A 41,594-nucleotide genomic window follows, 5' to 3' on the forward strand; every position below is an offset into this window, starting at 1 on the left:
CCCGAAGCCTTCTTGGCTTGAGCCTTGGTAGCGGAAGCAGCGGAAGCCTTCTTGTGGCTGTGCTTTTGCACCTTGACCGGCTTCACGGACGAAGCGGACGACGCATCAGCAGCAAAGCCTGCAGCGGCGGAAACGGCGAAAACGCCAGCAACCAGAACAGCAAACAGCTTTTTCATGATCATTGATCCTTAAAAACACAAACTGTGTTGATGCGGATTATTGTGCGCTGCGCCGTGGCGGTCGATGCGTGGTTGGTAGCACCGTGTAACAGGCTGTACGGTGCGCTTGGGCTGACGAACGGATCAGACCAGTTTGCTGGCGTCCTTGAGTGGCGATGGCCAGGTCAGGATCACGCGGGCGCCGCCGCCGGGAGCGTCGTCGATGCGCAGCTCGCCGCCGTGGCCGTGCATCACCATGCCGGCAATGGTGAGCCCCAAGCCATAGCCGCCGGTGGCGACATTGCGGCTGCCTTCCAGTCGTTCAAATGGTTGCAGCAGCCGTTCGCGCGCCGTCACCGGGATGCCGGGGCCATCGTCGTCCACCATCAGCAGGATGCGGCCGTCGCGCCAGTCCAGCGTCACGCTCACATGGCCCTTGCCATAGCGGCGGGCATTGCTGACCAGATTGCCCAGCGCGCGCGACAGATAGTAGCTGTCGGCTTCCAGCCATGGTGCCTTCACCGGAATCAGGTTGCGCAGTGCGACCGGATCGCCGCCGGTGGCCAGTTCGCCCAGTTGCCGCTCCAGCCAGGGCACGATTTCCAGCGGCTGCATTTCCATCTCGAAGCGCTGGTGTTCCAGCCGGCGCAAGGTCAGCCATTCCTCAATCAATTGGTCGATTACGTTGAGGTCGCGCTCTATGCCCTCGACCTGCGGCGGGGTGGGTGCACCAGCCTTGATCGCTTCCAGCCGGTAGCGCAGCCGGGCCAGCGGCGTGCGTACGTCGTGCGAAATCGCGTCTATCATCGCTTGCCGGCTGCTCGACAACTGCTCGACGTCGTGCGCCATGCGGTTGAAGGTGGCGCCCAAGGGCCCCAGCGGCGAATCATCGTCCAGTGCCACGCGGGTGCCGAATTCGCCCGCGCCAAAGCGGCGGCTCTGGCGGATCAGCGCCAGCAGATCGCGCCAGAACGGGCGCAGCCACAGCCAGGTGGGCAGGCCCAGTGCGGCGCACATCAGGCCCAGTGCAATCCAGTCGGGCCACGAGAAATTGTCGATGCGTTCCAGATAGGGCACCGGGCCGAGTGCCACCATCAGCTCGGCATCGGGGATGCGGTGCAGGTAGATGCCCTGGTCTTCCAGCAGGATGATGTCGCCGTCTGCCAGCGCCTGCTTGTTGGCCGGCGTGAGCGTGTAGGCGTCGATGGCCTCGATCTGTACCGGCACCGGCAGCTTGGAGCGCAACCGCGAGATTTCGTCATGCCACAACGATTGCGGCAGATCGCCCAGCTCGGATTCAACGATGCTGATGGTGGTCTGGAAAATGTCCGACAGGTAGTGCTCGTTGGTGCGCTCGATCATGTGCTTGTACAGCGCACCGATCAACAGCGAAGACACCAGAAAGCAGATGACGACGGTGAGGTAAAAGCGCAGGAAAATGCGGCGCATCGCGTAGAGCCTGTGAAAGTCCGGGCCAGATCAAGGCTGCCACGGCGGGCCACACCGGCCAAGTGCCGATGCAACCTCAGTTTAGCGATTAGCCGGCCAGCTGGCTGCATGCCAAGGGGCTACGGTAGTCAGTGCCGAGTTCGGCACAAGGGGCAACGACGGGCTGCTGCTCCCGGCTGGCAGCCCATCTGCAGGCGCCTTATTCCTGCCACCAGATATCGGTGGCAAACAGATAGCCCTTGTGGCGGATCGTCTTGATCTTGCGCGGCTCGTTCGGGTCGTCGCCCAGCTTTTTGCGCAGGCGTGAAATGGCCACGTCGATGCTGCGGTCCAGTCCGTCATACTCGATGCCGCGCAGTGTTTTCAGCAACTGGTCGCGGCTGAGGATGTCGCCGGCGTGGCGTGCCAGCTCCCACAGCAGGTCGAAGTCACCGGTGGACAGGTGCAACGGCTCGTTGCGATACGTCGCGGTGCGGTTGCGCACGTCGATCTGCAGCTGGCCGAAATTCACTTGCGAAGCTTGCGATGCGGCCTGCGGCGAGCTGGTCGGCGCTTGCGTGGTCTGGCGCAGGTGCGCGCGGATGCGGGCCAGCAACACGGCGGGCGGCGTGGTTTTCACCACGTAGTCGTTGGCGCCGATCTCGAAGCCGAGAATCTGGTTCATGTCGCTGTTGAGCGAGGTCAGGATGACAATGGGGCCGCCGTAAAAGGTGCGCAGCTCGCGGCAGATGGTCAGCCCGTCCTTGCCGGGCAGCATTACGTCCAGCAGGACCAGATCAGGGGGGGATTCCTTGACCGATTCGACCACATTGTTGCCATCGGCGCGGTGGTCGATGGTGAATTCAAACGAGCGGAGGAAGCCGCCAATCAGCTCGGCGAGCTCAAGATCGTCTTCGACGAACAGAATACGTTGCGACAAGGGGGTCTCCAGTCAGTGGTGCGCAGGTAGCCTGCGCATCAACGCACGGCCGCGCTTAGCGTTGACCGAAAGGTGAAATATACCGCGCCCGCAATGCCGGCTGCCAGTTTCGGCCCCATCCGGACGGGGGCTGCTTAGCGCTCGCTTGTTACAAACTTTAGCGCATGTGTTGACAGTTGGTTTTTTTTACCCGCATGATCAACCACATGCATATCGCCCCAGCCACCTTCCGACGTACCAGCGCCGCCGCACGAGCCCGTAGCGGCCGTGGCGCTTCGTCTGGAAGATGCGCAGGGCCGGAGACCGGAATGACGCCGACGCGTTAAGCCACTCCACCCCGCTTACCCAGACAAGGGCCACGGTTCACACCGTGGCCCTTTTTCTTTGTCCGTGCACTACCCGCCCCTGCCCCTGGAGAACACCATGCACCACCTGCACCCCACCCCGCCCAAGTCGCAACATGTGTTGATGAATACCGTCGTGCGCCCCGAAACCGTGTTCGTGAGCGGGCGTGGCGCCTATATGTACGACGAAATCGGTCTGGCGTATCTGGACTGGGTGCAGGGCTGGGCGGTGAACTGCCTGGGGCATTCCCCCGATGTGGTGGCGGCGGCGCTGGCGCGGCAGGCCACGACCTTGCTCAACCCCAGCCCGGCCTATCTGAACCGGCCAGCAATGAACCTTGCGCAGCAGCTGGTGCGGGCCAGTGCGCTGGACGAGGTGTTCTTTGCCAGTTCGGGGGCCGAGGCGAACGAGGGCGCGATCAAGCTGGCGCGCAAGTGGGGCAAGCTCAATCGCGCGGGGGCGCACGAGATCATCACCTTCGACAATGGTTACCACGGCCGTACCATCGCCACCATGTCGGCCACCGGCAAGCCGGGCTGGGATGTGTACTACCCGCCGCAGGTGCCGGGCTTTCCCAAGGCGGTGTTCAACGATCTGGCCAGCGTGGCCGCGCTGATCGGGCCACAGACGGTGGCCATCATGCTCGAACCGGTGCAGGGCGAGGGCGGCGTGCGGCCGGCCGAGGCCGGTTTCGTGCAGGGGCTGCGCACCTTGTGTGACCGGCATGGCCTGCTGCTGATTTTCGACGAGGTGCAAACCGGCTGCGCGCGCACCGGCACCTTGTTTGCCTATCAGCAATACGGCGTCGAGCCGGACATCATGACCTTGGGCAAGGGGCTGGGCGCAGGCGTGCCGATTTCGGCGCTGCTGGCCAAGCGGCACGCTTGCGTGTTCGAGCCGGGCGACCAGGGCGGCACCTTCTGCGGCAACCCGTTGGTATGCGCGGTGGGCGAGGCGGTGCTGCAGGTGCTGGATACGCCGGAATTCCTCGCCAATGTGCAGGCAAGGGGCAAGCAGCTGCGGGAGGGCTTGCGCGAGATCAGTGCGCGCTACGCCTTGGGTGAGGTGCGCGGCAAGGGCTTGCTGCTGGCACTGGAGGTGGGCGGCGATGATGCACCGGCCATGGTCGAGACCGCACGCCAGCATGGCTTCCTGCTGAATGCGCCGCGCAACCACTGCCTGCGCTTCATGCCGACGCTGAACAGTACGGCAGACGAAATCGCACAGGGCCTGGTATTGCTGGATCGGGTGATCGGCGCGCACCGCTTCGTCAAACGGCTGGTGGCAGATGTGATGTGATGTTGGTGTGGACACTGGTTGCCGCTGGTCGGCTGTTCGCCAGCGATCATCCGCAGGCGGTGGCTGGCTGCCGGTGCCCATCGCCGGGGCGCGGGCATGTGCTAACACCTTGATTTTGTGCAATGCAACGATTGTCCCGCAAATGCCGGCACCACATCCGCCGATTTTCGGGGCATGTAGCGCTGTTTTGTGTTGCGGTGCAGCATGAGCTATACCCCGAATACGGCTCCACGAGAGCCGGTCTATGTCGCCGACGCGGTGAAGCGGGCGGCCTGCCATACCCGGCGGGCCCCGGCTGCCGGCAGGCCACGGGTGTGGCGGCCGGCGGCACGCACCGCGCAGCAGCACTTCGGCACTGCGCAGTAACCCGGCGGCGACATCGTGTGGAGAACATGCATGTCGAGCTTTATCTGGGCAATTTATGGCGGCATCGCCGTAGTGCTGGCGGCGTTGGTCTACTATTCGCGCGCCATCGTTTATGTGCCCAACAACCGCATCGGGATACGTGAAAAGCTGTGGAGCGGCGCCGGCTCCATCCAGTCCGGCCTGATCGCGCTCAATGGCGAGGCGGGCTTCCAGCCCGAAGTGCTGCGTGGCGGCTTCCATTTCATGGTGCCATTCCAGTACGCCATCCACTTCGTCGATCTGGTGACCATCCCGCAGGGCTGTATCGGCTATGTGTTTGCGCGGGACGGCCTGGTGCTGGGCACCTCGCAAACGCTGGCCGACAACGGCCGCGCCAATCAATTCGAAGATGTGCGTACCTTCCTCGCTGCCGGTGGGCAGAAAGGCCCGCAGCGCAAGATCCTGCGCGAGGGGCTGTATGCCATCAACCTGGCGCAGTTCGTGGTCATCACGCCGGACAAGATTTACGCGCTGGGCCTCGGTCAGCATGACAACACGGTGATCCAGTCCATGCACGAGCTGATTGCCAGCCGCGCGGGTTTCAAGCCGGTGGTCATCAGCGGTTCGGCCGACCTGATCGGCGTGGTCACCGTGCATGATGGCCCGGCACTGCCGGAAGGGCAGATCATTGCGCCGGCCGTGGGCGGTACCAATGTCGGCGCGGCGATTTATCACAACAACTTCCAGGAGCCGGAGCGTTTTCTGGCTGCCGGCGGTTATCGCGGCCGCCAGCTGCAGGTGCTGGTGGAGGGCACTTATTATCTGAACCGCTTGTTTGCCACCGTCGAGGCCGTGCCCAAGACCATCATCGATGTCGGCTATGCCGGGGTGGTGGTGTCGTACAACGGGGCGCATGGCAAGGATCTGTCGGGCGTTGATTACCAGCATGGCGAGCTGGTCGAAACCGGCCAGCGCGGCGTGTGGCAAGAGCCGCTGCTGCCGGGCAAGTATGCGTTCAATACCTATGCCGGCAATCTGATCAAGGTGCCGACCACCAACTTCATCCTGAAGTGGGAGGCCGCGACAGCGGGTAGCCAGTTTGACCAGAACCTGAAAGAAGTCTCGCTGATCACCCGCGATGCGTTTGAGCCCAGCCTGCCGCTGTCGGTGGTGGTACACATCGACTACAAGAAGGCACCGCGCGTGGTGCAGCGCTTTGGCGACATCCAGAAGCTGGTTGAACAGACGCTGGACCCGATGGTGAGTGCCTACTTCAAGAACGTGGCGCAGACCAAGACACTGATCGAACTGCTGCAGCAGCGCAGCGACATCCAGACGCAAGCGGCCAACGAGATGAAAGAGCGCTTTGCGCTGTACAACCTTGAGCTGCAGGAAGTGCTGATCGGCACACCCAAGTCGGCCGCCGGCGACAACCAGATCGAGAACATTCTGGCGCAGCTGCGTCAGCGGCAGATTGCGCTGGAGCAGATCGACACCTACAAGCGCCAGCAGGAATCGGCCTATACCGAGCGCGAACTGCGCGAGGCCGAAGCCAAGGCCAAGCAGCAGACCACGCTGACCCAATCGGCCATTGCCATCGAAATCGCCCAGAACGAGGGCAAGGCTGCCGCCACCAAGGCAGAACAGAAGGCCAACGAAATCCGTGCGCTGGCCAAGGGCGATGCCGACCGTGTCACCATCGAGGCCGAGGCGCATGCACGCCAGATCAACCTGCTGGCCGAGGCCGATGCCAACCGTGTCGGCAAGGTGGGTAAAGCCACCGCCGAGGCAGCGCAACTGCAGGTGGATGCCTATGGCGGCCCGGATTACCGTCTGGCGCAGGAGCTGGGGCAGGCTTTTGCCAAGGCCATCCAGGAGGCCAAGTTGCCCATCGTGCCGCAGATCAGCGTCGGTGGTGAAGCCAATGCGATGGGCTTGTTGCAGGCCTTGATGGGATCGGCACTGCGCGATGCGATCAAGGAGCCGGCCGCACTGCAACAGGTGCTGGGCAAGCCGGTCGAAACCGCATGATGCGGCATTGATGCATCAGGCCGCCCGGCCGGTTTGGGGGCGGGCGGCTTGTCGTTTGCCTACTCCTGCTTGGCGCGGCGTTCCGCATCCTCGCGCACGGACCGGGTATTGCGCAGGAATTCGTCGGCGCTGTCGTAGGGCAGCATGCTGGCCGGCAAGAGGTTGAGTTGGCTGTTGAACGACAACTCGTCGCTGAATTTGCGTTCGCCCACATAGCCCTTGATGACGTCCTGCCCGGAAAACAGGCAGAACAGCACGATGCACAAGGTCAGCAGCGTACGCTGCCTGAGGCGCGTTGTGAGCAGAAGGTGCAGTGGCAGCAGCGCGGCAAGCAGCAGCCAGACCGTTTGATCAAGGGGGGTATTCCACCAGCCGGGGCCGCCCAGATAATGCAATCGATCCACGGTGGCGCCCGCTGCGAACACGGCCAGCAGACACATGGTTGCCAGCGACAGCAGCTCGACGAACAGGTGGCGCTGATTCAGCAACCTGCCCAGCAAGGCCCAGGCGCCGGACCACAGCAGCAACATGCCTGTCCAGGTAACGGCGTCGCCGGCAAAATCGCTGGCATGCACCTTGTCGGCATGGTTGAGATACTCGTTGAAAGTGGATAGCGCGATGGTCAGCAACAAAAGCGGCAGCGCCAGCCACCAGCTGCCCAGCGTGCGCCGCAGCCGGTACGCCTTGCTCGCATGGCGGACCGTGGGCGCAACCTGTGATGCCGGGCTGCGCAGTTGCAGCGTGCTGCTGCCAAGGCGCAGCAGGCCGTCATTGGCGATGCGGTCCTTGTCGATGCGCTGCTTGCTGCCATGTCGCCAGGTGCCGTTGTCGCTCTGCAGGTCCTCTATCTGCCACTGGCCGTCTCCGGCCGGCGCGATCTGCAGATGGCGCGGCGAGACGGCTTCGTCGTCCAGAATCAGGTCGTTGCCGTAATCGCGGCCTACCCGCACCGGAAACTGCGTGAAGCGCTGGCGCAGCACCACCTTGCCGTGCCGGTCCAGCAGTTCGAGGATCAGCGCTTGTTCCATGTCAGCGCCTCCAGGTATTTCTTGCTGATGCGCAGCGCATCGTCATAGCTGACCCCGCCTGCCACCAGCCGGTTGATCAGGCCGCTGCGCTTGCCGTCGAGCGTGGCGCTTTGCAGCACCATGTCATACAGGCCGGTCAGCTTGCGGTAGGCACGCAGGCAGAACAGCGTTTTCAGCGGCAGGCCGTCGGCCTGCTTTACAAAGCCGCTGCGGCAACTGAAGTTGCCCACGTCGTCCTTGCCGGCGTCGGGCATGTCCGGGTCCTGGTTGAACAGCGTGCCGTATAGGCGGTCGAACTGCCAGTCATTCAGGCCGGGCTTGGCTTGTACAAAGCTGCGGCTGTAGCTGAGCGTGCCGGTACGGTGCTTGCCGGACAAAAAGATGTCGCTCTGCATGTCGCACGAGATCGATACCACGGTATACAGCTTGTCCTCGGCGTGCACGTCGCCACCCCAGCACTTGAAATGCTCTGACCAGTCCTTGGGCGTGCGGTAGTTGCCCACCTCGCCGGTGATGATGGGGCGGGCCAGCAGATCGGCCATGATGCGTTGCTGCTCGGCCAGCAGCTGGTTGCGCATCAGCGTCAGCATCGGCGCCGACTGGGTGAGTGCAGCGGTATTGCGTTGCTGCAGCAGGGCCGCCACATATTTCACCGGCACCAGAAAGCCCACGCCGTTGCCGGCCGTGGCGACGTTGACGCCCACCACGTGGCCGTTTTCATCCACGGCCGGGCCGCCGCTCATGCCGGGGTTGATGGCGCCGGTGAAGTGCACCTGCTCGCGCAGTTTCTTTTCCAGCAGGCCGTTGTACAGGCCCTGCACGATGGTCAGCTCCAGATCGAGCGGAATGCCGAACGCGTACAGCGGGGTGCCCTTGGCGGGCGGCTCGCTGGCCAGCGTCAGTGCCTGCGGCATGCGGCTGCCTGCCTGCAGCAACGACAGATCGTGCACCACGTCGAAAGCCAGCAGCTTGAGCGGGATGACCGCGCCACCACTGCTGACCGCCTCGATGCGGTTCCACTCCGGGTGATAGGCGTACTCGGAAACCACATGGAAGTTGGAGACCATGCGCCCCTCGGCATCGACCACGAAGCCGGTGCCCAGCGAGATGCGGTTGCCGCTGCGCGTATCGACGATGCGGATCTGCAGTACCGCATCCTTGTATCGCTGGAAAACTTGCTGGGCATCCGCCGCTGCCAGCGCAGTCGACGGCAAGGTGGCCAGCAACAGGCCGGCCGCAGTCAGCAGCAGTGCTGCGGTGTATCGGAAATGCCGGAATAAATGCAAGAAAGAGCCTCGAACCGGGTAATCGTCAGATGCTGGCATGTCTTGTCAGGCATGCCGGGCCGGATGATTCTAGAAGGGCGCATCCCTGCGGTCGAGGAAAATCGGGGGATGCCGTGCTGCAGGCAGGTGGCAGCGCAGGCGGTTGGTGTTAGCGGCAGCTCAATTTCAGCGTGTTGCCGTTCTGCGTGTAGTCGCAGCGCTCGACCCTGGCAGACAGTGGCACGTCCACGGTTTGCTGGTCGGCGTAGGTGCAGCGCAGCGTCACATGCCGGCCCTGCGCGTAGACATAGGCCAGCGGCCAGTAGCCTTTGCGGCGGCTGGTTTGCTCTGGCACCAGGCTGGCAAGCTCGGCCGGGTCACCGTCGAACACCGTCACATTGTGCAGCGCGTGCCCGGCGCGGGCCGGGCACGACGGGACGGGCGCGGCCTGCGCGCTGTTGCAAAGCAGGCACAGCAGCATGCCCGCCAGACCGCTACTCAACCACATAAAACCGGTCACCGTTGCTGGCATGCTCTGCAGCGCCCCAGGGCAGCAGGCGCGGGCCGACCGGCTTGGGTTTGGGGAGCGCCACGTCCTGATCATAAACATGGATGCCATCGCTGCTCTGGCAGACAAAGATGGCCACGTGGCCCTGATAGTGGCCCTGCGCATCAAAGGTAGCGATGACCGTGCCGGGCGGGAGGGCGGTATTGCCCCTGACTGCGGCACCGCGTTGCCAGAATGCGCTGGCCGGCAGGTTGGGGCAGACGGTCTGGACATAGGATGCGGGCTGGCCGCAGCAGTGCCGGTACCCGGTTTTCTGGCCGGTGGGCGGATTGTCGGACGGGCTCATGGTCGAGCCGGGTGCGCAGGCCCATAGCCCGGGCGGGGCTGCGCGGTTGTGCATGTAGTTGCCGGACACATAGGGCATGGTTGCGCTCCTGAGGCTGGTTGGCGTCGCGCGGGCATGGCCGCGCGTGCTGCAGGCGCTCCTTGCTGCTCAACCGCTTCGTTCCGGTGCAGCACAAGGGGAGACCCGCATGCTCCGCACTGCGAACGCGGCGCCCTCCCGATGGTTGAGTGATCGGCCCGTTCAGATCACGTTAGGCTGTCGCTCCGATCGGGTCAACCGGCCGCGGATGTGCGTAGCGCGCAAAGAAAAACGCCCGGGATCACCGGGCGTCTCTCTTAGGCAGGGGTCTTGGATGGTGCCGAATCAGCCAAGCTTGCCATGGCACTGCTTGAACTTCTTGCCGCTACCGCACGGGCACGCGTCGTTGCGTCCGATACCGGAGAATTTGATGTCGGTGCTGCCTTGCTGAGCAGCAAGTGCGCCGAGGGCTTCGTTGATTTTTGCATCATCACCGCTGGCAAGCAATGCTTGCAGATCATCGTGATGATATTGCATATCGGCGGCAGCCACACCCTGCGGCGCAACGGCATCCACATCGGCCTGGCTGCGGACCTGCACGTTCATGACGATCTGCACCACGCCGCGCTTGACGTTGCCGAGCAATGCCTCGAACAGCTCGAAGGCTTCGCGCTTGTATTCCTGCTTGGGGTTCTTCTGCGCATAGCCACGCAGGTGGATGCCCTGGCGCAGGTGATCCAGGCCGGACAGGTGTTCGCGCCAGTGCTGATCAAGATGCTGCAGCAGGACGGAGCGCTCGAACTGGCGGAAGGTCTGCTCGCCGGCTTCTTCCACCTTGGCGGCGTAGAGCGTGGTGGCGATTTCCTGCACACGGGCCTTGATGCCGTCTTCGCTCAGCGCACTGTCGGCCTTCAGCCATGCTGCCACCGGAGCTTCGACGCTGAATTCTGTCAGTGCCTTTTCCAGGCCGGACAGATCCCACTGCTCTTCCATAGAGCCCGGCGGGATGTACTGATCGACCAGATCGGCAAAGTAGCTGTCGCGCATGGCGGCGATGGTTTCGGTGACTTCTTCCGATTCCAGCAGCTCGTTGCGCTGGCTGTAGATGGCCTTGCGCTGCTCGTTGGATACATCATCGTATTCCAGCAGCTGCTTGCGCATGTCGTAGTTGCGGCCTTCGACCTTGCGCTGTGCCGATTCGATGGCGCGCGACACGATGCCGGCTTCGATCGGTTCGCCTTCCGGCATCTTCAGCTTGTCCATCACGAAGGCAACGCGCTCGCCGGCAAAGATGCGCAGCAGCGGGTCTTCCAGACACAGGTAGAAGCGGCTGGAGCCCGGATCGCCCTGACGGCCCGAACGGCCGCGCAGCTGGTTGTCGATACGGCGCGATTCATGACGCTCGGAGCCGATGATGTGCAGGCCGCCAGCGGCCAGCACCTTGTCGTGTACCAGTTGCCATTCGGTCTTGAGTGCGGCGATCTGGCTGCGCTTGCTGACTTCGTCCAGCGCCTCGTCGGCCTCGACGGCCTTGATCTGGCGTTCGATATTGCCGCCCAGCACGATGTCGGTACCACGGCCGGCCATATTGGTGGCGATGGTGACCTGGCCCGGGCTGCCGGCCTGTGCAACGATGTCGGCTTCGCGGGCATGCTGCTTGGCATTCAGCACGTTGTGCTCGATACCATCCTTTTTCAGGATGTTGGACAGCAGCTCGGATTGCTCGATCGAGGTGGTGCCTACCAGCACCGGCTGGCCGCGTTCGACGCAACCCTTGATGTCGGCAATGATGGCGTTGTTCTTTTCATTGGCAGTCTTGAAGACCTGATCCTGCTTGTCCTGACGGACCATCGGCCGGTTGGTCGGGATGATCACGGTTTCCAGGCCGTAGATTTGCTGGAATTCGTAGGCTTCGGTATCGGCCGTGCCGGTCATGCCCGACAGCTTGCCGTACATGCGGAAGTAGTTCTGCAGCGTGATGGTGGCCAGGGTGAGGTTTTCCTGGTTGATCTTCACGCCTTCCTTGGCTTCCACGGCCTGATGCAGGCCTTCCGACCAGCGGCGGCCGGCCATCAGGCGGCCGGTGAATTCGTCGACGATCACCACTTCGTCATCCAGCACCACGTAATGCTGGTCCTTGTGGAACAGTGCATGCGCGCGCAGCGATGCATACATGTGGTGCATCAGGCTGATGTTGGTGGCGCTGTACAGGCTGTCGCCCTCGGCCAGCAGGCCCATTTCGGTCAGGATGGCTTCGACGCGCTCGTGGCCGGTTTCCGACAGCAGCACGGTGTTGGCTTTTTCGTCGACCCAGTAGTCCCCTTCGCCTTCTTCTTCCTGCTGGCGCACCAGCTTGGGCGGCAGGTTGTTCATGGCGAGGTAGAGTTCGGTGCTGTCTTCGGCCGGGCCGGAGATGATCAGCGGGGTACGCGCTTCATCGATCAGGATGGAGTCGACTTCGTCGACAATGGCGAAGGCCAGGCCGCGCTGCACGCGTTCGGACGCCGAAAACACCATGTTGTCGCGCAGGTAGTCGAAACCGAATTCGTTGTTGGTACCGTAGGTGATGTCGCAAGCGTAGGCGGCCTGCTTGGCATCCTGAGGCATCTGGCCAACGATCACGCCACAGCTCAGGCCGAGGAAGTTGAACAACTGCCCCATGACGCCGGCATCGCGCTGGGCCAGGTAATCGTTGACGGTAATCACGTGCACGCCGTTGCCCGACAGCGCGTTCAGGTAGGCGGGCAGGGTGGCAACCAGTGTCTTGCCTTCGCCGGTACGCATTTCAGCGATCTTGCCCTGATGCAGGGTCAGGCCACCGATCAGCTGTACGTCGAAGTGGCGCATGCCGAGGCTGCGGCGGGCGCCTTCGCGACAGACGGCAAAGGCCTCCGGCAGCAGCGAGTCCAGCGATTCGCCCTTGGCGAAACGCGCCTTGAATTCGTCGGTCTTGGCGCGCAGCGCGTCGTCGGACAGCGCCTCGGTTTGCGGCTCAAGCCCGTTGATCTTGGCGACGATGGACCGGTATTCCTTCAACAGACGGTCGTTACGGCTGCCGAAAACTTTCTTGAGCAAGGTGCTGATCATGGTTGCAATTACCGGGTTGCCCGCGTGTGTGGCGGAGTCTGTTTTTAGTTACAACAACGGCGGATAGGTCACCCTGTCCGCCGCCTGTCTCATGTGCATCGGCCGTGTGCTGCCTGCTTGCCAGATATGGGCAGCAGCGCCGATTTCCATCCCCTGTCGACGACTTTCGGCATCAATCGCTCGGCTGGGCCGTTGCCAGCACCGGTGCATTGGCCGCCGTGATGAAGCGCAGCGGATTCTGTGCCACACCCTTGTAGCGGATCTCGAAATGCAGGTGCGGGCCGGTGGACCGTCCGGTACTACCCAGCTCAGCGACCGGCTGACCTGCCTTGATGCTGTCACCCTCGGCCACCAGCAGTTTGCTGGCGTGGGCGTAGCGGCTGGTCAGACCGTTGCCGTGATCGATCTCGACCATATTACCATACTGGGGGTGGAAGGCCGCATACACCACCTTGCCGGCCGCTGCAGCATGGATGGCGGTGCCCACATCACCCACAAAGTCGATACCTTCGTGGAAGGTCTGATGGCCGTTGAACGGGTCGATGCGCCAGCCAAAGCTGGAGGACTGCAGCCCGCCCGACAGCGGCGCATGCGTGGGCAGTTGCCAGTTCTGTTTGTCGAGCAGCGGGGATTCGGACAGGGTAAGCTGATCCAGATAGGCGCTGGCCTGCTTGTCGGCCATGGTCAGCGCATTGGCCAGCTCGGTGGCGCTCATGGCACGATCATGGCTGTCGAGGCCGCCACGCGGCGCCGGCTGGCTGGACAGAAAGGGTTTGACGTCGATGCCGGTCTTGGCGCCCACTTGCTGGGCCAGACCGTCCATGCGGGTGAGCTTGGCCTGCAGCTCGCCCAGCTTGACGGCCAGTGCATCGATATCCACCTGGCGGCTTTTGCTGAAATGCCACAGGGGCTGTACCGGCGTGGCGCCGAACAGGCTGCCGATGCCGATGCCGGCGGCCAGCAGTGCCAGCGCTGCGCCCACGCCGGCCAGCGCCAGACCCAGCGGGCCTATCGTGACGGCTTTGGCGAGCCGGTTGGAAACGAGAATAATGTTCAATCTTTCATCCTGTACTGAACCACGATCATGAGCGCAGCCCCGCGTTACAAACCTGCTTATCCAGCCTTTGTCGGCAAGGACAGGGAGTTGCTGCAGCTGGTGGCCAAGGTGAGCGAGCTCAACCGCCTGACAACTGCCGTGCGCGCTGCGCTGCCGCCCGAACTGGCCACGGCCTGCCTGAATGCCACGCTGGATACCAGCCGCCCGGCGGGCAATGCCTTGTTGATCGGGGTGACTTCGTCTGCCGCTGCCGCACGCATCCGCCTGGCCGCGCCTGCGCTGATTGCAGCAATGGCAGCGGGTGGCTGGCAAGTTAGCGCAATTGTCCCCAAGGTGCAAGTGGCTTTGCAGTTGGAAAAAACCAACAAGACCAAGGACTTGCACATGTCGCAAGCCGCCATCGACGCGCTGGAAGGGCTGTCGAAAAGCATCGATGATCCGGGCATCGCCGGCGCATTACAGACCTTGCTGTCCCACCACAAGGGCCGTTTTTAATGGTCAGTCACGCTGCCGTGTATTGTTGAATGAGCATGCTTGGTGCCACTGCCATCAGCTGAGCCGGGGTTTTGCTGCCCGTGGTTCGAGCCACAGACGAGCGTCAGCGAGGCCCCCTCGCGGCGGCGAGGGCGGGGGGAGCGGAATCGATCAGGAAGCGCCGCGATGGTTCAAGCTTGGCGCCAGGTGAGAGCCCGGCTTTGCCGGGCTTAATGATGCAGGTACGCCCCCAAATACCGGCCCCACAAAAACGGCGCGCAAAAAAACGGGCGCCTATTCAGGGGCGCCCGTTATCAGGGAGGAGATGAGCAAAAATGCGCAATACATCGCACACGGAGTAAGACGTGGGGGCGTGCACGAAGTTCCCAAGTGCGATGTGAAAAGTTACGCTGACGACACCTCGCCGCTTGGCGCCTGGCTATGATCTGGCTACGCGAAGCGGATCATGGCTCATGCGCTGCTTGATCCCCATGCACTCCAGTACATTCCAGTTGTTGCGCTGTGCTTCACCCCGCTGGGCCGCCGCTCGCCGAGATCGTAAGCAGGTTCTCAGGCCTGCAAAGTTGCTGCACTGCGGCAGAGCTCCCCCGTTATAATCGCGGCACAATTTTCGGGGGTGGGATATGGATCTGTTGTTGCTGTTCAAGTCGCTCATCATGGGCATGGTCGAGGGCATTACCGAGTTCCTGCCCATTTCCAGTACCGGGCATCTGATTCTGACCGGTGATCTGCTCAATTTCATGAGCAAGGACAAGCGCGACGTTTACGAAATCTTCATCCAGCTTGGCGCCATGCTGGCGGTGGTGTGGGAATACCGCAGCAAGATCGGCCAGACGCTGGCCGGCGCCGGCAAGCCGGGCAGCGAGCGCAACCTGTTGCTGGCGGTGGTGATTGCCTTCATCCCGGCCGCCATCCTTGGCAAGCTGTTCAACGAGAAGATCAAGGCAGTGCTGTTTGCACCGGTGCCGGTGGCGATTGCCTTCATCGTCGGCGGCCTGATCATCCTGTGGGCGGAAAAGCGCCAGCACAAGATCACCACCGAAACCGTCGATGACCTGAGCCTGAAGGACGCGCTCAAGATCGGCTTCTGCCAGTGCCTGGCGCTGATTCCGGGTACCAGCCGCTCGGGCGCCACCATCATCGGCGGCATGTTCCTTGGTCTGAAGCGCACCGCGGCCACCGAGTTCTCGTTCTTCCTTGGTATCCCTACGCTGGGTGCCGCATCGCTGTATAGCTTGTACAAGCAGCGCCATCTGCTGGAGGCGGGCGATGCGGGCGTATTTGCGGTCGGCTTCGTGGCGTCTTTCGTGTTTGCCTTCATTGCCGTGCGTGCGCTGCTGCGCTTCATTTCCACGCATACCTTCGTTTCGTTTGCGTGGTATCGCATTGCCTTCGGCCTGGTAGTGCTGGGTACCGCCTACAGTGGGCTGGTCAGCTGGTCGGTGTGAGCAAGCCACTCGCTATATATAGATAGTGTTCTTTCGGGTGGTGCCAGCGGCAGTTGCTGATACCACCCAACAAAAAGCCCCGCCAGTGCGGGGCTTTTTGCTTGCTGAGGTGTGATCAGAACAGGAACAGCGTGGCCAGCCGGTCCACCAGCAGTGCGCCAAATAGCCAGCTCAGGTAGCGGATCGAGAAGAAGAACAGCGCGCGCGCAGCTTCGTCGCTGTAGTTGCGGTTGAGCTGCCAGGCGCGGGTGATGAAACCGCCATTCAGCCACAGCGCCGCCGCCAGATACAGCCAGCCCGAGCAGCTGAGTGCGAACGGGATCAGGGTGACGGCTGCCAGCACGAAGGTGTAGAGCAGGATGGACAGTCGGGTGAACTCGTTGCCGTGCGTGTTGGGCAGCATGGGCAGGCCGGCCTTGGCGTAGTCCAGCTTGCGGTACAGCGCCAGCGCCCAGAAGTGCGGCGGCGTCCAGGTGTAGATGATCAGGAACAGCACGGTCGCCTCGGCCGTGACATGACCGCTGGCAGCGGCCCAGCCCAGTATCGGCGGCATGGCGCCAGCCGCGCCGCCGATCACGATGTTCTGCGGCGTGGCCGGCTTGAGCCAGCGTGTGTAGACCACCGCATAGCCAAAGCAGGTCGCCAGCGTCAGCCAGGTTGCCAGCGGGTTGGCGAACACCAGCAACAGCCAGGTGCCGCCCAAGGTGAGCGCACCGGCATAGACTGCGGCCTCGCGCGTGCCGACCACGCCGCGTACCAGCGGGCGTGCCTGCGTGCGGCGCATGTTGGCATCCTTGTCGCGCTCGAACAGGCAATTCATGGCTGCCGCGCCCATGGCGATCAGGCCGATGCCGACCAGCGCCAGGGTGAGTTGCGGCAGGTCATGCCATTGCGGTTGCGCCATGGCGGCGCCGACCGCCGCGCAGAACACGATCAGCGAGACGACCTTGGGCTTGCCCAGCGCCCACAGGTCAGCGAGCGAGCGCGAGTTCAGGGCTAATGTTTGCATGGGTCTTCTCCGAACGGGTGGAAGCAAGCAGTGCGGTTAGCAGGATGATCAGTGCACCAGCGCCGCCGTTGTGGGCCACAGCGGCCGGCATGGGCAGGCCGAATGCAACGTTGATGATGCCGAGGGACAGCTGGATGAACAGTGCGGCGCCCAGCAGCAGCGCCCAGCGCGGCTGGCTGCGGCGCAAGGACCACGCCAGCGCGCCGACGATGGCCGTCACCAGCAACGCGCCAAGGCGGTGCAGCCAGTGGATGGCAGCGAGGTGGTTGATGGTGAGCGCCTGGCCATCGGCCGTCAGGCCCAGCTGTCTATCCGGGTGCAGTGCCTGCAGCAGGCCCTCGGGCGGGGCAAAACCGCCACGGCAGGCCGGGAAGCCATCGCAGGCCAGCGCGGCATAATTGCTGCTGACCCAGCCCCCCAGCACGATTTGTGCGGCAACGGCGGCCAGTGCCAGCCACACCCAGTTGCGCAGCGCCAGCGTTTGTTGCGGCAGGCTGGCGCGGCCGGCCAGCACGGTGATGCTGGCCAGCAGGGTCAGCCCGCCGACCAGATGCGCGGTGACGACGATGGGCATCAACTTCATGGTCACCGTCCACATGCCCAGCAGTGCCTGGAACACGATGACGGCCACCGGCGCCGCCAGAATGGCAGGGGCGATGTGCAGCTCCTTGCGCTTGCGTGTGGCGGCAATCAGTGTGCCCAGCAACAAGAACGACAGCCCGCCGACCGCATAGCGGTGGATCATTTCCTTCCAGCCCTTGCCGGGGTCGACATCGCCGCCGAAGTGTTTTTCGGCGTGGGCGATTTCATGATGCTCCTGCGGCGGCGTAATGCGGCCGTAGCAGCCCGGCCAGTCCGGGCAGCCCAGACCGGCATCGTTCAGCCGCACATAGGCGCCCAGCATGGCCAGGCAAAAGGTCCACGCCACGGTAAACCACAAGATGATACGGATGGCCTTCATCAACCCAGCCCTTTGTTGTTCTTCAGCAGGCTGCCGATTTCCTTGATCACCTTGCGTTGACCCTCGACGTCGCCCAGCTGTGCGCTGGTGTAATAGGTGACGGCATTGCCGTGCGGGTCGACCAGATACAGGCCGGGTTTGTCCATGTGGGTGCTGGCTGGCAGTGCCGGCAATTGGGCATCGCCACAGCGGCCGCTGGTAGCGCGGCTGATGCGGTCGGTTTCCTGCCCCTGCGCCAGCCGCAGCTGCCGGCTGGCGACCAGCAGGCTCTGCCAGTCGTTGCCGCAATCGGCGCCCACCGTCACCAGCCGCCAGGTGGCGGCCTGCGGTGCGGCAGGCTGGGCGATCAGCTGGCCGAAGGTGCGACCACCGGCCGGGCGCCACCATTGATAAGCTGCCTGTGCGGCCAGGATGGGAATGGCGGCAATGGCAAACAGGCCCAGCAACACCAGTCGGCCATTCTTTTTGGGAGCTTGGGGGGCATTCATCGCGGAGCTCCTTGTTTGAGGCGGCGCAGCAACAGGAGGCCGCACAGACTGCAGGCCCACCAGGTCAGCATGTAGCCGAGATGGCGGGCCACCTTGAAATCGGGTTTGGGCCAGTCACGCAGCAGGCCGTCGGCAGCGCCGTCGAGCTGGTGCGCATAGGCGATGGGGAGTGCGGTGCCGGCGAGCTGGGCTGCGCGCTCGGCGGTCAGGTTCTGCAGGCGGCGGCCCTGCGGCGGTGTCGGCCCCAGCTCGAAAAAGCGTGGCCAGCTCTGCGTTTCGATCTGCGGCACGGTAGCGGGGGCGGCGGGCGGTGTTTGCCCGTCGGCAATCCAGCCGCGGTTCACCAGCACGATCTCGCCACTGACCAGCGCCAGCGGGGTGACGACTTCGCTGCCGGGCCGGCCTTCATGAAAACGCGGTGCGAGCTGAAAGGTCTTGTCGCCCAGCCAGCGGCCCTGCGGCTGCACACGTTGCCAGTCTGCGAGGGGGCCACCGTGCCATGTGCGCGGCGCCAGTTGCTGGCCGGCCGCATAGGCATCGGCCAGGCCTTGCTTGTAGTGCGCGCGATACGCCTGCCAGACACCCAGCAGCAAGGTCAGCCCGATCAGCGCGTAAAGAAACCACGGCTTCTTGATCTGGCTGCGGTGCAGCGTGCCCGTCGCTGTGCTAGCGTGTGACGATACTGTGACGCTGGAAGGAGAAGAACTGCCCATGAAACTGCTCATCATCATCTTGCTGCTGATCGTACTTGCGGTGCTCGGTAGTGCACTGCTGCAGCTGGTGCGCGGCCCTTCGGGCTCGCCCAAGCTGGTCAGGGCACTGACCTGGCGTATCGGGCTGTCGATTGCGATTTTCATTCTGCTGCTGCTGGCCGGCCACTTTGGCTGGATTACGCCGCACGGTCTCTGAAGATCGCCAACGCTGCTGGTACTGCGTTGCTGATGCGGCCGCTTGGCGCGGCCGCAATCACATCACAGCCAGTAAACGAACACGAACAGGATCAGCCATACCACGTCGACGAAGTGCCAGTACCACGCGGCGGCTTCAAAGCCGAAGTGATGCTTGGGGGTGAAGTGCCCGCGCAGTGCACGGCCCAGCATGGTGATCAGCATGATGGTGCCCACCAGCACGTGCATGCCGTGGAAGCCGGTCAGCATGTAGAAGGTGGCGCCATAGGCTCCCGAGGCCAGATGCAGGCTCATTTCGGTCCATGCGTGGTGGTATTCGATGGCCTGCAGCGTGAGGAAGGACAAGCCCAGCAGCACGGTGATGGCGAGGCCGATCTTGAGGTGATCGCGCTTGCCCTCGACCAGCCCCCAGTGCGCCCAGGTCAACGTGGCGCCCGAGGTCAGCAGGATGGCAGTGTTGATGGCCGGCAGGCCGAATGCCTCCATCGGCTGGTAAGGGTCGACCTTGGGGCCGGTGCTGGTGGGCCATACGGCGTTGAAGTTGTGCCACAGCAGATCGTGCGTGTGCGAGAAAAAGCCGAGTTCGGGCACCGAGATCACGCGGGCGTAGAACAGCGCGCCAAAGAAGGCGGCAAAGAACATCACCTCGGAAAAGATGAACCAGCTCATGCCCCAGCGCAGCGAGTGATCGACCTGCGTGCCATACTGGCCGGCCTGCGCTTCGCGGATCACATCGCCAAACCAGCCGAAGATCATCCAGATCAGGATGGCGAAGCCGGTCAGCAGCACGTACTTGCCGGCGCCGACGTCATTCATCCAGAACGCGGCGCCCATGCCCATGCAGAACAGGGCAATGGAGCCGACGATGGGCCAGCGCGATGGCGCCGGCACGAAATAATGCGGGTCGTGGATCCCGTTTTCGACGTTCATTCCTCTAGCCTCCCTGGCTTGCCACCAGTGTTCGTACCAGCAACAGCACCAGTGCTACCAGCACCAGCGCACAGATCAGTCCGGCCGCGATGATCTGGCCGGGTTTGAGTTTGTTTCTTTCTGCGTCGTTACGCCCGCGTACGCCAAAAAACGCCGCCAGCACGGCGCGGATTGCCGCCATCATGTCGGGTTGCCCCCGGTTTTTGCCATCTCGCCCTCCAGCCTGTGGAAGGTGTAGGACAGCGTGGCTGCGCCCAGCTCGTCGGGCAGCTTGGCCGCTACGGCCAGCACCACCGTGACTTCGCGTGCTTCATTGGGCGCCATGGTCATGGCGTTGAAGCAGAAGCATTCGAGCTTGCTCAGGTAGCCGGCCGAGCGCGGGGGCGCAAAGCTGGGCACCGCACGGATGACCATGGACTGGTCGCTGGTGTTGGTGACGCGGAACTTCGCCTTCACCAGCTTGCCCGGCCGTGCCGCGACGATGGGTTCGAGTGCTTCCACCGTCAGCGGCAGGCCATCGGCCACGTTGGTATCGAATTCCAGCCGTAGCGCTGCCGCATTCACATCGGCCAGCTCGGGTCGCGCCCGGTCGAGGCCCAGGAACTGGCAGAAGCGGCCGTACATCGGCGCCATGGCGTAGCCAAAGCCGAACATCAGCGCTGCAGCCAGGCCCAGCTTGAGCGCCAGCCGTTTGTTGGCGCCGCTGCGGTCTGGCCGGCCGGCTGGTTGCTGTGCAAGCGTGCTCATGGCATCAACCCGCCTGGCCAGCCTGCTTGACGATGACGGCCACGAAAAAACCGATGGCGATCAGGGCCAGCACCAGTGCGGTCTTGGCGTTCTTGCTCATCTCAGTGCTCCAGCGCCTGGGCCACCAGGCCCTTCTTCACCAGCGCTTCGTCTGGCGGGCTTTCCCAGGTGTGGTGCGGCGCCGGCGACGGCACTTCCCATTCCAGCGTATGGGCGTCCCACGGGTTGGCCGGCGCCTTGCCCACGCCACCACGGATGGTATGGATCACGTTATAGAGGAAGAACAGCTGACCGAGGCCGAAGCAGAACGCACCCACCGAGGCCACGCTGTTGAAGTCGGTGTATTGCAGCGGGTAATCCGGAATCCGGCGCGGCATGCCGGCCAGCCCCAGGAAGTGCATCGGGAAGAAGGTGACGTTGAACCAGACCATGGACCACCAGAAGTGGAACTTGCCCGCTTTCTCGCTGTACATGTTGCCGGTCCACTTCGGCAGCCAGTAATAGACTGCGGCGAACAGGCTGAACAGCGCGCCGGCCACCAGCACGTAGTGGAAGTGCGCCACCACGTAGTAGGTATCCTGCATTTCGGTATCGATGGGGGCGATGGACAGCACCAGACCCGAGAAACCGCCGACGGTGAACAGACAGACAAAGCCGATGGCGAACAGCATCGGGGTTTCGAAGCTCATCGAGCCCTGCCACATGGTGGCGATCCAGTTGAACACCTTCACACCGGTCGGCACCGCGATCAGCATGGTCATGAACATGAAGAACAGCTGCGTGGTGGCCGGCATGCCCACGGCGAACATGTGGTGGCCCCAAACCATGAAGGACAGGATGGCGATCGACGCGGTGGCATACACCATCGACACGTAGCCAAACAGCGGCTTGCGCGAAAAGGTGGGGATGATCTGGCTGACGATGCCGAAGGCTGGCAGCGCCATGATGTAAACCTCGGGGTGACCGAAGAACCAGAAGATGTGCTGGAACAGCACCGGGTCACCACCGCCTGCCGCCTTGAAGAAATGCGTGCCGAAGTGGCGGTCGGTCAGCAGCATGGTGACTGCGCCGGCCAGCACCGGGGCTACCGCGATCAGCAGGTAGGCCGTCACCAGCGAGGTCCAGGCGAACATCGGCATCTTCAGCAAGGTCATGCCCGGTGCGCGCATGTTCAGGATGGTGGTGACGATGTTGATCGAGCCCATGATGGAGCTGATGCCGAGCAGGTGGATCGCAAAAATCGCGAAGTCCATGCCCATGCCGCCCTGGATGGACAGTGGCGGATACAGTGTCCAGCCGCCCGCTGCCGCGCCACCCGGCACGAACAGCGAGATGATCAGCAGCAGTGCTGCCGGTGGCAGCAGCCAGAAGCTCCAGTTGTTCATGCGTGCGAACGCCATGTCGGGCGCACCCAGCATCAGCGGCAGCATCCAGTTCGCCAGGCCGGTAAAGGCCGGCATGATGGCGCCGAACACCATGATCACGCCGTGCAGCGTGGTCAGCTGGTTGAAGAACTCCGGTTGCCAGAACTGCAGGCCGGGGTGGAACAACTCGGCGCGGATGCCCAGCGCCATGGTGCCGCCGGTGATGAACATCGTGAAGGCAAACCACAGGTACAGGGTGCCGATGTCCTTGTGGTTGGTGGCATACACCCAGCGGCGCCAGCCGGTGCTCGCGTGATGGCCATGATCGTGGTCGTGCCCGTGATCATGGCCGTGCTCGTCGGCGTGGCCGGCCGGGTTCAGGGTTTCGGTCGCTGCGGACATTGTTTGTGGTCTCCCTTACTTGCGCGCGGCTTTGACATCCTTCGGCAGGACGAAGTCACCCGTCTTGTTGCCGAAGCTGTTGCGTTCATAGGTGATGACGGCGGCGATCTCGGTGTCGGTCAGCCCGGCCCACGACGGCATCGCGTTCTTGCCGGTCAGCACGATGTGGACGTGACCTTCCTTGGGACCGGTGGCGATCTTGGAGCCAGCCAGCGCCGGGAACGGGCCGCCACCCTTGCCGTCTGCCTTGTGGCAGGCCACGCAGTTGGCTTCGTACACCTTCTGGCCACGGGCGATCAGCTCGTCGCGGGTCCAGGTCTTGTTCGGATCGTCCGCAGCAGCTTTGGCTTCGGCCTGCTTCTTGCCAAGCCATGTCTTGTAGTCATCCTTGCTGACCACCTTGACCACGATGGGCATGAAGCCATGATCGCGGCCGCACAGTTCCGAGCACTGGCCACGGAATATGCCGGTGCGCTCGGCCTTGAACCAGGTATCGCGGATGAAGCCCGGAATCGCATCCTGCTTCACACCGAATGCCGGCATGGCCCAGGAGTGGATCACGTCGTTACTGGTGGTGAGGATGCGCACCTTGGTATCCACGGGGACAACCAGCGGCTCGTCGACCTCAAGCAGGTAGTGCTCGCCCTTGGCGTCGCCGGCCGACTTGTAGTTCTCGATCTGGCTGCGCGGTGTGACCAGCTTGGACTTGTAGCCAAAGCCGCTGTCCAGATAGTCGTAACCCCAGAACCACTGGTAGCCGGTGGCCTTGATGGTCAGCGTGGCATCGTGGCTGTCCTTCTGCGCCAGTACTACCTTGGCGGCCGGCCAGGCCATCACCACAAGGATGAGCGCCGGGATCAGCGTCCAGGCGACTTCGACAGCGGTGTTTTCGTGAAAGGGCTTCGCGTTGTGCCCGAGCGAGCGACGATGCTTGAAGATGGCGTAGAACATCACGCCGAATACCAGGCAGAAAATCACCAGGATCACGACCATGAGCCAGCTGTGCAGGTCGTGGATGTCCTGCGCGATACTCGTCTGCGCCGGCTGGAAATCGAACCTGCTGTCAGCACAGGCCCATGAAGAAAACAGGGCCAACAAGCCCCCACTACGCCAAACACGCATCCATGCACCTCCCAGTGTTTACATGGCGTCGGCTCGCGCTTGTGAATGCTTGCTGCACGCGGCCGGCGTCTATCTGACAAAGGGGGGTGGCAGGCACGCAGACAGATGTCTGGCCCGAGGCGCCCCCTTATGCTTTCTTATCAAGCTAGCAAAAAAACAGCGAATAGCAATCTTGCACTGCACAAATTTGGCTTGACAAACGCCGTCTGTCGGATTTTGGTGCAGTAGTGCACCAGATTGGACTACAAAATCACAACGTACTGCAAGTTGCGTCTACTCGAAATGGGGAGGGGAATCATGGATTTACATCTGGATACGCTGGACCGGCATTTCAGTCTGCCCAAAACCGGCAAGGTTGAAATGATGCGTCCGTTCAGCTGGCTGCGCCGTGGCGCGGCCGATTTTATGGCCCACCCGTTGCCCAGTCTTGGTTACGGCATTCTGACCGTGCTGACAGGTTGGCTGGTGCTGCTGGTGGCGGCAAGCTACGTCTACCTGTCCACGTTCTCGGTCACGGGCTATCTATTGCTTGCGCCGCTATGTGCGGCGGGCATTTACGAGCTGACCAGCGAGCGCGAAGAGGGGCGCGAAACGTCGTTTGCGCAGTCGATACACGACCTGATGAAGAACTTCGGTCAGCTCGCTTTCATGGGGGCCATTCTGGGCATGATCGCCATCGCCTGGGAGCGTGTTTCGGCCATTCTGTTCGCCCTTTTTTATGGCGGCGAGGCCGTCACCATGGATGGTTTCATCCACGCGCTGACGGGTGAATATGCGCTGTTTACCGTGGCCTGGTTCATCGGCGGACTGGTGCTTGCATGTGTTGTATTTGCGCTCACTGCCGTGTCGATTCCCATGCTGGCCGACCGCGAAGTGGACGTCATCACCGCCATGATGACCAGTGTGCGCGTGGTGGCAGAAAACCTGCCGGCCATGCTGCTGTGGGCTGCCACCATCGTGGTGCTGACCGTCATCGGCTTTGCCACCTTCCTGGTGGGCTTCGCGGTGATCTTCCCCATCTTGGGCCATGCCACCTGGATCGCCTACAAAGACCTCGTGAAGTAAGCGTGTTACCGAAAGATGTCGGCAGGGCTTGACGAGTGCCTGCCGACACGCTAATATCTCGTTCTCTGTCGCGGGATGGAGCAGTTGGCAGCTCGTCGGGCTCATAACCCGAAGGTCACAGGTTCGAGTCCTGTTCCCGCAACCAATACCAAAACCCCTGATCACGAATGTGGTCGGGGGTTTTTGCTTTGGGCGCTGCAGTGGCCCGCGGCATCTTCCCCCCTTCTGCTTCTCCCTCCCCGCGGTTGCTGGCCGATTTGGCCGTCCAGGCGACCCCGTGCTCTTGCCTGCCCGTGCTGACGTGCGTGGCCTGTAAACCGTATCCCCTTCATTGCGTTTCTGATGCTGTCTGTCAGGGTTTGTGGCAATTGCTACATCATTTTCGTTACGGTTTTTGTAGCTTAGTGCTTGATTTTGTTATGTTTGCATGGATGTAGTAAGTATTTCGTACAAAATAATTACGTGAATCTTTTGACTTGTTTTTTTGAGCATGACACTATAGGCATGCATTCCGGAATGCAACTTTTATCAACCTATTAATTATGGATGTAAAAAATGCGTCTTCTGAATACTCAAGAAATGCAACAAGTCGCCGGCGGTTCCATTCCGGTTCCGAATGGCACTTATACTGGCCAAACTGTTTTGTTTGAAGGCACCACCTATTACTGGGAAACCTATCAGGTTCGCGGTGAAGGCGGTCAAATCACGACCGTGACTGGCTGGGCCACTCCGGTTTATGACGAAGGTCACAACCAGATTGGCTGGCAAGGCGCATAAGTTGCGTTCTTGAAACAGCTGACCCCATGGATTGCAGAATAAACCTGCAAAGCCGGGGCTGGTTCTTGGCATTCAATCTTTGAATAGCTTGAAGGTATGCATTGCTCCGGCCCTGTAGTTCAGAGCATGTGTGCCGAAATGCAAATCTATCAATTCTTAATGCGGATATAAAAAATGCGTCTTCTGAACACTCAAGAAATGCAACAAGTTGCTGGTGGCTCGATTCCGGTTCCGAATGGTACCACTATCGGCCAGACCGTCATCTATGAAGGTAATACCTATTACTGGGAAACCTATAAGGTTGTTGGTGAAGGCGGTCAAGTGTCCTATGTGACTGGCTGGGCTCTTCCGGTCTACGACGAAGAGCATCACATTAAAGACTGGATCGGCGCATAAGCTGCGTACCTGAAGTGGGTTGAGCCGGCATTGCCGAATTGATCCAGAAAGCTGGGGGTAACCCCGGCTTTCAATGCAGGGATGGCTTGCGCATGGGTGTGCCTTGAATTTTTGCAGGGTATATCTGCTGAAATGCATCTTTATTTATATTCAATAGGAAATCAATAAAATGCGTATTCTGAACAATCCGGAATTGCAACAAGTCGCCGGTGGAACCCCTCCATTTCCGAATGGAACCTATATCGGTCAGACCTATTGGTTTGAAGGCACCACATACTACTGGGAAACCTATCTGGTTGCCGGTGAAGGTGGCAGCGAAGGCACATTTGTGACAGGCTGGGCTACCCCGGTTTATGACGAGAGCCACAACCAGATTGGCTGGCAAGGCGCATAAGGTGCGTGCCTGAATTGAGCTGAACCGAATATGGGTTTGCTCTGGAAGGCCGGGATGCCCCGGCTTTTCATGATAGGTAGTCTGGAAAAAGCATGGCTCGGGTTTTGGAGAGCATGCTTTCTGAAAGTAATATTTTGCCTATTTGGAGAAATAAGAATGCGTCTTCTGAATACTCAAGAAATGCAACAGGCAGTTGGAGGCGGGGTTCCGCTGCCAAATGGCACCTATATTGGCCAGACAGCCTGGTTTGAAGGCACTACTTACTATTGGGAAACGGTCAGAGTTACTGACTCATCCGGTGTAGAACGGTGGCTTACGGGCTGGTATGTCCCGGTTTATAACGAGTACCATCAACTCGTAAATTGGCAGGCCGCATAGGTTTTTGAAATGGGCCGGTACGGCATGGCAGGGCTTGGGAACACTCGCGGATTTTGATGCCGAAATTATTTTGAAAACAGGCGTTGCGCGACATTTATTCCAAGGTGTGGGCGTGCCGATTTCATGCTTATCTATTTTTCAAGTGGATGTAAAAAATGCGTCTTTTGAACACACAAGAGATGCGGCAAGTCGCTGGTGGCTCGCTCCCGATACCGAATGGCACTTATATGGGGCAGACCGCTAGTTTCGAAGGGACCACCTACTATTGGGCAACCTACGGGGTGCGTGATGAAAGTGGCTATTTTACATCCGTAACTGGCTGGGCGACACCGATTTATATCGAAGGCAATATCCTCATTGGCTGGCAAGGTGCATAGCTGGCTTGATATGGACCGGCCTGGTCTGGCCAGACCGGTCTGCGACAAAAAACGCGTCAGCCGGTGTGTTCTTGCATGGATGATTTAAAAAATGTGTGTTGCTTGAGCTTTGGCCTGGACTGGCTGATCAGTAGTGGCATCTAGATAGATTAAAAAAACAAGCAGTACTTGGAAATTCTCGCGGGTATGATGATTCTTCATCTCGCATCGGCACAAGGCTAATGTTCTGCAACCCATGTCAAATCTTTTCAGACCCGAGGCCCTCAAGGCCCAGCAAAGCAGTGGGCTAGGCAAGGTTGTCCTGATTCAGCCCGTGTCTTTCAGCATTGTTGCGGTGTTTGCACTCTGCATTGTGCTGGTATTTGGCGTGGTGCTGATTTTTGGGCAGTACACGCAAAAAATTCCCGCAATTGGGGTATTGCAACCACGCGAGGGGCTATCCAAGTTGCAGATCGAGCAGCCTGCCACGCTCAAGCGCCTGTATGTCAAAGAGGGCGAGCGGGTAAAGGCAGGCCAGGTGCTGTACCTGCTGTCGACCGAAACGGAAACGGCCGATGGCCAGCAATTGCATGCTGCCATCAGTCAAAGTGTCAAGGATCAGTTGCGCAATATGGATACGCAGCTGGATAACCAGCGCACCTTGTATAGCCTGCAGCTTGATGATGCCAAAAAGAAACTGTTACAGCTCAATATGCAGGCAGGGAATGTGGATAGCCAGATCGACAACCAGCACAAAAAAATAGAAATCGCCCAACGTATTGTCGAGCGCTATGAGCAGCTCAACAGGAAGAAATACATTTCCGACCTTGAATTGCAGCAACAACAGGGCGTCTTGCTCGATCAACAAGGCCGCCTGGCCGATATGGAGCGGTCAAAGTCAGAATTGCGCATCCAGATGCATGCGCTGGAGGCCGATATCGCGCAATTACCGGCCAAGCTGGCCCAGCAGCGCCTGACAATACAGCGCGATATGTCATCCAGTGAAGCGACGCTGACACGGAATGAATCCGAGCGCGAAATCAAGGTGGTGGCGCCCAGTGACGGCATTATCGCCGGTATCTTGATTCAGCAAGGCCAGCGTGGCCATGCCGGACAAATCGTGCTCAGTATTGTTCCGGAGCAAGCAACCCTGCTGGCCGAGCTGTATGTGCCCAGCGAAAATATTGGATACATCAAGAAAGGCAATCGGGTCAGCCTGCGTTATGACGCCTTTCCCCATGAAAAATTCGGTTTGCAGGAGGGCGAAGTGACCGCCATTTCCAGCAATACTTTCAATCCGAATGAACTGGGTATTTTCATGAAAGAACCTGCGCCCATGTACCGGGTGCTGGTAGCGTTGAAAAAACAGGTTGCACATGCTTACGGCAAGGATTTTCCGCTGCAAGTCGGCATGTCGGTCAAGGCCAATGTGGCCGTCAACACCAAGAAGATCTATCAAATCATGCTGGACCCGCTCTACGCGGCCTCCGACAAACTGGGGGCATGGCAATGACCATCAATCAGCATCTGGATGAGCTTGCATTCGGGCGCAAGAGCGAGTTGCCGCTGGTGTACCAGGCCGAAGCCTCGGAGTGTGGTCTGGCTTGCCTTGCCATGGTGGCATCCGCCTATGGTCACCGGCTGGATTTGCCGACACTGCGGCAAAAGTTTGGCATATCGCTCAGCGGGTCGACCATCAGTGATCTGGCCGATATGGGCTCGCGCCTGGGCATGGCATCGCGCGCCTTGCGGCTGGATCTGGAAGAAATGGGACAGCTGCAGCTGCCTGCCATTCTGCACTGGAATTTCAATCACTTTGTCGTGCTCAAGAGCACCAGCAAGAAGCATATCGTCATTCACGATCCGGCCGCTGGCAAGGTCAAGCTGACCTGGCGTGAAGCCAGCGAGCGTTTTACCGGCGTTGCGCTTGAACTGACCCCGACGATCAATTTCGAGGCCAAGGAAGAGCGGCAATCCATACAGCTGAAAAAGCTGATCGGTGAGGTGCGCGGGCTCAAGCGCACCGTGCTCAAGGTTATGGCGCTGGCGTTTTGCCTGGAGGGGCTGTCGCTGGTGACGCCCTTTTTCAGCCAGACCATCATCGACAATGTGCTGGTGACCGGTGACAAAGCTTTTCTGATGGTGCTGGGGATTGCTTTGCTGGGCACGCTGCTGTTGCAGCAATTGTTCAGTACGGTGCGCTCGTGGTTTCTGCTCTATCTCAACACCATCATCAATCTGCAGTGGGTGGCCAACGTCTTTACCCACCTGGTGCGGCTGCCGGTCGAGTTTTTCGAACGACGGCATATCGGCGATATCGTTTCCCGTTTTGGCGCCATCCATCAAATCCAGGAAACGCTGACCAGCAGCTTCGTCGAAACGGTGCTGGATGGCTTGACGTCGCTGGCGCTGATCGCGGTCATGTTTCTCTATAGCCCCGTGTTGGCGACGATCACGCTGACGGTTGTGGTGCTCTACGGTATTTTCCGGGCGATCTGGTATGCGCCGCTCAAGGCGGCCAATGAAAAAACCCTGATCATCGGCGCGCAGCAGCAAACGCACTTCCTGGAAACCATACGCGGCGTGCGCAGCATCAAGCTGTTTGGCAAGGAGGATGATCGGCGCTCGGGCTGGCTGAATCTGTCTGTCGACCAGATCAACGCCGATTTGCAAACCAAGAAGCTGACGCTGCTTTACAACGTGGTCAATGCGGCCGTTTTCGGTCTGCATGGCGTGCTGATTCTGTGGCTCGGCGCCAATCTGGTGCTGTCGCGTGATTTGTCGGTCGGCATGCTGGTGGCCTACACCACCTATTCGGGGCAGTTCACCCAGCGATTTGGCGGCTTGATCGACCGCCTGTTTGCACTGCGCATGCTCAGCCTGCAATGCGAGCGCCTGGCAGACATCGTTTTGACCGAACGCGAAAAAACCGAATCGCTCATCCCCTTGCCGGCAGATCTGAAAGCCGATCTGACGATCAAGGGTGTGCACTACCGCTATGCGCCGCAGGAGCGGGACATCCTGAAGGATTGTTCCTTCCAGGTGCAGGACGGTGAATCCGTTGCACTGGTCGGGGCGTCGGGCGGTGGCAAAACCACATTGATGAAGGTTGCGCTGGGTATTTTGCAGCCGCAGCAAGGCGAGGTGCTGATCGGTGGCATTCCGATCCAGAAACTGGGCATGGATAACCTGCGCAAGCTGGTGGCCACCGTGATGCAGGACGATCAGTTGTTCTCCGGTTCAATCGAGGAAAACATTACTTTCTTTGCCAAGGAGCCTGATCGCGCCTGGATGGAGGCGTGTGCTGCCATGGCCGGTATCCACGAGCAAATCATGCAAATGCCCATGGGCTATTACTCGCTGGTTGGCGATATGGGCACCGTGCTCTCTGGCGGACAAAAACAGCGCGTGCTGCTGGCCCGCGCGCTCTACAAGCGCCCGCGCATCCTGATCCTGGACGAAGCGACCAGCCATCTCGATGTCGAGAGCGAAAAGGCCGTCAACGTGGCCGTGCAGGGTTTGAACATCACCCGCCTGATCATCGCACACCGGCCGGAAACCATCGCCATGGCTGGCCGCATCGTCATGCTGAAGGATGGTGCGGCGCTGACGCGGGTGCCGACCGCCAAAGTGGCCGAGCTGGACTTGCAGTAACAACTTCTGCCGCTTCTTTTCACCCGAAACAAGGTTACCTCACGCCATGACTCGTTGTTTGTTAACGCACCCGCAGGTGAACAAGGACAATACCGCCCTGTTTGACAAGGAATTGCCGCCAGAATCGTTTGTGACGTTTGGTGCACGCCGGCTCAGCAAGGCTCGCCTGGTTTGGGTCAACCATGCCCTGCTCAATGATATGGATGTTGATCTGCCCCCGGCGCAACTGGAAGCACAATTGCTTGATTCCTTTGCCTATATGGTGCCTGGTGAAAGTGATCAAGAAGAATATTTTACGCAGGAAATCAGGCAGTTTCTGGCCGAGCGATACGGTGGCCAGGGTGAGGCCAGCAATGGTGGCGGGGTGCGCTGTGGCCTCAATGGCCAGTTCCAGCTCAAGGGCATAGGCAGAAATCCGCTGGCTGGGCGGGATATGGATTTCTGGCATACCCATGGCGGCGCCACGATAGAAGAGGGCATACGCGAGGCCGTCTGGGGCGAAATGACGCACCAGGAGTTCCCGTACGGCGGCGTGCGCATCCTGGCCGTCATCGCCACGGGCAAGGAAACCAATTTTGACTTTGGCCTGCAGGGCAATGCCGACCAGATCAGCCCCGAGGGCGCCATCATTGTGCGCCAGGTCAATATCCGCCCGGCCAATTACGAACGGGCAACCTATTTCCGCCCCTACCCGGGCCTGGAAAACGCCATGTGCCACGATGCAATCCGCACCGAGGCAGCAGTGAGTCGGCTGGTGCGGGCGCTGCCTGTTGCAAACGGGCAAGAGGAACAAGCTGGCTCAGCTGCGCTGATTGCCGGTTTGCAGGAAATGGCCCGGCGATTTGCCAGCCAGCATGCCTATGCCCGGGCACGTCGCTTTGTGCATGGTGCGATCAGTACATCCAATATCGACATTTCTGGCCGGTATATCGATTTTGGCACCATGACGGCTTTGTCCGGCTATGGCAATTACATCATTGCCAAGGGGTTCTCCTCGTTCTGGGAGGATCACAAGGTCTTTGCCGGGCTGTTCCAGGTCTTTTTGTTCTTTGTGGAAAAGTACGCCTTCCGCCCGCAAGGCGAAGCCATGCCGCTCACCACGCTGGAGCTGTTTGCCCAATTCCAGCATGTACTCAAGCAGGAATTTGAGTGCGAGCTGTTGCACGGCATGGGTTTTCCGCGCTCGGTGATTCGCGAGCTGGCTGCGCAGCCCGAGCACACCCGCCTGTTTGAATGTTTGCAGCAGCTTATTGTGTCCGGCTGCATGAATGTATTGCCCTTGAGCACCGTACCGGAGCGCATGGGCGATCATGATCTGGCCGAGGTTGCGGTATTGCTGGCTGCCAGCCAGACACAAGACGGTTTGCATGAGGCGCTGGCAGCAGCCATCGCCGATGCCGATTTGCGCGAGGCGCTGACCGCGGCTTATGCCGCGTACTGGCAGCAAGCGCAGGCGGCGGTGCCTTGGACCAGGCCGGCGTATGCCCGCCTGGTCGAGATCAACGCAGCTACGCGCAGCAAGCATACGCCGATGTTGTACCGCAACCGTTTGTTGACCGGGACCGAAGCGCTCTTGCAGGCCGGCCGCAGCAATCCAGACGGGCTGGCCAAGGCGGTGGCAGATCATGTGGCCGATACGCTCAATCAGTCGCGCCGCTTTTTCAGGGAGCTACCCGAGCAATACGCGGTGCTCGGCCATTTTCAGCCTGTTGGCTGCGAATATCGTTTGCTGCATGTGTTTGATGCCGACAGCGATACGGAACAATTGCTGCTGGTGCTGCCCTTGCTGGGCGCCAGCCTGCGCCTTGGCGCGGCGCGTTTGGCGCTGGGCGAGCCGGACGGGGCTGCAATCAGCATCAATGGCCACAGCCAGCGCGCGCTGGCGCTCAATGCCAGCGCAACAGCCCGTGAACTTGCGCTGATGCTGCCACTGGGCGGGCAAGACAGGCAGGAGTGGGATATCCGCATTTCGGCTGGCGCGGCCACGCAACGCGTCGTGGCGCTGGTATCGCTGGCGGCCGGGCTGCAAACATTCAAACTCGAGGTAGTGCAATGAACATCCAGCTGGAACCCAATCCCGCACAAAAAGAAATCGGAGCCCGTATCGGATACGCCACGCACCTGATGGCAACGCATCCCGCATATTGCGGTTTTCAGTTTGCCAGCGTGCCGATCTGGATACGGATACCCATCATTCACCGGCAGATCGAGTTTTTCTTTGATGCCGACGGCATTCCACAAGGCTTCGCCACCTGGGCACTGGTCAACCCGCATACCGAAGCCAAGATGCTGGAAGACCCCGACTATATTCTGCACCCCAGTGAATGGAAGGAGGGCGATATCGTCTGGATCATGGATTTCTGCGTCAAGCGCCCTTACATGCAGGCTTGCGCCAGGATGCTGCGTGATCACACGCTCAAGCACGTGGCCGAGGTGAAGTTTGCTCGCCGTGATCCCCAGGGCAATTTACTGCGCAAGGGCGTCTTGCGACGCAAGGGTTTGCCTGTCGATGTGGCGTGATTTCTCTGTAACCACCCGGGCCCGCGCTGTGCTTGGCGTGCGCATGGTCAGTCTGTTGTTGGCGGGCGCGCTGCCCTTGCTGCTGGCCTGCCCGGCCGCCGCGCAAAACCTGCTGTTGCGGCTGGTCAATGATCCCTTGCTGGCAGAAAACCCCGATCTGGCATTGCCGCCCGGGGGCATGGGCGCCGATGGCGAGGTCGCGCAGATTTGCCCCGCCCCCAATCCGGCAGCCAAAATGGATTTGGCCGATGCAGTGCGCCATGCGCTGTGCAGCAGCCCCAAAACCCGTGCCGCGTGGATTTCAATCAATGCGCAGCAGGCACAGCTTGGCGTGGCGCGGTCGGCATATCTGCCAACCTTGAATCTGGTGGGGCAGTACAGCGAAGACTTGCAGAGCTCCCGGGTGGAGGGTATGGACGATAGTACCGCCCGTACGCGGGTACGGCAGGGGCAGCTGAATCTGTCCTGGAAGCTGTACGATTTTGGTGCCAGGGAAGCCAATGTGGCGGCCGCGCGATTTCAGCTGCAAGCCGCCATAGCGTCGCGGGATGACGCCATCCAGACGGTTTACCTCAACACCGCCATCGATTATTTCACCGCTGCATCCGCCCAGGCCAGCTTGAAAGCAGCCAGGGAAAACGAGCAGGCCGCCAGCGACAGTCATGCCGTCGCGCTGGCCAAGTTCACCGTTGGCGCCGTATCGCTAAGCGACAAGCTGCAATCCGAAACGGCATTTACGCAGGCGACTTATGACAGGCAACGCGCCGAGGCCGAACGCAAGGCCGCGCTGGGGCTATTGGCCAGCGATGTCGGTTTGTCGCCCAGTGCGGACATCCAGCTGGGCGATGCATTCAACGCCAAGCCTGATCCTCTGTTCATGCAATCGATTGACGAGCTGATCAAACAGGCTAGCGAGCATCACCCCAAATTGCTGGCTGCGCGCGCGCGCGCCAGCGCTGCATTGGCCAAGCGGGACTATATCGCAGCGCAGGGCCGGCCGATCTTGAGTGTGAGCGGCCGCTATACACTGGATAACCAGCCATATGCCCTGTTCCGCGACTTTTCCCTGCCCGCCAGAAACGATGACAGATTTATCGGCATTACCCTGACGATTCCGCTGTTTGAAGGGTTTTCGCGGACTTACCAGACCAAGGGCGCGGCGGCTGATGCAGAAAACGCCAAAACCGTGGTCGATGATCTGGAACGGGATATTGCCAGCAGTGTCTGGAAGAGTTATCAGCTGCTGCAGGCGGATGTATTGTCGCTGGATACAGCCAGATCGTTGCAGGATACGGCTCGCCAGTCTTTTGAAGCCACGCAGGAACGCTATCAGGCCGGTGTCGGCAGCATTCTGGAGCTGCTCAACGCGCAGAAGGCGCTCGCCAACGCGCAGTTGTTGCAGATTCAGGCCAACAGCAACTGGAATATCAGCCGTTTGCGCCTGGCGGCAGCGCTGGGGCGACTGGATCAGAGCGCAACGTCGCCCTGAGAGCCTGTCATGCGCCTAAATGCTTGATTTGCAAAGATCCGATTCGCGTCACTGGCGAGTGAAGCGAGGCCCCCCGCGCAGGCTGGGGCGTGGAATCAATCGGGGAGCGCCGCTGCCACCCTCAAAAACCGGTAGGCACCCGGCTTGGTCGTGGACCTGAGGGCGGTTTATTCACGGATGACGGACGAACGTGCATAACCGGCTCTGAGGCCGCGATCAGCCCGCAGCGCGGTATGCAAAAGTACAAAAGCGTGCATCGAGTTGCCGCAGGGCCGTTTCGCTGAGCTGCAGCCTTGCGGCCGGGCTTGAACTGCTGCGTACCAGCTGCACCGCGTAGTGCTTGACGCCGCGCCAGGCCAGCTCGTCAGCCATGGCCAGCAGGCGGGCTTCGCTCAGCCAGTCCGGGTGCCAGGTGGTGCGGCATTCGAAGTCGACGCCGGCATCCAGCAATATCTGCAGTGATACACCAGCCAGCCATTCACTGCGGGGCCGGCCGGTGAGGGCATCATAGCCCTCCCGGTCGCTCTTGATGTCGAGGCCCACCCAGTCGAGCATGGCGAGCAGTTCGCCAAGCCGTTGCGGGTAAATACCGGCCGTATGCAGGCCGACGCCAAAGCCCATTTCGCGCAGCTCGCGTGCCAGTTGTGGCAGTTTGGGCTCGCTCAACGGCTCGCCGCCGGAAAACACCACACCATCCAGCAAGCCTTGCCGGCTGCGCAGCCAGGCCTTGATGGCAGGCCAGTCATAGGACGCATATCGTTCCTGTAGATGCGGGTTGTGGCAGTAGCTGCAGCGCCACGGGCAACCGGCGATGAACACCACCGCAGCGAGCTGGCCCGGCCAGTCGACGCTGGAAAACGGCACCAGTCCGGCCAGTGCCGGGGCATCTGGCCCCGCTGTGCCCGCTGGTGGCACTTGATAGCACTGGGGGCGGCCATTCTCGCCTGTTGGATGCATGTGGTTCACGGCGGATTATCCATGGCTGGCGGTTGCGAGCGGCTTGGCTGGTGTCCAGCGCAACGGTTGCTGCAGAAAGAAACGCCGCTCGTTGAACTCGCCCTGTTTGCCCGGGTTGAATGAGGCCACCGGGCGGTGATAGCCCATCACGCGCGTCCACACCTCGCAGCGCGTGCGTTGCGTGTCGGCAAGCAGGCGGGTTGGTGGTTTTTCCATCGTCACTGACCTCATGGTTTGTCCTCGGGCGGGTGCTGCTTTGCTGCCAGGGTTGCGCTGGCGGGCTATCCGGACGGGCGCCGCGGTAGCAGATCGACCAGCCGCAGTGAAATGCTAGCACCGCTTGTTGGGGCTGAAATCGCTGCCACTGCGCTATCTGCACGAAGCTTGACCCGAATCAAATGCGGCGGATTTACCCGGTGACCGTGACATGCCCGCGTGCTTGATTTGCCCGGGTTGCGCATGCCGCAGGCGAGCGCAGCGGGGCTATCTCGCGGTGGCGAGGTCGCGGAATCAAGCCGGAAGGGGGCGCTGCGTCAGCTGCAAAACCCGGCTAGCTCCCGGGCCGGGCGGGCAGATGCCGGGGCATGCACCGCAGCTGTGTGTGGGGGGCGAGCGCTCAGCGCCCGTAAAACTTCAGGTACTCGATCAGTCTGGCATCGGTCCAGTAGCGGCTGTCGTGCCCGCCGGGGCCGGTAGACCATTGCACGTCGCGCTTTTGTTTGCGCAGGATGCCGGCCAGCGCCTGATTGGTGGCAAACAGCGGGTCATCACGGCCGCAGTCAAGCCAGATTTTCAGCCCGCCCAGCGCGGGGCTTTCGGCCAGCAGCAGCGGGTCACGCTCGGCGCGCGAGGTGGGCAGCGGGTAGAGCCAGCCGCCGGTATAGCCGGGGTTGACCGCTGCGCTGTGCCCACCCACACGGGCATAACGCTCGGGGTAGCGGAAGGCGGCTACCAGCGCGGCATAACCGCCCATCGAGATGCCGCCTATCATGCGGCCCTCGCGGTCGCTGCGTGCGGCCCAGTGCTGCTCGACCCAGGCTGGTACGTCCTGCACCAGATAGTCCTGATAGCGGCCGCCGCCTTGCCCGTCGGCCAGCGGCGCGTGGTCGTTGTCGTTCAGGTTGAGGCCGAAGCTGTTGTCGAGCTGCGGTGCGACGATGATCAGCGGTTTGATCTCACCGGCAGCAATCAGGTCATCGGCAATGTCGCCCAGTGCCAGATGGTTCATCAACGCATACTCGTTGTTGCCCTTGCCATGCAGGAAGTACAGCACCGGGTAGCGCTTGGCCGGGTCATAATCCGGTGGCAGGTAAACATACAGCCGCATGTCGCGCTGCAGTGCGGCGCTGTGCATGACGGCTTTTTCATAATGCGGGTCGGCCAGTGAGGCACTGGCAACGGTTGCCAGCAGCAGGGCGGCCAGCCAGCGTGCGGCGCTCATTCGCTCACCTGCCACAGACGGAAGTTGTCGAAATAGACGCTGCCGAGTTCACCGCGCGATTCCACCCATTGCTCGAACATCAGATGGAAGGCGTAGCTGCTGGCAAAGGTCAGCCGCTTGTGCTGCCAGTGGCCGTTGTCGATCAGCTTGACCGGGAATTGCTCGCCATCGGTGCCGGCGATCCAGGTATGGCGGCCGGGGTATTGCTTGCTGTAGCCGACCACCCCGCCGCAATCGAGCTGGCAGCGCCCCAGGTAATCGAATTCCAGCAGGTAGCGACCGGCGGGAAAACGCTCGCGGGTAAAGGCGTCACCGCCAAAAGTCTTGTCGAAGGGCTGGGCCACCTTGTTGCCGCTGCGCAGCGGGTCGGCCGTGATGCGGGTGACGATGGCGCGTCCATCCGGCCCGTCCTGCCCCACCCACTGCGCCAGATCGCGCTCGAAGTTTTCCTCGAAAACCAGCCGGTCGGCGTGTGCGTTTGCCGCGCATAACAGCCCCAGCCAGATCATGATGCTGCGCATGGCACCCCCTGTCTTGTCCTTGTGCTGTCACTTTAGGCCGGTCGCGCGCGCGTCGGGGTGGCAAATCGGCAGCAGGAATGTGCAGAACGGCAAAACCCGCATGAATGATCGGCGCCCAGGGTTTACCGCCATGCCGTTCCGGCCCACAGTGGTGCAAACCCTGATCCAAGGAGGGCGGCCATGGCCAAGCCCGGCGTCAATCGCTATACGGTGTACACGCTGATCGGCCCCTTCGTGGCCTTTTTCTGCGTGTTCACGCTGTGGCCCATGTTGTACAACATCTATCTGTCCTGCCACTGGTTCGACCTGCCCACCGGCGACATGGACTGGGTGGGGCTGGACAACTTCCGTGCGCTGGCGCACGACGCCACTTTTGCCCAAGCCATGCGCAACACCTTGCGCTATCTGCTGCTGGTGCCGTTATTGCAGGTGGGGGCGCTGGGGCTGGCGCTACTGGTGAACCAGCCTTTGCGTGGCGGCGCCTTTTTCCGCGCTGCCTACTATGTGCCGGTACTGATTGCGGTATCGATTGCCGGCGTGGTGTGGCAACAGATTTTCCATTATGACGGCGTGCTCAATGCCGTGCTCGACAGTGTCGAGCTGCTGCCGGACAGCCAGCCGGACTGGCTGGGCAACCCGGCCACCGCGCTGTATGCAGTCACCACCTTTGCGTTCTGGAAGCACGCCGGCTATTACATGGTGCTGTATCTGGCCGGCCTGCAGACGGTGCCGCGCGAATTGCACGAGGCTGCCACGCTGGATGGCGCCAACGCGCTGCAGCGCTTTCGCCACGTCACCCTGCCCACCTTGCAGCCCTATCTGTTGCTGTGCACGGTGCTGTCCACCATTACCGCGCTCAAGGTCTTTCAGGAGGTGCTGGTGTTGACCAAAGGCAGCCACGAAACGCTGACCGTGCTCTATTACACCTATGCCACCGCGTTCAGCGGGCAGAACCTGGGCTTGGCGGGTGCCGCGGCGCTCATCCTCACATTGGCGTGCTTGCTGCTGGCGGCGCTGCAGTTCCGCCTGTTTGGTGAACGCCTGTTGCAAGCGAGGGTGCAATGATGCGGCGCGACCTGATGCAACGCGGCTGGCTGTTGCTGCGCTACGCCGCATTGCTGCTGCTGACCGTGGTGGCGGTATTCCCCTTCCTGTGGGCGCTGCTGATTGCCGTGTCAGCACAGGGCACCGATGCTGCGGCGCTGTATGGCGGCGCCAACAGCCCGTTTACCCGCCCCGGCACTGGCGTGATGCTGGCCGGGCTGCAGGCGCAGCTGGATCGCTTCCATTTCACGCCGTTCTGGTTGTTGCGCGTGTTCGATGCCATGCCGTTCACGGATTATCTGGGCAATTCGCTGCAACTGGCGCTGGAAACCGTGGCCGGCGTGTTGTTGCTGTCCATTCCGTGCGGCTATGCGCTGGCGCAGCACGACTTTGCCGGCAAACGCTGGTTGTTCCTCGCGTTGATGGCCACCCTGATGCTGCCGATGGAGGTCAATCTTGTCCCCAACTTCATCACCAGCGCGCGGCTGGGCCTGCTCGATACGCATGCCGCAGCGGTGCTGCCCAATATTGCAGCAGCGCTGGGCGTGTTCATCATGCGGCAGGCCTTTCTGCGATTGCCGACCGAGATGCTGGATGCCGCACGGGTCGATGGCGCCAGCGAATGGCAGCTGCTGTGGCGCATCGCCATGCCGCTAACCCTGCCGGCGGTGAGCACCCTGGCGATTTTCAGTTTTGTGCTGGCGTGGAACGACTACCTGTGGCCGGCCGTGGTACTGAGCGACCGGGCCAAGCTGCCGCTGGCGGTGGGCATTTTCAACGACCTGACCGGGCCGTTCGCGACCTCGGCCAATCTGGCCATGGCCGCGGTAGTGCTGGCCATCGCGCCGGTGCTGGCCGGCTTTGCGCTGACGCAGCGTCTGTTCTTTCGACTCAACTAGTCCGGACGGCTGTCCATGCATGCGCAATTGCGACAAATCACTGCATCACACTCGGACATTCATTTCATTGCTTTATCACCGCAGCATACGTAGCGGGAAATTGGCGAGCAATTCCAACAAGCCACTGCGAGGGCGTTGCCGATTCCCGACACGATAACCCTATGGATGGATGAGGCAATATGCAAACCAGAAACCTGATCGCGCTGGGGGCGGCCGCGCTGTGCGGCGTCGCCGCTTATGCGCAGGCGGCCTACCCGGCGTGGGCCGAGGGCAATACCTACACCGCTGGCACCTATGTCAGCTACAACGGCCACGACTATGTGGCGCTGATTACCCACACCGCCTATGTGGGCGCAGGCTGGACACCGGTGGTCACGCCGACCCTGTGGAAAGACCTTGGCCCGTCGAGTGGCAGCGCCACCCCGGTGCCGACTGCAACGCCGAAGCCGACCACGGCGCCAACGTCTGCGCCGACAGCCACGCCCAAGCCCACGGCCGCGCCAACGGTCACCCCGACGCCGGCTGGCTGCACCTTTACCAACTGGACCGAGGGCGTGATTTATCAGTTGGGCGCAGTGGTGAAGTACCTGCCCAACGGCCAGTTCTACAAGGTGGTGCAAGTGGCCGGCAACGGCAGCGATGCCACCAACCCGACCATCAGCACCTGGTACTGGCAGCCCACCACGTGTGGTGGCGTCACCCCGGCACCGACGGCCACCCCCAAGCCCACCAGCACGCCAGTGCCGACCGTCACGCCGACCCCGGCCCCGGGCTGCAATTACGTGACCTGGACCAGCGGCGTGATCTATCAGCTGGGTACCATCGTCAAATACCCGGCCAATGGTCAGTACTACAAGGAAGTCGCCGTCGGCAGCAATGGCAGCGACGCCACCGACCCGACCATCAGCACCTATTACTGGCAACCGACTACCTGCGGCAATGGCCCTACGCCGGTGCCGACCGCAGTGCCTACCCCCGGGCCGACCCCGGTGCCGGGCAAGCTGGGCAAGATCGTTGGTGGCTACTGGCCGTACTGGCCGTCTTCGCCGGTCCGCATCAAGGACGTCAATCCCAACTACAACCTGATCTATCTGTTTGCAGCCGTGCCGGAAGGCGGTGCGCCGGGTACCACCGGCCGGGTGATCTGGAACGCGCCGGGCAACGGCCGTGGCGCGGCTGACAATCTGGTGTCGGACATCCAGTATGCCCGTGGTGTGCAGGGTCGCCGCATCATCCTGTCGGTAGGCGGCGCAGGCAATGGCATGAGCTTCCCGAACCGCACCAAGTCGCAGAACTTCGTCGACAGCATCGTCGGTATCTATAACCAGCTGGGCGGTTTCGACGGTCTGGACTGGAATACCTTCGAGGGCAGCCAGGCACCAGATACCGGTGAAATGATCTGGATCAGCCAGGAACTGAAGCGCCGTTATGCGGGCTTCATCATCTCGGCCCCGCCGGCACCGTGGAACTCGGTAGACAAGACCTTCTGCCAGACCATGGTGCAGTCCGGCGCACTCGATTACTGCGCACCGCAGTACTACGACGGCCCGAACCTGGCCGATCCGGCCTACGTGGTGAACAGCGTCAACGAGTGGGTGGGCCTGATTGGCGAGACGCATCTGGTGGTTGGTCTGGGCGTGAACAGTGCCACCAACTACATGAGCATCGACCAGGCTGTATCGACCTGGAAGCAGGTCAAGGCGGCGCACCCCAATCTGCTGGGCGCGTTTGACTGGCAGATCGGTACTGACGAAGAACAGGGCTGGCCGTTTGCCAACCAGCTCAAGCCGCTGATCAATCCTTGATCGGTAGTGTTTGATGAAAAAGGGCACGCCCAGGCGTGCCCTTTTTCATTGCAGTGACCCGTCCTGAAATACGTTGACACTTTTCCCCTCACACAAGGACAAGTGTCATGGAATCAAAGATCAAGCGCACACAACGGGACTACACCCTCGCCTTCAAACTGGCTGTCGT

General features: G+C 61.3%; 40 protein-coding genes and 1 tRNA gene. 19 read left to right on the forward strand and 22 right to left on the reverse strand.

What is annotated here, in order from left to right; translation table 11 throughout:
• Nucleotides 1-302 precede the first annotated feature (302 nt).
• Entirely contained in the window at nt 303-1,607 is a 1,305-nt protein-coding gene (locus tag B9A19_RS18140) for an ATP-binding protein (RefSeq protein ID WP_084092577.1), read from the reverse strand.
• 199 nt (nt 1,608-1,806) lie between these two features.
• Nucleotides 1,807-2,526: a two-component system response regulator RstA gene (rstA, locus tag B9A19_RS18145; RefSeq protein ID WP_084092578.1), complete on the reverse strand. Its 720-nt coding sequence runs from the start codon at nt 2,524-2,526 to the stop codon at nt 1,807-1,809.
• 423 nt (nt 2,527-2,949) lie between these two features.
• Here rstA and B9A19_RS18150 point away from each other — a divergent pair, with 423 nt between their 5' ends.
• Both B9A19_RS18150 and B9A19_RS18155 read left to right on the forward strand, forming a co-directional pair.
• Nucleotides 2,950-4,170, forward strand: coding sequence for an acetylornithine transaminase (locus B9A19_RS18150; RefSeq protein ID WP_084092579.1), 1,221 nt, complete (start codon nt 2,950-2,952; stop codon nt 4,168-4,170).
• Between the two features lie 396 nt (nt 4,171-4,566).
• A complete protein-coding gene (locus B9A19_RS18155) occupies nt 4,567-6,546 on the forward strand; it encodes an SPFH domain-containing protein (RefSeq protein ID WP_084092580.1) in 1,980 nt (659 codons plus the stop codon).
• 59 nt (nt 6,547-6,605) lie between these two features.
• On the opposite strand, the gene B9A19_RS18160 is transcribed toward B9A19_RS18155, so the two are convergent.
• From B9A19_RS18160 to B9A19_RS18185, 6 genes are all read right to left on the reverse strand, one after another.
• On the reverse strand, nt 6,606-7,574 hold the full coding sequence (locus tag B9A19_RS18160; protein ID WP_084092581.1) for an FHA domain-containing protein: 969 nt from the start codon (nt 7,572-7,574) through the stop codon (nt 6,606-6,608).
• Nucleotides 7,559-8,860 carry a S1 family peptidase gene (locus tag B9A19_RS18165; RefSeq protein ID WP_176217010.1) on the reverse strand — a complete coding sequence of 434 codons (1,302 nt, stop codon included), beginning with the start codon at nt 8,858-8,860 and terminating at the stop codon, nt 7,559-7,561. Before B9A19_RS18165 ends, B9A19_RS18160 begins: the two co-directional genes overlap by 16 nt.
• A 148-nt stretch (nt 8,861-9,008) precedes the next feature.
• Entirely contained in the window at nt 9,009-9,347 is a 339-nt protein-coding gene (locus tag B9A19_RS18170; RefSeq protein ID WP_139798966.1) for an STY0301 family protein, read from the reverse strand.
• Entirely contained in the window at nt 9,334-9,771 is a 438-nt protein-coding gene (locus B9A19_RS18175; RefSeq protein WP_084092584.1) for a BPSL0067 family protein, read from the reverse strand. Before B9A19_RS18175 ends, B9A19_RS18170 begins: the two co-directional genes overlap by 14 nt.
• 285 nt (nt 9,772-10,056) lie before the next feature.
• Nucleotides 10,057-12,798: a preprotein translocase subunit SecA gene (secA, locus tag B9A19_RS18180; RefSeq protein ID WP_084092585.1), complete on the reverse strand. Its 2,742-nt coding sequence runs from the start codon at nt 12,796-12,798 to the stop codon at nt 10,057-10,059.
• A 172-nt stretch (nt 12,799-12,970) separates the two neighbouring features.
• Nucleotides 12,971-13,855, reverse strand: coding sequence for a M23 family metallopeptidase (locus tag B9A19_RS18185; RefSeq protein ID WP_084092586.1), 885 nt, complete (start codon nt 13,853-13,855; stop codon nt 12,971-12,973).
• 27 nt (nt 13,856-13,882) lie between these two features.
• Between B9A19_RS18185 and B9A19_RS18190 the strand changes: the two genes are divergently transcribed.
• Nucleotides 13,883-14,350 (forward strand): DciA family protein, encoded by a 468-nt coding sequence (locus B9A19_RS18190; protein ID WP_084092587.1) that lies wholly within the window; start codon nt 13,883-13,885, stop codon nt 14,348-14,350.
• A gap of 623 nt (nt 14,351-14,973) precedes the next feature.
• A complete protein-coding gene (locus tag B9A19_RS18195) occupies nt 14,974-15,798 on the forward strand; it encodes an undecaprenyl-diphosphate phosphatase (RefSeq protein ID WP_084092588.1) in 825 nt (274 codons plus the stop codon).
• 115 nt (nt 15,799-15,913) lie between these two features.
• Here the strand turns inward: B9A19_RS18195 and cyoE are convergent, their stop codons facing one another.
• The 4 genes from cyoE to B9A19_RS18215 are packed head-to-tail and all read right to left on the reverse strand — an operon-like array spanning nt 15,914 to nt 18,969.
• Nucleotides 15,914-16,807: a heme o synthase gene (gene cyoE, locus B9A19_RS18200; protein WP_084092589.1), complete on the reverse strand. Its 894-nt coding sequence runs from the start codon at nt 16,805-16,807 to the stop codon at nt 15,914-15,916.
• Nucleotides 16,770-17,768: a COX15/CtaA family protein gene (locus tag B9A19_RS18205; protein WP_084092590.1), complete on the reverse strand. Its 999-nt coding sequence runs from the start codon at nt 17,766-17,768 to the stop codon at nt 16,770-16,772. The genes cyoE and B9A19_RS18205 overlap by 38 nt, the downstream gene beginning before the upstream one ends.
• Entirely contained in the window at nt 17,768-18,256 is a 489-nt protein-coding gene (locus B9A19_RS18210; protein ID WP_084092591.1) for a hypothetical protein, read from the reverse strand. The genes B9A19_RS18205 and B9A19_RS18210 overlap by 1 nt, the downstream gene beginning before the upstream one ends.
• Entirely contained in the window at nt 18,253-18,969 is a 717-nt protein-coding gene (locus B9A19_RS18215) for an SURF1 family protein (RefSeq protein WP_176217011.1), read from the reverse strand. The genes B9A19_RS18210 and B9A19_RS18215 overlap by 4 nt, the downstream gene beginning before the upstream one ends.
• Between B9A19_RS18215 and B9A19_RS18220 the strand changes: the two genes are divergently transcribed.
• Nucleotides 18,968-19,165, forward strand: a complete 198-nt coding sequence (locus tag B9A19_RS18220; protein WP_084092593.1) for a twin transmembrane helix small protein — start codon at nt 18,968-18,970, stop codon at nt 19,163-19,165. The genes B9A19_RS18215 and B9A19_RS18220 overlap by 2 nt on opposite strands.
• Nucleotides 19,166-19,227: 62 nt before the next feature.
• On the opposite strand, the gene B9A19_RS18225 is transcribed toward B9A19_RS18220, so the two are convergent.
• The 6 genes from B9A19_RS18225 to coxB are packed head-to-tail and all read right to left on the reverse strand — an operon-like array spanning nt 19,228 to nt 23,729.
• On the reverse strand, nt 19,228-20,094 hold the full coding sequence (locus B9A19_RS18225; RefSeq protein WP_084092594.1) for a cytochrome c oxidase subunit 3: 867 nt from the start codon (nt 20,092-20,094) through the stop codon (nt 19,228-19,230).
• A 4-nt stretch (nt 20,095-20,098) separates the two neighbouring features.
• Nucleotides 20,099-20,278 (reverse strand): DUF2970 domain-containing protein, encoded by a 180-nt coding sequence (locus B9A19_RS18230; protein WP_084092595.1) that lies wholly within the window; start codon nt 20,276-20,278, stop codon nt 20,099-20,101.
• Nucleotides 20,275-20,841 carry a cytochrome c oxidase assembly protein gene (locus tag B9A19_RS18235; protein ID WP_084092596.1) on the reverse strand — a complete coding sequence of 189 codons (567 nt, stop codon included), beginning with the start codon at nt 20,839-20,841 and terminating at the stop codon, nt 20,275-20,277. Before B9A19_RS18235 ends, B9A19_RS18230 begins: the two co-directional genes overlap by 4 nt.
• Nucleotides 20,842-20,845: 4 nt before the next feature.
• Nucleotides 20,846-20,941 carry a cytochrome oxidase small assembly protein gene (locus B9A19_RS22820; RefSeq protein WP_217807110.1) on the reverse strand — a complete coding sequence of 32 codons (96 nt, stop codon included), beginning with the start codon at nt 20,939-20,941 and terminating at the stop codon, nt 20,846-20,848.
• Between the two features lies 1 nt (nt 20,942).
• Nucleotides 20,943-22,607, reverse strand: coding sequence for a cytochrome c oxidase subunit I (gene ctaD / locus B9A19_RS18240; RefSeq protein WP_084092597.1), 1,665 nt, complete (start codon nt 22,605-22,607; stop codon nt 20,943-20,945).
• 15 nt (nt 22,608-22,622) lie between these two features.
• Nucleotides 22,623-23,729, reverse strand: coding sequence for a cytochrome c oxidase subunit II (coxB, locus tag B9A19_RS18245; RefSeq protein ID WP_084092598.1), 1,107 nt, complete (start codon nt 23,727-23,729; stop codon nt 22,623-22,625).
• A 297-nt stretch (nt 23,730-24,026) separates the two neighbouring features.
• Here coxB and B9A19_RS18250 point away from each other — a divergent pair, with 297 nt between their 5' ends.
• From B9A19_RS18250 to B9A19_RS18295, 11 genes are all read left to right on the forward strand, one after another.
• Nucleotides 24,027-24,794, forward strand: coding sequence for a DUF2189 domain-containing protein (locus B9A19_RS18250; RefSeq protein WP_084092599.1), 768 nt, complete (start codon nt 24,027-24,029; stop codon nt 24,792-24,794).
• A gap of 69 nt (nt 24,795-24,863) precedes the next feature.
• Nucleotides 24,864-24,939 (forward strand) — tRNA-Met (locus B9A19_RS18255).
• A gap of 410 nt (nt 24,940-25,349) precedes the next feature.
• Nucleotides 25,350-25,571, forward strand: a complete 222-nt coding sequence (locus B9A19_RS18260; RefSeq protein WP_139798967.1) for a hypothetical protein — start codon at nt 25,350-25,352, stop codon at nt 25,569-25,571.
• A 174-nt stretch (nt 25,572-25,745) separates the two neighbouring features.
• On the forward strand, nt 25,746-25,967 hold the full coding sequence (locus tag B9A19_RS18265) for a hypothetical protein (protein ID WP_084092601.1): 222 nt from the start codon (nt 25,746-25,748) through the stop codon (nt 25,965-25,967).
• A gap of 169 nt (nt 25,968-26,136) precedes the next feature.
• Nucleotides 26,137-26,361, forward strand: a complete 225-nt coding sequence (locus tag B9A19_RS18270; RefSeq protein ID WP_084092602.1) for a hypothetical protein — start codon at nt 26,137-26,139, stop codon at nt 26,359-26,361.
• A gap of 382 nt (nt 26,362-26,743) precedes the next feature.
• Entirely contained in the window at nt 26,744-26,983 is a 240-nt protein-coding gene (locus B9A19_RS22265) for a hypothetical protein (protein WP_139798968.1), read from the forward strand.
• Nucleotides 26,984-27,633: 650 nt separating this feature from the next.
• Nucleotides 27,634-28,608 carry an HlyD family secretion protein gene (locus tag B9A19_RS18275; protein ID WP_245804380.1) on the forward strand — a complete coding sequence of 325 codons (975 nt, stop codon included), beginning with the start codon at nt 27,634-27,636 and terminating at the stop codon, nt 28,606-28,608.
• A complete protein-coding gene (locus B9A19_RS18280; protein ID WP_084092604.1) occupies nt 28,605-30,749 on the forward strand; it encodes a peptidase domain-containing ABC transporter in 2,145 nt (714 codons plus the stop codon). The genes B9A19_RS18275 and B9A19_RS18280 overlap by 4 nt, the downstream gene beginning before the upstream one ends.
• A gap of 46 nt (nt 30,750-30,795) precedes the next feature.
• Nucleotides 30,796-32,805: a protein adenylyltransferase SelO family protein gene (locus B9A19_RS18285; RefSeq protein WP_139798970.1), complete on the forward strand. Its 2,010-nt coding sequence runs from the start codon at nt 30,796-30,798 to the stop codon at nt 32,803-32,805.
• Nucleotides 32,802-33,269, forward strand: coding sequence for a toxin-activating lysine-acyltransferase (locus B9A19_RS18290; protein WP_084092606.1), 468 nt, complete (start codon nt 32,802-32,804; stop codon nt 33,267-33,269). Before B9A19_RS18285 ends, B9A19_RS18290 begins: the two co-directional genes overlap by 4 nt.
• 43 nt (nt 33,270-33,312) lie before the next feature.
• Nucleotides 33,313-34,758 carry a TolC family protein gene (locus B9A19_RS18295; RefSeq protein WP_176217013.1) on the forward strand — a complete coding sequence of 482 codons (1,446 nt, stop codon included), beginning with the start codon at nt 33,313-33,315 and terminating at the stop codon, nt 34,756-34,758.
• Nucleotides 34,759-34,974: 216 nt separating this feature from the next.
• Here the strand turns inward: B9A19_RS18295 and B9A19_RS18300 are convergent, their stop codons facing one another.
• The 4 genes from B9A19_RS18300 to B9A19_RS18315 form a co-directional block, all read right to left on the reverse strand.
• A complete protein-coding gene (locus B9A19_RS18300; protein ID WP_084092608.1) occupies nt 34,975-35,715 on the reverse strand; it encodes an anaerobic ribonucleoside-triphosphate reductase activating protein in 741 nt (246 codons plus the stop codon).
• 15 nt (nt 35,716-35,730) lie between these two features.
• On the reverse strand, nt 35,731-35,946 hold the full coding sequence (gene nrdD, locus B9A19_RS18305) for an anaerobic ribonucleoside-triphosphate reductase (RefSeq protein ID WP_084092609.1): 216 nt from the start codon (nt 35,944-35,946) through the stop codon (nt 35,731-35,733).
• A 385-nt stretch (nt 35,947-36,331) separates the two neighbouring features.
• A complete protein-coding gene (locus B9A19_RS18310; RefSeq protein ID WP_084092610.1) occupies nt 36,332-37,156 on the reverse strand; it encodes an alpha/beta hydrolase in 825 nt (274 codons plus the stop codon).
• Nucleotides 37,153-37,677, reverse strand: a complete 525-nt coding sequence (locus tag B9A19_RS18315; protein WP_084092611.1) for a hypothetical protein — start codon at nt 37,675-37,677, stop codon at nt 37,153-37,155. Before B9A19_RS18315 ends, B9A19_RS18310 begins: the two co-directional genes overlap by 4 nt.
• Before the next feature lie 180 nt (nt 37,678-37,857).
• Between B9A19_RS18315 and B9A19_RS18320 the strand changes: the two genes are divergently transcribed.
• The 3 genes from B9A19_RS18320 to B9A19_RS18330 all read left to right on the forward strand — a co-directional run bounded on the left by B9A19_RS18320 (nt 37,858) and on the right by B9A19_RS18330 (nt 41,425).
• Complete coding sequence (locus B9A19_RS18320) at nt 37,858-38,742, forward strand: carbohydrate ABC transporter permease (protein ID WP_084092612.1); 885 nt, start codon at nt 37,858-37,860, stop codon at nt 38,740-38,742.
• Nucleotides 38,739-39,620: a carbohydrate ABC transporter permease gene (locus B9A19_RS18325; RefSeq protein WP_245804381.1), complete on the forward strand. Its 882-nt coding sequence runs from the start codon at nt 38,739-38,741 to the stop codon at nt 39,618-39,620. Before B9A19_RS18320 ends, B9A19_RS18325 begins: the two co-directional genes overlap by 4 nt.
• Before the next feature lie 179 nt (nt 39,621-39,799).
• Nucleotides 39,800-41,425, forward strand: a complete 1,626-nt coding sequence (locus tag B9A19_RS18330) for a carbohydrate-binding protein (protein ID WP_217807112.1) — start codon at nt 39,800-39,802, stop codon at nt 41,423-41,425.
• Nucleotides 41,426-41,594 lie beyond the last annotated feature (169 nt).

It is taken from the genome of Andreprevotia lacus DSM 23236 (assembly GCF_900176275.1).
GTDB lineage: Bacteria > Pseudomonadota > Gammaproteobacteria > Burkholderiales > Chitinibacteraceae > Andreprevotia > Andreprevotia lacus.

Coding starts and splice junctions, on each gene's coding strand:
- B9A19_RS18140 (WP_084092577.1), bottom strand. CDS start 1,607: ATGCGCCGCATTTTCCTGCGCTTTTACCTCACCGTCGTCATCTGCTTT.
- B9A19_RS18150 (WP_084092579.1), top strand. CDS start 2,950: ATGCACCACCTGCACCCCACCCCGCCCAAGTCGCAACATGTGTTGATG.
- B9A19_RS18155 (WP_084092580.1), top strand. CDS start 4,567: ATGTCGAGCTTTATCTGGGCAATTTATGGCGGCATCGCCGTAGTGCTG.
- B9A19_RS18160 (WP_084092581.1), bottom strand. CDS start 7,574: ATGGAACAAGCGCTGATCCTCGAACTGCTGGACCGGCACGGCAAGGTG.
- B9A19_RS18170 (WP_139798966.1), bottom strand. CDS start 9,347: ATGTGGTTGAGTAGCGGTCTGGCGGGCATGCTGCTGTGCCTGCTTTGC.
- B9A19_RS18175 (WP_084092584.1), bottom strand. CDS start 9,771: ATGCCCTATGTGTCCGGCAACTACATGCACAACCGCGCAGCCCCGCCC.
- secA (WP_084092585.1), bottom strand. CDS start 12,798: ATGATCAGCACCTTGCTCAAGAAAGTTTTCGGCAGCCGTAACGACCGT.
- B9A19_RS18190 (WP_084092587.1), top strand. CDS start 13,883: ATGAGCGCAGCCCCGCGTTACAAACCTGCTTATCCAGCCTTTGTCGGC.
- B9A19_RS18195 (WP_084092588.1), top strand. CDS start 14,974: ATGGATCTGTTGTTGCTGTTCAAGTCGCTCATCATGGGCATGGTCGAG.
- cyoE (WP_084092589.1), bottom strand. CDS start 16,807: ATGCAAACATTAGCCCTGAACTCGCGCTCGCTCGCTGACCTGTGGGCG.
- B9A19_RS18205 (WP_084092590.1), bottom strand. CDS start 17,768: ATGAAGGCCATCCGTATCATCTTGTGGTTTACCGTGGCGTGGACCTTT.
- B9A19_RS18210 (WP_084092591.1), bottom strand. CDS start 18,256: ATGAATGCCCCCCAAGCTCCCAAAAAGAATGGCCGACTGGTGTTGCTG.
- B9A19_RS18220 (WP_084092593.1), top strand. CDS start 18,968: ATGAAACTGCTCATCATCATCTTGCTGCTGATCGTACTTGCGGTGCTC.
- B9A19_RS18215 (WP_176217011.1), bottom strand. CDS start 18,969: ATGGGCAGTTCTTCTCCTTCCAGCGTCACAGTATCGTCACACGCTAGC.
- B9A19_RS18225 (WP_084092594.1), bottom strand. CDS start 20,094: ATGAACGTCGAAAACGGGATCCACGACCCGCATTATTTCGTGCCGGCG.
- B9A19_RS18230 (WP_084092595.1), bottom strand. CDS start 20,278: ATGATGGCGGCAATCCGCGCCGTGCTGGCGGCGTTTTTTGGCGTACGC.
- B9A19_RS18235 (WP_084092596.1), bottom strand. CDS start 20,841: ATGAGCACGCTTGCACAGCAACCAGCCGGCCGGCCAGACCGCAGCGGC.
- B9A19_RS22820 (WP_217807110.1), bottom strand. CDS start 20,941: ATGAGCAAGAACGCCAAGACCGCACTGGTGCTGGCCCTGATCGCCATC.
- ctaD (WP_084092597.1), bottom strand. CDS start 22,607: ATGTCCGCAGCGACCGAAACCCTGAACCCGGCCGGCCACGCCGACGAG.
- coxB (WP_084092598.1), bottom strand. CDS start 23,729: ATGCGTGTTTGGCGTAGTGGGGGCTTGTTGGCCCTGTTTTCTTCATGG.
- B9A19_RS18250 (WP_084092599.1), top strand. CDS start 24,027: ATGGATTTACATCTGGATACGCTGGACCGGCATTTCAGTCTGCCCAAA.
- B9A19_RS18260 (WP_139798967.1), top strand. CDS start 25,350: ATGCGTCTTCTGAATACTCAAGAAATGCAACAAGTCGCCGGCGGTTCC.
- B9A19_RS18265 (WP_084092601.1), top strand. CDS start 25,746: ATGCGTCTTCTGAACACTCAAGAAATGCAACAAGTTGCTGGTGGCTCG.
- B9A19_RS18270 (WP_084092602.1), top strand. CDS start 26,137: ATGCGTATTCTGAACAATCCGGAATTGCAACAAGTCGCCGGTGGAACC.
- B9A19_RS18280 (WP_084092604.1), top strand. CDS start 28,605: ATGACCATCAATCAGCATCTGGATGAGCTTGCATTCGGGCGCAAGAGC.
- B9A19_RS18285 (WP_139798970.1), top strand. CDS start 30,796: ATGACTCGTTGTTTGTTAACGCACCCGCAGGTGAACAAGGACAATACC.
- B9A19_RS18290 (WP_084092606.1), top strand. CDS start 32,802: ATGAACATCCAGCTGGAACCCAATCCCGCACAAAAAGAAATCGGAGCC.
- B9A19_RS18295 (WP_176217013.1), top strand. CDS start 33,313: ATGGTCAGTCTGTTGTTGGCGGGCGCGCTGCCCTTGCTGCTGGCCTGC.
- B9A19_RS18300 (WP_084092608.1), bottom strand. CDS start 35,715: ATGCATCCAACAGGCGAGAATGGCCGCCCCCAGTGCTATCAAGTGCCA.
- nrdD (WP_084092609.1), bottom strand. CDS start 35,946: ATGAGGTCAGTGACGATGGAAAAACCACCAACCCGCCTGCTTGCCGAC.
- B9A19_RS18310 (WP_084092610.1), bottom strand. CDS start 37,156: ATGAGCGCCGCACGCTGGCTGGCCGCCCTGCTGCTGGCAACCGTTGCC.
- B9A19_RS18315 (WP_084092611.1), bottom strand. CDS start 37,677: ATGCGCAGCATCATGATCTGGCTGGGGCTGTTATGCGCGGCAAACGCA.
- B9A19_RS18320 (WP_084092612.1), top strand. CDS start 37,858: ATGGCCAAGCCCGGCGTCAATCGCTATACGGTGTACACGCTGATCGGC.
- B9A19_RS18325 (WP_245804381.1), top strand. CDS start 38,739: ATGATGCGGCGCGACCTGATGCAACGCGGCTGGCTGTTGCTGCGCTAC.
- B9A19_RS18330 (WP_217807112.1), top strand. CDS start 39,800: ATGCAAACCAGAAACCTGATCGCGCTGGGGGCGGCCGCGCTGTGCGGC.